At 41.5% G+C, this 57671-nt stretch carries 53 protein-coding genes and 1 riboswitch (1 of these 54 only partly in view); of the genes, 22 read left to right on the top strand and 31 right to left on the bottom strand.

Going from position 1 to position 57671, the window contains the following annotated elements; translation table 11 throughout:
• Positions 1-57: 57 nt before the first annotated feature.
• The 7 genes from IEW82_RS11655 to IEW82_RS11625 all read right to left on the bottom strand — a co-directional run bounded on the left by IEW82_RS11655 (position 58) and on the right by IEW82_RS11625 (position 6693).
• On the bottom strand, positions 58-894 hold the full coding sequence (locus IEW82_RS11655) for a Cof-type HAD-IIB family hydrolase (protein WP_188694118.1): 837 nt from the start codon (positions 892-894) through the stop codon (positions 58-60).
• Positions 895-1025: 131 nt separating this feature from the next.
• The gene (locus tag IEW82_RS11650) at positions 1026-1655 is read right to left on the bottom strand and encodes a bifunctional 4-hydroxy-2-oxoglutarate aldolase/2-dehydro-3-deoxy-phosphogluconate aldolase (protein ID WP_188694116.1); all 630 of its coding nucleotides are present in this window, start codon (positions 1653-1655) and stop codon (positions 1026-1028) included.
• A gap of 14 nt (positions 1656-1669) precedes the next feature.
• Entirely contained in the window at positions 1670-2623 is a 954-nt protein-coding gene (locus tag IEW82_RS11645; RefSeq protein WP_188694114.1) for a sugar kinase, read from the bottom strand.
• A 22-nt stretch (positions 2624-2645) separates the two neighbouring features.
• Entirely contained in the window at positions 2646-3716 is a 1071-nt protein-coding gene (gene uxuA / locus IEW82_RS11640; protein WP_188694112.1) for a mannonate dehydratase, read from the bottom strand.
• A gap of 40 nt (positions 3717-3756) precedes the next feature.
• On the bottom strand, positions 3757-4767 hold the full coding sequence (locus IEW82_RS11635) for a LacI family DNA-binding transcriptional regulator (RefSeq protein WP_188694110.1): 1011 nt from the start codon (positions 4765-4767) through the stop codon (positions 3757-3759).
• Positions 4768-5067: 300 nt separating this feature from the next.
• The gene (locus tag IEW82_RS11630; protein ID WP_188694109.1) at positions 5068-5430 is read right to left on the bottom strand and encodes a YlbF/YmcA family competence regulator; all 363 of its coding nucleotides are present in this window, start codon (positions 5428-5430) and stop codon (positions 5068-5070) included.
• 123 nt (positions 5431-5553) lie between these two features.
• Positions 5554-6693: a DUF445 domain-containing protein gene (locus tag IEW82_RS11625; protein ID WP_188694107.1), complete on the bottom strand. Its 1140-nt coding sequence runs from the start codon at positions 6691-6693 to the stop codon at positions 5554-5556.
• 109 nt (positions 6694-6802) lie between these two features.
• Between IEW82_RS11625 and IEW82_RS11620 the strand changes: the two genes are divergently transcribed.
• The 4 genes from IEW82_RS11620 (at position 6803) to IEW82_RS11605 (ending at position 10801) form a co-directional block, all read left to right on the top strand.
• The gene (locus IEW82_RS11620; protein ID WP_188694106.1) at positions 6803-8146 is read left to right on the top strand and encodes a YheC/YheD family endospore coat-associated protein; all 1344 of its coding nucleotides are present in this window, start codon (positions 6803-6805) and stop codon (positions 8144-8146) included.
• Positions 8147-8436: 290 nt separating this feature from the next.
• Entirely contained in the window at positions 8437-8622 is a 186-nt protein-coding gene (locus IEW82_RS11615) for a hypothetical protein (protein WP_188694105.1), read from the top strand.
• A 64-nt stretch (positions 8623-8686) separates the two neighbouring features.
• Positions 8687-9583, top strand: a complete 897-nt coding sequence (locus tag IEW82_RS11610; RefSeq protein WP_188694104.1) for a PucR family transcriptional regulator — start codon at positions 8687-8689, stop codon at positions 9581-9583.
• A 117-nt stretch (positions 9584-9700) separates the two neighbouring features.
• Complete coding sequence (locus IEW82_RS11605) at positions 9701-10801, top strand: ABC transporter ATP-binding protein (protein ID WP_188694103.1); 1101 nt, start codon at positions 9701-9703, stop codon at positions 10799-10801.
• A 55-nt stretch (positions 10802-10856) separates the two neighbouring features.
• Here the strand turns inward: IEW82_RS11605 and IEW82_RS11600 are convergent, their stop codons facing one another.
• Positions 10857-11057, bottom strand: coding sequence for an alpha/beta-type small acid-soluble spore protein (locus IEW82_RS11600; RefSeq protein WP_188694102.1), 201 nt, complete (start codon positions 11055-11057; stop codon positions 10857-10859).
• A 119-nt stretch (positions 11058-11176) separates the two neighbouring features.
• Between IEW82_RS11600 and IEW82_RS11595 the strand changes: the two genes are divergently transcribed.
• On the top strand, positions 11177-11767 hold the full coding sequence (locus tag IEW82_RS11595; protein WP_188694101.1) for a C39 family peptidase: 591 nt from the start codon (positions 11177-11179) through the stop codon (positions 11765-11767).
• A gap of 217 nt (positions 11768-11984) precedes the next feature.
• On the opposite strand, the gene IEW82_RS11590 is transcribed toward IEW82_RS11595, so the two are convergent.
• The 3 genes from IEW82_RS11590 to proV are packed head-to-tail and all read right to left on the bottom strand — an operon-like array spanning position 11985 to position 14949.
• Entirely contained in the window at positions 11985-12857 is an 873-nt protein-coding gene (locus IEW82_RS11590; protein ID WP_188694268.1) for a glycine betaine ABC transporter substrate-binding protein, read from the bottom strand.
• A gap of 41 nt (positions 12858-12898) precedes the next feature.
• Positions 12899-13750: an ABC transporter permease gene (locus IEW82_RS11585; protein WP_188694100.1), complete on the bottom strand. Its 852-nt coding sequence runs from the start codon at positions 13748-13750 to the stop codon at positions 12899-12901.
• A 5-nt stretch (positions 13751-13755) separates the two neighbouring features.
• Positions 13756-14949 (bottom strand): glycine betaine/L-proline ABC transporter ATP-binding protein ProV, encoded by a 1194-nt coding sequence (gene proV / locus IEW82_RS11580; RefSeq protein WP_188694097.1) that lies wholly within the window; start codon positions 14947-14949, stop codon positions 13756-13758.
• Positions 14950-15219: 270 nt separating this feature from the next.
• Here proV and IEW82_RS11575 point away from each other — a divergent pair, with 270 nt between their 5' ends.
• Both IEW82_RS11575 and IEW82_RS11570 read left to right on the top strand, forming a co-directional pair.
• Positions 15220-15780, top strand: a complete 561-nt coding sequence (locus IEW82_RS11575; RefSeq protein WP_188694094.1) for a GbsR/MarR family transcriptional regulator — start codon at positions 15220-15222, stop codon at positions 15778-15780.
• A gap of 659 nt (positions 15781-16439) precedes the next feature.
• A complete protein-coding gene (locus IEW82_RS11570; protein WP_188694092.1) occupies positions 16440-17720 on the top strand; it encodes an acetyl-CoA hydrolase/transferase family protein in 1281 nt (426 codons plus the stop codon).
• A 248-nt stretch (positions 17721-17968) separates the two neighbouring features.
• Here the strand turns inward: IEW82_RS11570 and IEW82_RS11565 are convergent, their stop codons facing one another.
• A complete protein-coding gene (locus tag IEW82_RS11565; RefSeq protein ID WP_188694089.1) occupies positions 17969-18814 on the bottom strand; it encodes a TIGR03943 family putative permease subunit in 846 nt (281 codons plus the stop codon).
• A 13-nt stretch (positions 18815-18827) separates the two neighbouring features.
• Positions 18828-19745 (bottom strand): permease, encoded by a 918-nt coding sequence (locus IEW82_RS11560; RefSeq protein WP_188694086.1) that lies wholly within the window; start codon positions 19743-19745, stop codon positions 18828-18830.
• 316 nt (positions 19746-20061) lie between these two features.
• Between IEW82_RS11560 and ltaS the strand changes: the two genes are divergently transcribed.
• Positions 20062-22047 carry a lipoteichoic acid synthase gene (gene ltaS / locus IEW82_RS11555; protein WP_188694082.1) on the top strand — a complete coding sequence of 662 codons (1986 nt, stop codon included), beginning with the start codon at positions 20062-20064 and terminating at the stop codon, positions 22045-22047.
• Positions 22048-22273: 226 nt separating this feature from the next.
• On the top strand, positions 22274-22837 hold the full coding sequence (locus IEW82_RS11550; RefSeq protein WP_188694080.1) for a GNAT family N-acetyltransferase: 564 nt from the start codon (positions 22274-22276) through the stop codon (positions 22835-22837).
• 466 nt (positions 22838-23303) lie between these two features.
• On the opposite strand, the gene IEW82_RS11545 is transcribed toward IEW82_RS11550, so the two are convergent.
• The 3 genes from IEW82_RS11545 to IEW82_RS11535 all read right to left on the bottom strand — a co-directional run bounded on the left by IEW82_RS11545 (position 23304) and on the right by IEW82_RS11535 (position 25591).
• Positions 23304-23954, bottom strand: a complete 651-nt coding sequence (locus IEW82_RS11545) for an amino acid ABC transporter permease (RefSeq protein WP_188694077.1) — start codon at positions 23952-23954, stop codon at positions 23304-23306.
• Positions 23955-23992: 38 nt separating this feature from the next.
• Positions 23993-24847 carry a transporter substrate-binding domain-containing protein gene (locus IEW82_RS11540; protein ID WP_373285716.1) on the bottom strand — a complete coding sequence of 285 codons (855 nt, stop codon included), beginning with the start codon at positions 24845-24847 and terminating at the stop codon, positions 23993-23995.
• 270 nt (positions 24848-25117) lie between these two features.
• Entirely contained in the window at positions 25118-25591 is a 474-nt protein-coding gene (locus IEW82_RS11535; RefSeq protein WP_188694075.1) for a hemerythrin domain-containing protein, read from the bottom strand.
• A gap of 247 nt (positions 25592-25838) precedes the next feature.
• Between IEW82_RS11535 and IEW82_RS11530 the strand changes: the two genes are divergently transcribed.
• The 5 genes from IEW82_RS11530 (at position 25839) to IEW82_RS11510 (ending at position 30641) form a co-directional block, all read left to right on the top strand.
• The gene (locus tag IEW82_RS11530) at positions 25839-26732 is read left to right on the top strand and encodes a ubiquinol oxidase subunit II (protein WP_188694072.1); all 894 of its coding nucleotides are present in this window, start codon (positions 25839-25841) and stop codon (positions 26730-26732) included.
• Between the two features lie 11 nt (positions 26733-26743).
• Entirely contained in the window at positions 26744-28711 is a 1968-nt protein-coding gene (qoxB, locus tag IEW82_RS11525; RefSeq protein ID WP_188694069.1) for a cytochrome aa3 quinol oxidase subunit I, read from the top strand.
• Positions 28712-28714: 3 nt separating this feature from the next.
• A complete protein-coding gene (gene qoxC, locus IEW82_RS11520) occupies positions 28715-29353 on the top strand; it encodes a cytochrome aa3 quinol oxidase subunit III (protein ID WP_188694065.1) in 639 nt (212 codons plus the stop codon).
• Positions 29350-29661, top strand: coding sequence for a cytochrome C oxidase subunit IV family protein (locus IEW82_RS11515; RefSeq protein ID WP_188694061.1), 312 nt, complete (start codon positions 29350-29352; stop codon positions 29659-29661). Before qoxC ends, IEW82_RS11515 begins: the two co-directional genes overlap by 4 nt.
• Before the next feature lie 65 nt (positions 29662-29726).
• On the top strand, positions 29727-30641 hold the full coding sequence (locus IEW82_RS11510; RefSeq protein ID WP_188694057.1) for a heme o synthase: 915 nt from the start codon (positions 29727-29729) through the stop codon (positions 30639-30641).
• Positions 30642-30694: 53 nt separating this feature from the next.
• Here IEW82_RS11510 and IEW82_RS11505 read toward each other — a convergent pair whose 3' ends face one another.
• A complete protein-coding gene (locus IEW82_RS11505) occupies positions 30695-31396 on the bottom strand; it encodes a Na-translocating system protein MpsC family protein (protein ID WP_188694052.1) in 702 nt (233 codons plus the stop codon).
• Between the two features lie 801 nt (positions 31397-32197).
• Positions 32198-32334: riboswitch (FMN riboswitch) on the top strand.
• Between the two features lie 124 nt (positions 32335-32458).
• Between IEW82_RS11505 and ribD the strand changes: the two genes are divergently transcribed.
• Genes ribD through ribH form a run of 4 tightly spaced genes read left to right on the top strand, consistent with a single transcriptional unit; the run spans position 32459 to position 35916 of the window.
• A complete protein-coding gene (ribD, locus tag IEW82_RS11500) occupies positions 32459-33553 on the top strand; it encodes a bifunctional diaminohydroxyphosphoribosylaminopyrimidine deaminase/5-amino-6-(5-phosphoribosylamino)uracil reductase RibD (RefSeq protein ID WP_229672556.1) in 1095 nt (364 codons plus the stop codon).
• 2 nt (positions 33554-33555) lie between these two features.
• Entirely contained in the window at positions 33556-34212 is a 657-nt protein-coding gene (gene ribE / locus IEW82_RS11495; RefSeq protein WP_188694050.1) for a riboflavin synthase, read from the top strand.
• 11 nt (positions 34213-34223) lie between these two features.
• A complete protein-coding gene (locus IEW82_RS11490) occupies positions 34224-35417 on the top strand; it encodes a bifunctional 3,4-dihydroxy-2-butanone-4-phosphate synthase/GTP cyclohydrolase II (protein WP_188694048.1) in 1194 nt (397 codons plus the stop codon).
• A 28-nt stretch (positions 35418-35445) separates the two neighbouring features.
• The gene (ribH, locus tag IEW82_RS11485; RefSeq protein WP_188694046.1) at positions 35446-35916 is read left to right on the top strand and encodes a 6,7-dimethyl-8-ribityllumazine synthase; all 471 of its coding nucleotides are present in this window, start codon (positions 35446-35448) and stop codon (positions 35914-35916) included.
• 298 nt (positions 35917-36214) lie between these two features.
• On the opposite strand, the gene IEW82_RS11480 is transcribed toward ribH, so the two are convergent.
• Positions 36215-36781, bottom strand: a complete 567-nt coding sequence (locus tag IEW82_RS11480; protein WP_188694043.1) for a PadR family transcriptional regulator — start codon at positions 36779-36781, stop codon at positions 36215-36217.
• A 173-nt stretch (positions 36782-36954) separates the two neighbouring features.
• Here IEW82_RS11480 and IEW82_RS11475 point away from each other — a divergent pair, with 173 nt between their 5' ends.
• Together IEW82_RS11475 and IEW82_RS11470 are read left to right on the top strand one after the other, a co-directional pair.
• Entirely contained in the window at positions 36955-39204 is a 2250-nt protein-coding gene (locus tag IEW82_RS11475) for a YhgE/Pip domain-containing protein (protein WP_188694040.1), read from the top strand.
• 490 nt (positions 39205-39694) lie between these two features.
• Positions 39695-40441 carry a GTP pyrophosphokinase gene (locus IEW82_RS11470; RefSeq protein ID WP_188694036.1) on the top strand — a complete coding sequence of 249 codons (747 nt, stop codon included), beginning with the start codon at positions 39695-39697 and terminating at the stop codon, positions 40439-40441.
• A 38-nt stretch (positions 40442-40479) separates the two neighbouring features.
• On the opposite strand, the gene IEW82_RS11465 is transcribed toward IEW82_RS11470, so the two are convergent.
• From IEW82_RS11465 to IEW82_RS11440, 6 genes are all read right to left on the bottom strand, one after another.
• Entirely contained in the window at positions 40480-41001 is a 522-nt protein-coding gene (locus IEW82_RS11465; protein ID WP_229672555.1) for a GNAT family N-acetyltransferase, read from the bottom strand.
• Between the two features lie 11 nt (positions 41002-41012).
• Positions 41013-41573 carry a signal peptidase I gene (gene lepB / locus IEW82_RS11460; RefSeq protein ID WP_188694033.1) on the bottom strand — a complete coding sequence of 187 codons (561 nt, stop codon included), beginning with the start codon at positions 41571-41573 and terminating at the stop codon, positions 41013-41015.
• 945 nt (positions 41574-42518) lie between these two features.
• Positions 42519-43886, bottom strand: a complete 1368-nt coding sequence (locus IEW82_RS11455) for an MATE family efflux transporter (RefSeq protein WP_188694028.1) — start codon at positions 43884-43886, stop codon at positions 42519-42521.
• A gap of 106 nt (positions 43887-43992) precedes the next feature.
• Positions 43993-44838, bottom strand: coding sequence for a MerR family transcriptional regulator (locus IEW82_RS11450; RefSeq protein WP_188694026.1), 846 nt, complete (start codon positions 44836-44838; stop codon positions 43993-43995).
• Between the two features lie 89 nt (positions 44839-44927).
• Positions 44928-45779 carry a VOC family protein gene (locus IEW82_RS11445; RefSeq protein WP_188694022.1) on the bottom strand — a complete coding sequence of 284 codons (852 nt, stop codon included), beginning with the start codon at positions 45777-45779 and terminating at the stop codon, positions 44928-44930.
• A 654-nt stretch (positions 45780-46433) separates the two neighbouring features.
• Positions 46434-46907: a GNAT family N-acetyltransferase gene (locus IEW82_RS11440; RefSeq protein ID WP_188694019.1), complete on the bottom strand. Its 474-nt coding sequence runs from the start codon at positions 46905-46907 to the stop codon at positions 46434-46436.
• Between the two features lie 268 nt (positions 46908-47175).
• On the opposite strand from IEW82_RS11440, the gene IEW82_RS11435 reads away from it, so the two are divergent.
• Positions 47176-48501, top strand: a complete 1326-nt coding sequence (locus tag IEW82_RS11435) for a TrkH family potassium uptake protein (protein ID WP_229672554.1) — start codon at positions 47176-47178, stop codon at positions 48499-48501.
• A gap of 344 nt (positions 48502-48845) precedes the next feature.
• Positions 48846-50252: an N-acetylmuramoyl-L-alanine amidase family protein gene (locus IEW82_RS11430; RefSeq protein WP_188694011.1), complete on the top strand. Its 1407-nt coding sequence runs from the start codon at positions 48846-48848 to the stop codon at positions 50250-50252.
• 419 nt (positions 50253-50671) lie between these two features.
• On the opposite strand, the gene IEW82_RS11425 is transcribed toward IEW82_RS11430, so the two are convergent.
• The 7 genes from IEW82_RS11425 to IEW82_RS11395 form a co-directional block, all read right to left on the bottom strand.
• Positions 50672-51250: a type 1 glutamine amidotransferase domain-containing protein gene (locus IEW82_RS11425; RefSeq protein ID WP_188694008.1), complete on the bottom strand. Its 579-nt coding sequence runs from the start codon at positions 51248-51250 to the stop codon at positions 50672-50674.
• 928 nt (positions 51251-52178) lie between these two features.
• Positions 52179-52379 (bottom strand): cold-shock protein, encoded by a 201-nt coding sequence (locus IEW82_RS11420; RefSeq protein ID WP_188694005.1) that lies wholly within the window; start codon positions 52377-52379, stop codon positions 52179-52181.
• Positions 52380-52515: 136 nt separating this feature from the next.
• Positions 52516-52764: a DUF5362 family protein gene (locus IEW82_RS11415; RefSeq protein ID WP_188694002.1), complete on the bottom strand. Its 249-nt coding sequence runs from the start codon at positions 52762-52764 to the stop codon at positions 52516-52518.
• A 156-nt stretch (positions 52765-52920) separates the two neighbouring features.
• Positions 52921-53772, bottom strand: a complete 852-nt coding sequence (proC, locus tag IEW82_RS11410; protein WP_188694000.1) for a pyrroline-5-carboxylate reductase — start codon at positions 53770-53772, stop codon at positions 52921-52923.
• 635 nt (positions 53773-54407) lie between these two features.
• Positions 54408-55811 (bottom strand): SpoVR family protein, encoded by a 1404-nt coding sequence (locus IEW82_RS11405; RefSeq protein WP_188693996.1) that lies wholly within the window; start codon positions 55809-55811, stop codon positions 54408-54410.
• 485 nt (positions 55812-56296) lie between these two features.
• On the bottom strand, positions 56297-56704 hold the full coding sequence (locus tag IEW82_RS11400) for an HAD family hydrolase (RefSeq protein ID WP_188693993.1): 408 nt from the start codon (positions 56702-56704) through the stop codon (positions 56297-56299).
• Positions 56705-56778: 74 nt separating this feature from the next.
• Positions 56779-57671, bottom strand: partial view of a hypothetical protein gene (locus IEW82_RS11395; protein WP_188693989.1) — the 3' portion only. It continues 373 nt past the right edge of the window; the window shows 893 of its 1266 coding nt (coding positions 374-1266); its start codon lies beyond the right edge, outside the window — the gene reads right to left on this strand; the stop codon is at positions 56779-56781.

Raw genomic sequence — 57671 nt, 5'->3', positions numbered from 1 at the left:
TATTTGGATCCCCCTTTCAACAATCGAAAAACCCTTTGAAGGGGTTCTTCAAAGGGTTTATACGTACGATTTCATTTGTTTTCTAAAGACTTCTTTTAGCATATAAGCCACACCATTCATATCATTTGATCGTGTGATCCAATTGGCGCGCTCCCGCACCGTTTTGGGTGCATTTTTCATCGCTACACCTAGACCGACCTTTTCAATCATTTCAAGGTCGTTGTAGGAATCGCCGACAGCAACAGTATCCAATAAGGAAATCCCCACATGCTGTGCCAAGTGCTGCAACCCATTATATTTTGAGGAGCCACTCCGAGTAAGAATGAATGCTTTAGGCCCTTCCTCCTTCACTTGGACTGAAGGGAAGAAGTCCTGTAAAGACTGAAGCATTTCCTCTTTGTTGTCTTTTAAAAGTTCAACTTTTACATCCGTCGCATCATCGGCGTTTTCCCGTAAATAATCGCTTAAGGAATCCACATAAGTGACCGGATAGAATAGGGGTTCACTCACACCGATTGTCATCTTTGCCAATAAATTCGCCTGCTTTGAGCGATTGCTCACAGACATCTTTTCATTGGAAAAGCGAACCTTGCATTGATAGGTTTCTAAAAACTCCACAAGCTGTAAGAGAACGTCATGCCTGATCTTACTCGTATAAATGGGACGATCAATGGAAGAAGAGATGAATGCACCATTATGAGTAATGATTGGATACTTTAATCTTAAAGCCTTCGCCACCTTCGCAGCTGAATGAAAGTGACGTTCAGTAACAAGCGTGACAGCTGCTCCCTTATCCATAGCAAATTGCACAGCTTCCTTTGTTTCACGATCGAGACGATTGTTTGTTTTCAAAAGGGTGCCGTCGATGTCTAAAGCAAGTAAGCGATAAGCCAAGGTAATCCCCCTTTGTTATTCAGAAATCAACTGAAGGATTTCTGATTCAGTGCTTCTTGTTCAAACATATGAATCAGAGGGCGATTATAGAACAGGCTGACGCTACACTTTTGCCTTGAGTGCCTGTCTCTTTATTGGATGGCTTGGACAAATTGCGCCGCTTTTTTAGTTAAAAGCTGTAAAGACGCCTCATCCACTGGCTGCCGGCTTGGAACTAAGGCCCCTCCTAGTCCTGCTGCCACCGCACCTTTATTAAAATATTCCTTAATATTCTCGAGATGGATGCCACCCGTTGGCATGAGCGGAACTTGCGGCAGCGGACCATGAACATCCTTAATAAAGCCGGGTCCCAACACATTAGCAGGAAATACCTTGATCACATCTGCCCCGTGTTCATAAGCAGTTAGAATTTCTGTAGGTGTCATCGCTCCTGGGATACTGATAGCCCCATAGCGTTTAACCATCTTGATCGTCTCCACGTTCACTGTTGGTGAAAAAACAAACCGGGCTCCAGCCATAATTGTCGCCCGCGCCGTTTCTGGATCGAGAACCGTTCCTGCCCCCACCAATACTTGATCACCGAAAGACCTGACTACCTTCTCAATAATCGGCAATACATTAGGCGTTTCTGCAGTGATTTCCAATATAGAAATGCCGCCTTCTGCTAGTGCTTTAACAATAGGCATAATCGTCTCTTCAGTGGTCCCTCTAATGACTGCCACTAACTTTTTATCATAAATGGTTTGTAAAGTTGTTGTCATATCCCTCTCTCCTTTCATCGATTCACGTCTGCATGCTGTTGATGATTGATAAAGGCTTCCATTCTTTCTCGATCGGGGAGTCCCTCAACGTCACCAGGAACCATGGTGACAAGTGCTCCAACTGCCGCTGCGCGTTTAACCGCCTCTTTAAATGGGAGTTGATCTAATAAACCCGATAAAAGTCCGGCAGCAAAACCATCTCCCGCACCTACTGGATCGAGCACTTTTCTAACCGGAAACCCTTCGACATAACCACTTTCATCTTCAGTTTTGTAATACGCCCCTTTAGCCCCAAGCTTCAATATCACCCGCTTGGCACCTTGCTCCTGAAACCGCTCGACAAGCTGCTCTGTTTCTAATTCTCCAAATAAGAAATGGGCTTCGTCCAAACCGGGAAGAAGAATGTCTGCCTGCGCGCTAATAGCAAGCAAGGTTTCTTTAGCCTTTTGATCTGACCAAAGCTTACGGCGGAGATTCGGGTCGAATACCACGGTTACCCCTGACCTTTTTGCCCAATCAATAGCAGCAAAGACAGTGTCTCGACAGCTGTCGCTGAGTGCGGGTGTAATGCCTGTCAGATGGAGATAAGTAGCACTTGCAATATAGGCTTCGTCTAAATCATTCGGGCTTAAATGACTCGCCGCTGAATCCTTGCGATAATAATGAACCGCAATTTCTTCTTCCGTGATCAATTCTTTAAAATAAAGACCTGTTGATGCCTGTGGATCAAAAGTGACACGACTGATATCCACCCCTTCCCCACGTATAAAAGCGAGAATCTTTTTCCCAAACTCATCCTTTCCTAAGCGACTCAGCCACCCCACTTGGTGACCAAGACGTGCCAAACCAATGGCAACATTCGTTTCAGCACCAGCTACTTTAGCCGTAAAGGTTGATGCATAGCGCATTGGGCCAATTGTCTCTGGCGTCAATAAAACCATCGTTTCTCCTAGGGTGATGACATCCATCTGCTCTCCTCCATTCTTTGATTTAAGCCCTTGCATATTCCCGCTCCAATGTATCCCAGATACCAAGCAAATACATCACACCTAAGGCACGATCATACAAGCCATAGCCTGGACGACATTTTTCATTCCAAATATGGCGGCCATGATCAGGTCTGACATAGCCTGTGAAACCTGATTCATGATAAGCCTTAACAATATCGGTAATATCTAGCGATCCATCTTGAGTACGGTGAGACGTCTCAATAAAATCCCCATTCTCATATACTTTCACATTGCGTATATGGGCGAAAGGAATACGATCGGCAAATGTCCGTACCATATCGGCTACATCGTTGTCAGGATTTGCACCTAATGAACCGCTACAAAGAGTGATGCCATTGTAAGGGCTGTCTATAAGCTCGAGAAAGCGCTGTATATTTTCTTTATTAGTAATGATCCTCGGTAAACCAAAAATAGACCAAGGCGGATCGTCAGGATGGATAGCCATCTTGATATCATTCATTTCTGCGACCGGTATCACTTGCTCCAAAAAATAGTGCAAATTGGCCCAAAGCCCTTCGTCCGTTAGTCCTTTGTAAGCAGCAAAGAGCTCTGTGAGCTGACTCAACCGTTCGGGCTCCCACCCTGGCATGGAATACTCCGGATTGTCAACAACCTTTTTCACGAGCTCCTCAGCAGGCATGTGATCAATCTTAGCCTTTTCAAAGAAAAGTGCTGTTGAGCCGTCTGCCATCTTTTTATAAAGCTCTGTTCTTGTCCAGTCAAAGACCGGCATAAAATTATAACAAATGACTTTTACTCCTGCCTTAGCAAGCCTTTCTATCGTTCGTTTGTAATTGTCAATATAGGTATCACGTGTCGGAAGGCCGAGCTTAATATCCTCATGGACGTTGACACTTTCAACAACATCAATGTTTAATTGATAGCGCTCCGCTTGTGCCTTCACCTCTAATATTTTATCCATAGGCCATTCTTCCCCTGCGGGCTGATCGTGCAAAGCCCAAACAATCCCTTCGACACCTGGAATTTGTTTAATTTGTTCCAAAGTGACTGTATCATTCTTTTCCCCATACCATCTAAACGTCATTTGCATGCCTTTCATCTCCTCCCCATTTAATGAAACATGTACACCTTTAACACGATGCGCGAACCACCAACTTTGGCTGAAAGCGATGAATGCCCGGCTGACGCCTGTCATTCATCGATTCACTATTGATTTTTTCAAGTAAGCACCTAGCTGCTGCCTCTCCTATTTGAAAGGCGGGCTGAGCGATCGTTGTTAGCGGCGGCTCAAATAGTGGAGCATAAGCAACATCATCGATCCCCAGCAGCGCAAAATCATTGGGAATATGCTTTTTGTCCCGTTTTATTGATTTTAAAATTTCCATTAAGGTTAAATCATTGCCTGCAATAATAGCGGTAGGTCTCGGGGTCAGAGCTAATAGGTGTGCTAAAGCAATAGAGATATCCTCAACATTAACCCCTTGAATATACTCCTCGTGAATGGGAAGATCATGCTGCTCTAATGCTATTCTATAACCCGAAATCCGTTCAACCCTTGGTGTCACATGACGTATCAATGACGTTGTGATGATCGCTATATATCTATGCTGCTTTTCAACAAGATAGTCGACGGCTAAACGCAAAGCAGCCTTATTGTCTAGGAGAAAGGTATCTACCGAAAGCCCTTCCACCAACCGATCAACAAAGACGAGTGGATACCTCTCCTGCACCATTTGATCATATAAAGTCTTATTCTCCCCTGTGGGAAAGACAATGAGCCCATCGACTTGTTTGGCGCGTAGCATTGTGATGTACTTTTCCTCTTTCTTTGGGTCATCATCTGCATTGCAAACAATCACAGAAATGTCCTGTTGATGACATACATCCTCAATCGCTCGAATCACTTGAGTTGAAAAGATATGAAGAATATTGGCGACAATCACACCTATTGTAAATGTCCGTTTTTGCTTCAAACTTCTCGCTAATGTATTTGCCTGATATCCCGTAGCATCAATGACTTCTGCTATTTTCTTTTTTGTCTCCTCTCCCATGTATTCATAGCGTTGATTTAAATATTGTGATACAGTGCTTTTTGACACTCCAGCACGTTCGGCCACATCAGCCATTGTCACTCTCTTCATACCATCCCTCTTACTAAACCGATTTAGTTGCATTATATCTCAAATGAAAACGCTATACAATATTAGAATCAAAAAATAGTGGATTTATGGGAGGATACAGCGAGCCGACTGGATATTTAGAGGAACTTTTAGCTTAAGTTGCTGTCCGAAGGCATAGTGGCGGATACCTAAGCCTTATACTCAGGGGGGGGACTATTTTATACCCCTTCAATCAAAAAGCCCCAATAAAACCGGCGGATTTTATGTCTCATTCCACCAGCTTTATTAGGGCTGTGATTTTAAGTCCATCTCATTTTTATTTTAGTTAACACTATTATCATCGGCCGCTGTATAGAGCTCCTCTAATGGCTGCGCGATAATTTTGTTGACATCTGATAGAACCGTGCTCATATGCTGTTCCGCTACAAGCAATTTGCTAATCGTTGGATGCTGTTGGACGAGTTGAAACTGTTGATTGGCTTGATTCGCTTCATCCTCTGAAAGCTGCTCGCCTTGCATTTGCTTTTGCTGCAAGGACATTTGTAGTTCACGAAAGCTATCGAAGAGTTGCTTCGCACTTTCATCCTTTTCAATGGCCTCATGAGCGGTCTTCAATGCGCCATATTCATTGCTCTCGCGAATCGCTTTTTCCAAGCTGTAAGCAATATCATAAAGATTTGCCATTCTATTCCTCCTAATTTTTAAAACAGACAAAAAAGCTTTTCTTCGTCCATCATTTTTTCTTTCTATTCAAGTGTAACAAAAAGTATTCAACACTTCACCCCGCAGCCTAAAAAAGTGACGGATTTAAATAAATAACATGACCACTGCCTGAACAATACCAATGACCCCACCGAGAAAGGCCCCAAGATAGGTGATCATCTTAAATTCTCTCTTTGAAATCATCAGTACTACTTCTTCAAGTTCTTGAATAGAAAAAGCGCGGACTTGATCTGTTACCAACTTCTCTAGATCGAGTGCTTCTAATAATGAAACGGTTCTTTTCGCAAGCATGCGTAGACCATAATCCACTGCATGAGCGACCTTACCTATTAATTGATCCTTTACATCTCCCAACAACTCTCCAGGCGTTTGTTGTAACACTGTCTCTATAGAGAACAGCTGACTCACTTTATCATTGATAGCATTTTTCAACATTTCCTGTAAATGGATAGTTTCATCCAGTTCCTTCAATGTCTTGTGCTGCAATTCGAGCCACTCTCGTTCCAATAGTTCATGCAAAGCCGCAATAAATGAAGGCTGATTGAGAAAGCGAATGAGCTCGGGATACAGTTTGTCCATGAGGCTTTGATTGCCAAGAAACATTCCTAGCATGCTCCCTAAAAAGCCCTTTCCTTCAAAAAAGCGGTCTAACTCTCCCTTCACCTTTTCTTTTCCTTCGTCACTCTCTAAATAATTGATCAGACGCTGGCCGATCAATTGAGAAAATTGAGGAAGTTGGCTGGAAATCTTCTGCTGTATTTCATCCGGAAGGAGCTGATATAGGGTATTCTGTTGATGGCTTTCCCATAATGAAATAAAAGACTGCATGATCCAATCATTGAGTTTGGCATCCAGCTGTTTTACAGTGTATTGGCGCTCTGACCCCAGATAATGAGCCAAAGGCTGACTATCCTCTAACCACTTTTTCAACTCTGCTTGGACAATACTTGTCATTTGCTCCTTTAAGTGACTGTCCATAAACTTTTTTTCTAAGCTTTCTGCTGTAAGTAAATGCTTCATCACCAGCCTGCCCAACTGCTTTGCAATGTCTTCCCTTCGTTTCGGGATCAAACCAGGAGTAAAAGGAAGCCGCCAGCCGCCTATCATGATGGCACGGTGTGGCCTAAATAACATTTTTATTGCAAGAAAATTCGTCACTCCGCCTATAAGCGCACCCACTATAATAAGTAATAAAAAGGTTCCAATAATTTCTCCAATCGACATCTCGTTCATTCCTTTTTTCCGTTTGTTTAAACAGGCACATGCCCATTATTAAAGCATATGAATATATATAAATGCACTCACTCACTAAGGGATTTTGGAGGCCACATACATGGATTTATTTAAAGTAGAAAAGCTTAACCATAAACCGAATACTGTATATCTGCCAACGGCATTATACCAAAAATCGCTTTCTAAACTTTGCTTTTCAAATAAATATGTCAATTGCGTATTTAAGCCAACCTCCCAACCGAAATGCTATGTGTCCGAAGAAGTATGGAAAAGACTAGGACTTCCCTATAACCAAAAATGGCATTTTCTCCAACAAGAGGACACCTTACATTTCATGCCAATCATCGGAATCTTTACGACACATTATCATCCCAATGCCATCCTTCCCTTTGGGCAAAGAACAGAGGAAATGAAAGGTCTATTAGAATATGCCAGACAAGCGGGAGGCTGCGCATTTGTTTTTACACCCCGGCAAATTCAATGGGAACTTGGCACTTTAACCGGCCTACTGTATGACGAAGGAGACTGGCGTGAACAGGAGGTGCCCTTTCCACATGTTGTCTATGACCGCACCCCGAATAGACGTGCGGAGAATAAGCAAAGTGTCAAATATGTCAAAAGCCAATTCCATCATAATTATGGAATTCCTTGGTTCAATCCATCCTTCTTTAATAAATGGGATATCCACCAATTTCTTAAGGCTCATCCATTATCCAGCCAATTTCTCCCGCAGACCTATGACTTTACATCTAAGCATTTAAAAGAAGCTCTTGATTATTTTAACACGGTTTATGTCAAACCGAAAAAAAGCAGTCATGGGTTAGGGATCAAACGCATTATAAAACATGGGGAAGGGTATATCTGCGAAACCAATACACCGGAGCGCTGTGTAAAACACCAGTACGCTTCCCTTAAGGATTGTCTAATCAGTGAATTTCACAGCCATTTAGCCAGTCAATATGTGATTCAGCAGGGCATAGATTTGCAAAAACACAACAAGCATCCCTTTGACTTTCGCGTGCATACAAACAAAGACGGGGAAGGGAAATGGCACTTAAGCGCCATCGCCGCAAAGGTCGCTGCGGTAAACACCATTACTACTCATACGTATTATGGTGGTCAAATTCTTGCTTTAAATGATATTTTTGATCAAGAAACCGCTCAGAAATATGTAAAGGGGTTAAAAGAAGATGTTGTCGCCATAAGTGAAGCGCTCGATGAACAAACAGATGATCTCATCGGTGAGCTCGGTTTCGATCTCGGCCTTGATCAAGAAAATAGACTGTGGCTCTTTGAAATTAATGCTCGACCAGGACAGGTGATTTTTCATCATCCTAAAATCCGCCACCAGACTAAACTGATTCACCGTTATTGGTTCAACTATTGTTTATATCTCAGTAAGCTTAGTCTATTAAAGCCTTTGACGCTTTCTAGTGTAGAATAACACGCCATCCATTTGCGGTAAAAATGCGAATGCTATTATTATTTACACACTTCGTTTTTATTGTTATGTTTAATATAGGTGTTACTGCGTTTTAATGCATTCCTTTTATTCTTTTATGTCTTTGACATTTCCAGAAAGAATAAGCAAACATCTCTTTAATTGAGGACGCTTTTGTTAGCCGTATTCACGAACCCTGCTATATCATGTTTGTGATGCTTAAAATTTCCTTGAGCTCTATTTCATGAAAACAGAGTGCGAGGGAAACCCTTTAAATAAAGGGGGAATGCAGCATGAACAAATCATCTCATCGAGATAAAGACCTTGACTACGAAGGACGTGCTGAATACTATTTGGATATCGACCGTATGATGAGCGAAGGAATGGCTGGTGGAACGGTCAATACCAAGTATGATCATCCTTCTGTCGATCACTATCATGAAATTGTTCAGCGTGAGGAACCACCACGCGAATCCTAGCTTTTCCCCGCCTCGATCTCATTTGATCGAGGTGCATCATTTTATTAATAAGGAGTTCATCGCCATGCTTGAAGCCTTAAAGGCCATTTATGGACAAGCTTTTACATATTATAACGATCAAGAACATCTGGAGTCCTATTATTGGTTTCAAGATCAAGCACATATCCAATTTGGCATTAAGAAATCGGCCGTAACTGAAAAGGAGCTTCAGCTTTTGAAGCTTTATTATGAAACCGTTGATCAATTCACCACGCCAAAAAGCCCTGCGCAAAAGGCTTGGGCAAACCTTTTATTTAATGGCACTGAGGCTAGCAACCCAAAAGATAGCCCGGGGCTCTCGTTTCCTGCCTATCCTATTTACATCCATTTTAAATCACTGCCCAATGATCTTGCCGCTTTCGAAGAGGCAATGTCTGCTCTGGTTTCAGAGACACCCGTTTTGCTTTGGAGGGAAAACGAGGCTATCCTCATCCTCTCGGAACCATCAAAACGTGTTGTTGCTGAGGAAATCGTCGATCTCATGGCTACAGAATTCTTCGTCGATGTCGCCGTTATGATTGGTGCCATTTTTTATACAGCTCAGCTGTCAAAGTCAAGCTATGAATGGCATCATCAGCTTTTTGAACGCTTTTTACGCATCTATCCACGAAAACGGGTCACATCACTTGATCATTTAATTCCAATATTTTTACTGGAGAATCTCTCGCCTGAGGCGGCTGATTTTATGTTTAAAAAGATTCAAAACGCGCTATCTGAAGGAGGCACTGAGCTCAAAGAAACATTGCTCACCTTTTTTGAACACAATATGAATGTCTCTACCGCTTCCAAGGCACTCTACATCCATCGCAATAGCTTGCAATATCGCTTGGATAAATTTCATGAAAAAACGGACCTTGATCCGAAGACCTTTATTGATGCTGCTATTATTTATATTGGTATTTTAAAGTATAGCCTTGGTTGACTTGTAACATGTATACAATAATTCCTGAAATCTTTGTGCAGACTGCCCTCTTCTATCGATGGAATAAATCGCTTACAATAAAAGTAGATTGAAAACGAATTCAAGGGGGACTCCTTCATGGCTGGTATTGTAATGAAAGGTATTGACAAAGTCTATGACAAAGCTGAAACAAAATCAGTAGATAATTTTAATCTTGATATTAAGGACAAAGAATTTATCGTTTTCGTTGGTCCATCTGGTTGTGGTAAGTCAACTACGCTTCGCATGATCGCAGGACTTGAAGATATTACTGCCGGTGAGCTTTACATTGGTGATCGCCTCGTCAACGACGTTGCACCAAAAGATCGCGATATCGCAATGGTTTTCCAAAACTATGCGCTGTATCCTCACATGAACGTCTATGATAACATGGCCTTTGGACTTAAGCTTCGCAAATTCAAAAAAGATGAAATTGAGAAACGCGTCCAAAATGCAGCAAAGATCCTTGGCATTGATAAGTTTCTTGATCGTAAGCCAAAAGCACTTTCCGGTGGTCAAAGACAGCGTGTTGCACTCGGTCGTGCCATCGTCCGTGATCCTCAAGTATTCCTCATGGACGAACCCTTATCAAACCTTGATGCTAAGCTTCGTGTACAAATGCGTGCCGAGTTAACTAAACTTCATCAACGGCTGCAAACCACTACAATTTATGTAACACACGATCAAACTGAAGCCATGACGATGGCAACACGCATTGTTGTCATGAAGGATGGTGTCATTCAACAAGTCGGTACGCCGAAAGAAGTCTATGACCTTCCTGAAAACATTTTCGTTGCTGGTTTCATGGGATCTCCTGCGATGAACTTCTTAAAAACAAGACTTGAGGACGGCAAGGCAATCGTTGGCGAGCACACCTTCAAGATTCCTGAAGGCAAAATGAAATTATTGCGCGAGCGCGGCTATGTCAATAAAGAAGTCGTTCTCGGCATCCGCCCAGAGGATATCCATGATGAACCTCTTTTCATCGAAGCATCCAAAGATACGACATTTGAAGCTGCCATTGAAGTGGCTGAATTAATGGGGGCTGAAACCTTCTTGTATTCAAACATTGGTGAAGATCAGTTCGTCGCTCGCGTTGATTCTCGTACAGACGCCAGCAGTGGTAAAAACATCACATTGGCTCTTGATATGAATAAAGCGCATTTCTTTGATCCAGAAACTGAATTACGCATTCGCTAAACATGTCATCACTTTTAAAGGGAAGCAGCCCAGGCTGCTTCCCTTATTGCCATACTTATTTATTTTGTCCAGGCATTTGCTGCTGTGCCTGCGCAACTAAACGCTTTGTAATTTCGCCACCAACAGAACCATTGCCACGAGAGGTCGTATCTGCGCCTAATCGAACACCAAATTCACTGGCGATTTCCTGCTTCATTTGTTCCACCGCTTGTTCCACTCCTGGGACAAGCAATTGGTTACTATTATTGTTAGCCACTTAATCACCTCCCAATCCTAGTTTGACCTTCTACTCTCCTGCTATGTACATAACGTAAAAGAAGGTTTTACCATGAACTATGGCGAATTTACTACCAGTAATCGGAGGTGGCAAGTAAAATGACACGTGCAAAAATGATTGATGTCCCACTCATTGCACAATTACCCGAACTGCCAAGGGGCTGTGAGGTCACATCCCTTTGTATGTTGCTCCAGCACGCGAAGATCCAAGTCGATAAGCTGCAGCTCGCTGAGGCTGTTGTTAAGGTCCCTTTTGAGACAGACGGTGTTCACGGACATCCCAACGATGGCTTTGTTGGAGACATGTATAGTTTTGAAACACCAGGTCTTGGAACCTTTCATCGTCCAATTGTCCAATTAGCTAAAACCTTTCTTGGCGATCGAATCATTGATTTGACAGACTGCGAATGGGCACGTATAGAGGGACAAATCGACCGTGGGTTTCCAGTTTGGGTTATTGTAACCAGCCGCTATAATTATGTGGAGGACGAACATTGGGAAACATGGCTTACGGCTCACGGAACTCTTAAAATAACATATAAAGAGCACGCTGTTGTCATTACTGGCTATAACGAGGATTTTGTGTATTTTAACGATCCTCTCGACAACATCAAAAATCGTCCCGGCAACAAACAGGACTTTATCGACGGCTGGAAGCAATTTGGTCAGCAAGCGATTTCCTATCTATAGTTAAAAGAACCGGACATTTGCCTGGTTCTTTTAACTTAGAGATTTTATAAAATGAGTGTGCCATGCATTTTTTAATTGCCGTGATTTATTCACTTTTAGCATGTTTGGCCGTTTTAAAAAGCCTTCGACGCTATTTTGTCATTTGGAGCATATATAAAGAGCCCAGCCCGCTCCATTCAAAAGGAAGCCGTGAATTTCCGGCTTCCTTTTATATGGCTTATTTTTTCAAATCACTGATCGAATTTACATCTTTCATGTATTTAGGAACAACTAATCCAAGCTTAGTTCCTTTTAAGCTCACACCAAGTTTTTCTACCTGATCTTTATACTTTTGATAGTAAGCTTTATGGGTAACTGGAAGCCAAGCAGAAAGCGTGACATCAGCACTTCCTTTGGCCACAGCTGCCCACATTGGCGCAGCATCGAGCTGTTGAAGCGTGACTTTATAGCCAAGGTTATCTAAAATAGCCTTGACAACATTTGTGCTGGCAACTTCAGATGACCAAGCGACATAAGCCATTTTGATCTCTTCACCATTCCCCTTTTTGATTCCTTTAGTCCACTTGCTTACCTTATCTTGATTGTCCTTTACCCAATCCTTTGCAGCCGCTAAGGCATCATCATTGCTTTGTTGCTTCAGCATCACTGCATTCATGTCATCATCTGTCCATTGGAATTGACTAAAAAATTTCGCCAAATTTGGATGGCTCTTAGAAAAGCCTTTGTGCGCAACGGTATAAATATTTTCTGCATCACCAAATGATTTTTTAGGATCATCCAAATACTTCAAATCATATTTTGCAAACATCCAGTGTGGAGACCATCCGGTGATCACAATCGGTTGTTTATTATCAATCGCTTTTTTCAATGAAGCCATCATGGTCGATTCACTGCTCGTTTGCACATTATACTTATCCAACCCGTAATCTTTTATAGATTGTTGCGCAGCTTGAGTGACCCCAGCGCCTGGGTCAATACCCGTAATCGTATAATTTAATTGTTCCCCAATGGACTTAGAACTGTCACTTCCACTACTCCCTTTGTCGCTTGAGCCACAGCCAACAAGAGCGAAAGCAGCAGCGACGATCATTGTAAGTAAGATTGCACTAAATTTCTTCAAACTTTTTCCCCCTAAGATTTTTTTTGTTTCCTTATATTTTGTGTAATCCGATCAAGTACAATGGCAATGATGACAATTGACAAGCCGGATTCGACACCGATATCAAGTCTCAGCTGAGTAACAGCGAGATACACTTTTGCTCCTAATCCTGGAGCGGCAACGAGAGATGCAATAACTACCATGGATAGGGCAAGCATAATGCTTTGGTTAATCCCTGCCATAATCGTTGACAAGGCTAAAGGTAACTGCACTTTAAACAATTTTTGTGAGGTTTTTGATCCAAAGGCTTCTGAAGCCTCGATTAAATCCTCAGGCACTTGTCTTATGCCGAGACCAGCCATCCTAATGGTCGGCGGCATGGAGAAGATGACCGTGGCGACAACACCTGGCGCCATTCCTGTCCCAAATAAGAATAGAACGGGAATTAAATAAACGAAGGCAGGCATCGTCTGCATAAAATCCAGTATGGGCGTAATAATGTTCTTAGCCGTATCACTTAACCCAATCCAAATTCCAAAGGGAATACCGATTATAATTGAGATAATGATAGCTGTTAAAATCAGACCTAACGTCTGCATGGTATCAGCCCAATAACCAAGGTTAAAGATTAGCCAAAGTCCGATTAAGCTAAAGAGCGCCACACCCCAGCCGCTTCGCCAAAACGCGATAGCTGCAATGATAATGATAAATACAAAGGGATTAATCCATGTAAATAAATCAACTAATTGTTGGACAAACCAATTAATTCCATTTCCTAACCCAGTAAAAAAGTTTTCTGTATGATCAACAAAAGATTGCACAACATCTTGTACCCATTTGCCGATTTCAATTTTTGGAATAAAGTGATGATACGTGTCACTCATTCTACTCACCCCTCTCCATTCAATACTTCACTACTATCAGCCATAACATCGATGATCGCACTACGCTTAACGATGCCTTTCAATCGACCAGAATCATCGATGACTGGAATGGGGACAGGCGAAGCAGAAAGCGTCTCAAACATATCAATGAGATATGTATCGGTTGTTACAGATTCCACAGGCTTAATCACATCATTGATGGACTTACCTTGTTCAACAGCTTTGGCTGCATCATCACCATAAAGAATGCCAAGAAATCTTTTATTTTTATCGATGGCGTAAACCGTTGACACGCCTTCATCCTTCATAATCTTCATAGCCACTCTTAAGCCGCGACTCACCTCAATTGTTTCAGGCCGCTTCATGACATGCTCGGCTGTAAAAACCTTTGTGACATCCACATCCTCAACAAACTGCTCAACGTAATCATTGGCAGGATTCATAAGGATCTCTTCAGGTGTACCGACCTGCACTATAGAGCCATCCTTCATTAAGACAATCCGATCTCCAATGCGCAGTGCCTCATCCAAGTCATGAGTGATGAAGACAATGGTTTTCTGCATTTTGCTTTGCAAATCCAATAGCTCATCCTGCATATCTTTTCTGATTAGTGGATCAAGGGCACTAAACGCCTCATCCATTAACAAGACATCCGCATCATTAGCCAGTGCTCGGGCAAGTCCAACACGCTGCTGCATGCCTCCTGAAAGCTCTCCAGGCTTTTTCTCTTCATAACCCTTTAGCCCGACAAGCTCAAGAGCCTCTAAAGCCTTTTTACGCCGCACTTCTTTTGAAACGTTTTGAATTTCCAATCCAAATTCAGTATTGGCGAGAATTGTTCGATGAGGAAAAAGAGCAAACCGTTGAAAGACCATGCTCATTTTACTTCTTCTGACTTCCCTTAATTCCTGTTTATTTAACTTTGTCACGTCTTTTCCATCGATTAATACCGTTCCGGAAGTCGGTTCGATTAAACGATTGAGCAGACGTACAAGCGTTGATTTACCTGATCCTGACAATCCCATGATGACAAAGATTTCACCATCTTTTATAGAAAAGGAAGCTTTATTGACCCCCACTGTCATCCCGGTCTTTTCTAAAATCTCTGTTTTCGTCAGGCCTTGGTTAATTAGTTCAATGCCACGCTTTGGATTTTTCCCAAAGATCTTCGTGACATCACGAACTTCAATTTTATCCATATTTTCACCTCGGCTCTTCCTTATACTTCTTCGTGCCCATACTGACTACTCTATTCATTCTACAGATTGACCAATCCTGTAACAAACTTGAAATAAAATCATTTCTGTTCATTTTGTTTGTAAAGTTTTTTCTGTACATACTTTATCTTTGTTATTCTTAAAATTCCTCTATAATCCCTCTAAATGCTAACAAAGTGACTATTTTTAATTTCTTAGTTTTCCGTTATCATTAAGAATGAGTAAAAAACTAGATTTTAGGTGGTTACTTCCATGGATCAAAAGATGAGCAATAGGCAAGATATTATTGAAAAAGCAAAAGAGCGTGTGATAGAAACCATTTCCCTTAATATGCATCTGTACGGAGTCACACCTTCAATTGGCAGGCTTTATGGCACCCTTTTCTTTAGAGATACACCGATGACTCTTGATGATATGAAAGAAGAGCTACAAATGAGCAAGACCAGCATGAGTACATCTGTAAGAACCCTTACTGACCTCAATATGGTTGAAAAAGTTTGGATCAAAGGTGAACGAAAAGATCAATATGAAGCCAAAAAGGATTGGTACCAAATTTTCCTTGATTACTTCACAAACCAGTGGCGCAAGGTGATTCAAGTCAATTTAAAAGCTATTAACGAGTCGTTAAAGGAACTTGAGGATCTTGCATCTGACCCAAGCATTCTGACAGAATCTGAACAAGAGGACATTGAAAAAGCCGTTGCCAAGCTTATGTACTCAAAAGAATATTACGCCTGGTTAAACAGACTATTCGATCAATTCGAGTCAAAAGAAATTTTTGAATTCGTTAACAAAGATCCTCAGAATCCATAAAGTGAACTGAGTATTATGGCCGTCTCAATGAACATTATAGATCAGTAAAGGAGCCGGGACAGAAGTATTGCGCTCTAGAGAATCCGAACGCATTCACAATTTTGAAGGCATACGTTCGAATTTTTGAGTCAATCATGAAGCGCTCCGTCAAACTACTCGCTTTCCTCATGTCCACACAATATGGGTAGGGTCGGCATTCGACGCGACCATCGAGGTCCCCGAAAAGTGCTTTTTACTTTTTGGGAGCGTATTGAGTTGCTCGCTTCGGGGTTGTCACACGGAGGTGACGTTTTTAGGCGATCGTCCTTAGGGGCCTCCGCTCATTTTGGAAGGTTTTATCTGTGTTCCAAAGTATTTATAAAAGTCCCCTGTTCCTGCATCTACGTGTATGGCTTCGAGTCAGCTTTCTCGGAACATCTCGAAGTTTACTCGTGAAGGAACACTGGCCCCGTTCCCGCAAAAGTCTCCGTATTTTGACTACACTTCCCGTTTCCCTAGCTCCTTTTAAATCTTAACGCTCGGTATTGGGGGGATCTCTTTCGTTTTGTCTCAACCTCTTCATATAATCTGTGACACTTTTCACATTATATTTTTAGCGCTTTCTGTAAACTGTAGCTTATAAATAGTATCATCAATAATGATGAAATCAGGTGAAAAAGATGACACAATGGCTACAGAAATCCATACGCCCCAATGAGGTATTCAAATTTATTCATCCTAATGCTGATATTATCGTCGGCATGGCAAATGGTGAGCCTCTCACACTTCTTAACACTTTAGAAGCAGAGCATGAGCGCCTGCAAAACGTCCGCTTTCATCAAATGCATCCTAGAAATGAGAGGGCATATATCAATGGTCAGTATAAAGAACATATGCGACATATCGCCTATTTTTTAAGTCCTTCCTCACGGGATGCATACAATAATGGCCATTGTGACTTGGTTCCCAACCACTTTCATGAGGTGCCAAAACTCTTACGAGAACACACGGCCTGTAACTTAGTGATAGCTTCGGCAGCCCCCATGGACCATCATGGTTATTTTTCACTTGGTACGAATGCTGAGTACGTGGCAGCATTGATTGGTCAAGCACCTTTTCTCCTAGAGATCAACCCCAACATGCCGAGAACATATGGAGGCAACCAAATCCATATCAGTCAAATCGTAGGATTCATTGAGAGCGATAATTCCTGTTGGGAAATACCTGCCCACACTTCGAATGAAATTGATCAGAGAATCGCCGGTCACATCGCTGCGCTCATACCAGATGGCAGTACGATCCAAGTGGGAATTGGTGGCATACCCAATGCCATCATTGGCTTCCTAAAGGAAAAAAAACATTTGGGCATTCATACTGAAATGCTAACAGATGGGCTTGTAGACCTCGTTGAATCGGGTGCAGTAGATGGCACAAAAAAACAGACGCATCCAGGAAAAATTGTAGGAACCTTTGCTCTCGGCACAAAACGGCTCTACAGCTTTCTTCATGAAAATACGGGTGTGCTCATGCTTCCTGTGGATGTTGTCAATGATCCACGCTTGATTGCAAAAGAAAATCATATCGTTTCAATTAATTCTTCAGTTGAAGTTGACTTTTTTGGACAATGCAGCTCCGAGACCATTCAGGGGCGTTATTACAGCTCAACTGGGGGACAGGCAGATTTTGCACGAGGAGCAGCCTTTGCGGAAAATGGAAAAAGCTTCATTTGTCTCCCTTCCACTGCCAAAAACGGGACAGTTTCACGTATTCAACCTTATTTAACTCCAGGTACGCCTATCTCCAATTCAAAAAATGATGTGCATTATATTGTAACAGAATTTGGAGCAGCAAATCTAAAGGGGAAAAGCATTCGTGAGCGTGCACTGGCACTGATAAGCATTGCTCATCCACGCTTTCGCGAAGAGCTCACCTTTCAAGCTCAAAGGTCAAGTTTTATATAGATAAAACTTGACCTATAGTGAGCCTCCACGTTCGGAAAAAACATTCAGTTTCGTTTTTTGACTTAAGAATGTACTATATAAAATTTTTCATCATTGTTTTTGATTAGAAAGACATGGAAAGCAAAATTCAATTTTTCTTTAAAATTAGGTGCTTAGCTTTGATCACACCGAAATCCATCATTTAGGTTTAAAAAGAGGGTATCCTCAAAAGCCGTTAGACTTTGGGACACCCTCCTGTTTTAGTGTATTTAATATGGTCGATAAACATACTGATCTTTTGGGGCCTTAACAACCTTCCATTTCGTCACCTTTAAGTATGGAATAGTTTGTTTAAATGGCTGATAGAAAACGGTTGACATCGTTCCTTCTACCTGCAGCCATTGGTCATCCTTATAATTTACATCTTTAGGAAACTCCAGCATCATGCCATATACTCCGGCATCCGCAATACAATGGACAATCCCAAATCGGAAAACAAAGAGCTGATTTTTTTTCAAGGAATCGCCATGATAGACAAAGCCCTTCATCGAGATGGTCTCATTCGTAAAATCGCCTGGATAATTATAGACCGTTTCTAAACCACGCAGAAAATTATCATCATTTAAAACCAGTTTATTTCCCTTATCATATTTCTTTCGATCAGAAGTGGCCATCTTCTCATATTGATCTGAGTCATAATATAGACGCGTATTCGGTCTGAGAATTTGATGATCTGCATACTGATCCTTATCGTTATCAATTTCAGCAAAATGGAAGCCCTTGGCTTTAACAATGTTGGAATCCAATGTTGCAATCGGAAGAAAAATCCCTGTAACTAAAGGAAGAAGTAACAAACCGTATACGAGCAATTTCTTTAAAAATGTATTTTCATCCTTAGAATGATCGTGCCCATGATCATGATGTTCTTCTTCGGTGCCTTTTTTCCCTTGTATATTCCACTTTATCAATTGGTAAAGCGCCATAAATGCAAAGATAAAGATCATAATAAAGGTGAGATAACTGTATTTCATATTAATGTACTTACTGATATCACCAGTGGCATGAAGATGTAAGAACAGGTACATAAAGCCAAATAAGATAATAAAGCGTATCATTCACTGTCCCTCCTCATATGAATAGTGCTCCACAAAACACAACGACAGTAATGGATCCTATCAAAGTAAATACAAAACGCTTTTTGAATGTACTGAGCATCATGATTAGGTTTTTAATATCAACCATAGCGCCGAAAACAAGAAATGCTGTTAACGGGCCCGCTCCAAAGGTTCCTCGGAAGGAAGAAGCGATAAAAGCATCGGCTTCTGAACAAAGCGATAATAAAAAGGCGAGCAAAATCATGACCAAAATAGCCGTTACAGCGGTATGTCCCAAGGTTAATAATGTACTCGTTTTGACATAGACTTGCATAGCCGAAGCAATAAAAGCTCCAATAACCAAAAATTTACCTACAGAGAAAAATTCATCCAAAGCGTGATCGACCATTTCCTTCACTTTTTCCCTAGGGGTCATTTTGTGAAGGTGTTCATGATCATGGTGATGATGATGGTGATGTCCCTTTCCCTTGCCTTTAGACTTTTTGCTAATAAATTCACGTAATTGGTCATCGTTAAATAAATAAGAAATCAGGAGACCAACAATAAAAGCAACGATGATCGCCAGACCACAGCGATCTATTACCATTTTCCAGTTATTACCAAAAGCGACATAGGTCGAGAAGACAACAATTGGATTAATGATCGGCCCCGTTAACATAAAAGCAATGGCCGCATGCAAGGGAACCTTTTTCTTAACCAAACGCTCTGTGATTGGAACAATGCCGCATTCACACGCTGGAAATAAAGAGCCCATGCATGTCCCTAATAATATCGAGAAAAATCTATTTTTGGGAATGATTTTGGCAATCATCTCTTCAGTAATAAAGATTTGAATAATCGCAGAAATAAAAACCCCAACGACAATAAATGGTATCGCCTCGATAATCAAACTAATAAATATCGTATTTAATTGCAGAAATGACTGACTCACAGTTACTTATCCCTTCCAAGTCATGATATTAAACGATAGCTTCATAAAAGGCTAAGATTTTTTTAATATCACTTTTAATTAATAAAACGATAAATCATGAATATAGTGTTAAAATGAATAAGAACACTTACTATCCCTTTATAAACTTAGCAAATTATCAATATATCAAAACAAACAATTGAAATTCCTTTACATCCTGTTATAATAATAACTTATGGAACGTCTTTCAACACTTTTATTTCTTTATGGGATTTTTCCCACAATCCACTCATATTTACATTAACCGATTATGGTTGTAAATCAGGAGGTAAATGTTATGAGTTTCACTAAAACATTAAACAAGTGGTTGAATAAGCATTACACGTTTTATTTTATAGCAGTCGTTCTACTTTGGATTAAAACGTATATTGTTTATAGGCAAGAATTTAAACTCGGTATTGATAACGATTTGCAAAAGTTTTTGCTCTTTATCAACCCGATCAGCTCGTCACTCTTCTTTTTAGGTTTCGCGCTGTTCTTTAAAGGAAAGCTGCGATTATGGGCTATTCTCATCATCGACTTCATTCTTTCCTTTTTGCTTTATGCCAACGTTGTCTACTATCGATTCTTTAATGACTTTATCACCGTGCCAGTGCTTTCACAAAGCAGTAACTTTGGACAACTCGGTGATAGTACAGTAGCTAACATGTCTTGGGGAGATATCTTTTATTTCTTCGACACCATTATTCTTCTCATCTTGATTCTATCAAGGGTCATTAAAACACAAAGCCGTATTCAACGTCGTGGGATTTTATCTGTTTTTGTATTTGCTGTCATGATCTTTTGTGCTAACCTCGGTCTTGCTGAGGGTGATCGTCCACAATTGCTTTCAAGAACCTTTGACCGAAACTATTTAGTTAAATACCTTGGAGCTTATAATTTTTCAATCTATGACATCATTACAAGTGCGCGTTCCTCCGCACAAAGAGCTTTTGCTGATAGCAATGATTTATCCGATATCGAAAACTTTACGAAATCCAATTACACGCCGCCAAATCCAAAGCTCTTTGGAAAAGCGAAGGGCATGAACGTCATTTATATATCATTGGAATCCCTTGAAACCTTTGCAGTTGATCAAAAGATTGATGGTAAAAAAGTCATGCCATTCTTAAGCAGCTTAGAAAAGGATCCCAATACGTTCTATTTCGATAATTTCTTCCACCAGGTGGGACAAGGTAAAACATCTGATGCTGAGTTCATGATGGCAAACTCGTTATATCCATTGCCACAAGGTGCGGTATTCACACAAAAAGCGAATAACACCTATCAAGCTCAACCACAGATCCTAGTGAATCATGGGTATACAACAGCCACACTTCACGGGAACTATAAAACCTTCTGGAATCGCGATGAAATGTATAAACCATTTGGTATCCAGAAATTCTTTGATGCCAACTACTATGACATGAAGCCTGAAAATGTCATTAACTATGGTATGAAAGATAAGCCGATGTTCAAGGAATCTATGAAGTACTTGGAAAACATGAAACAGCCTTTTGATGCAAAAATCATTACGCTATCTAACCACTTCCCATTTGAGTTAGATAAAAAGGATATCGACTTCCCAGCTGCAAATACTAGCGATAAAGTCGTAAACCAATATTTCCAAACCGCACATTATTTGGACGAAGCAATACAACAATTTTTCAATGACTTGAAAAAAGATGGTCTTTATGATCATACAGTTGTTGTTATGTATGGTGACCACTATGGTATTTCAACAAACCATAATGCCGGCATGCAGAAAATCATGGGACAAAAAATTACATCTTATGAAAATGCACAATTACAGCGTGTGCCACTCTTTATCCATGTTCCGGGTGTAAAAGGCGGTGTCAAACACACCTATGGTGGTGAGGTTGACGTTAGACCAACTGTTCTTCACCTACTTGGTATTGATACGAAAGACTATATTTCCTTTGGATCTGATCTACTCTCACCTAACCATCGTCAAATCGTTCCATTCCGTAACGGCGATGTCATGACGCCTAAATATTCCAGCGTCGGTGGTAAGTGTTACACCAATCCAGATGGAAAACTTGTCAGCAAGACATACTGTAAAGATTACAGTAACTTTGCAAAACAAGCCCTAGATTATTCAGATAAAGTCGTATACGGTGACCTGCTTCGTTTCCACAAGGTTAAAGGCTTCACGCCTCCAGATCGAACAAAAATCGATTATACTAGTGATCAAACAGCAGGCATGAACATCCCTGATTCAGAGAAAACAATGTCCTCTGACGGTGATGACTCCAATAAATAATGTAAAGCTTTCCCCCCTTTGATAGCACTAGCCTTCAAAGGGGGTTTTATTATGACTATGAAAAAGTCCCCACTTCCTCCTTACCTTCCAATCGCACCCGCTGTTCCAGCCTAAAATGAAAAGGATAAAATACAGCTACAAGTCAAATAAGATTCCTATTGCTAAAGCAAATTAAAAATGCTAGACTTAATCTCAAAAAAATTTGATCTATAGGATGTGTTGACCTGTGAATCCACTACTTCTTGATTTTCCAACTTCCTTTACAACTGAAAGATTAACAATCAGAATGCCACACCCTGGAGATGGCCAAGTCGTTTACGATGCACTCACACGGTCGCGCGCAGAGCTAAAAGACTGGCTTCCCTTTGCTCAAAAAGAACAAACGCTGGAGGAGACCGAAGCCAATATGCGGCGTGCCCATGCCAAATTCCTCAATCGTGAGGATTTACGTCTGCTTATCTTTCACAAAGAAAATGGCACTTTTATTGGCTCATCTGGACTGCACCGTATGAATTGGGATGTGCCCAAATTTGAAATTGGCTATTGGTGTGATGCGGCCTTCAGCGGTAAGGGCTATATGACAGAGGCGGTTCAAGGCATTGCTCATTTTGCCTTCACTGAACTTCATGCCAACCGTATAGAGATTCGCTGTGATGCACTAAATAAGAAGAGCCGTGCTATTCCTGAAAGATTAAGCTTCCAACTCGAAGGAATTCTCCACAACGAAGCACTCTCTGTCGATGGAAAAAGCTTACGCGATACTTGCATCTATGCAAAAGTTAAGGCCTAGCAAATGTGTCTCCTTGAGACCCCCGGAACATTTTAGATATATCCTGAGCCAATGCTTGTCTTATTTTCTTAATCGTCCTGATCCTTTTTCATTATGCCGCAGTATTCTTAATTTCTCCTTAAATGAAGCTCTTTCTATTTCCAGACAAATGGCGCTCTTTGCAAACAAACGGCGTTCAATGGAGAGGACACTGGGCAAGCCTCTCTATTGAGCGCCGTTTTCTTGAATTGTGTTGTTTTTATAGTGTAAGTAGAAAATACTCGTTTTTATGAACAAAGAACTGCAGTCTCTCTTGTCACTTGTTCCTTGCTCCTGCCAGGACCTGCTATTTCACAGGAGTCTCATACCCTTCCGCTTGTCTATTAGCCACATTCTTTAAAGCAACCGAAGGATGAAATCGGCTCATAAATCGCTAAAAAGGTGATCAAAAATTCGAATTTGAATTTCTGGTCACCTTTTTTGCAGTTTATATATGATAGCGTTTTTCAAGCACATTTTGCAGCATTGAAATCAATAGACAAACGATCCAATAAATGACGGCCACAAGAATGTACATTGTAAAGGAATCTAGTGTGCGCCCTGCAACAACCTGAGATTTTTGAAAGAGCTCTGAGACACTAATTGTTGCTGCAAGCGACGACGACTTTACTAAGTCTAGAAAGACATTTCCCAGTGAGGGAATGGCGATACGAAAGGCTTGAGGAAAGATAATGTAAGTTAAAACTTGATGCGTCTTAAAGCCTAATGCCTTTGCGCCTTCCCATTGGGCAACTGGAATGGCATTGATCGCTGCACGATTGATCTCTGCCATATAGCCTGCACTATTTAAACTGAAGCCAATCAAGGCCGCTGTCATTGCTGAGAAATTGATACCAATTACAGGGAAGCCCAAATACAAGATAAATAGAAAGACAATAATAGGCATGCCTCTCATAAAAGAAATATAAAACCTTGCTGGCCAATTTAAAATACGCCGGTCAGAATTGCGCATCAGCGCAAGCCCGACACTAATCACCAATCCCACCAACATACTTACAACAGAAATAAGCAGGGTGTTCCCTAAGCCACGTATGACATAGGGAAAGGATTGTATCGCTAACCATGGATCAATAGTCATGATATTTCTCCTCAGGTCCACTTGAATTGAATTTTGATTTAATTATCGAGAGGAACCTCTCTTACCTTTACGTTAGGTTTTTTTGAAACATCTGCCTTAAAGAACTGTTCACCTAGCTTTTTCAAGGTGCCATCATCTTTCATTTCTTTCAAAGCTTTGTTGATATGCTGTTGTAATTCACTCGAGTCCTTTTTCATAATAATGCCATCCTGACTCAAATTAAAGCGGATATTAGGATCAATAATCAAACCAAGATTTGGATAAGCGGCAAGCCCCATTTTACATAAGTAGTAGTCATTTAAAATGACATCTGTTCGTCCTAAAGCAACGTCCTTAAGATACACATCATTGGTTGCATTCCCATAGGTTTTAACGGTTGCGCCAAATTTTCTGGCCACTTGGCTAAATGTAGTAGTCGCTGCACCCCCTGCTTTTTTACCTTTTAAATCTTCCAGCTTATTGATCCCAGAGTGATCTTTGGCACGGACAACGGCGACACCATAGGAAAATTTATAGGGATTTGAGAAATCAAATTTTTTCTCTCTTTCTTTTGTGAGCGTTGCACTAGACACATCAATCTTACCATTCTGTATACTAGGCATGACTTCATCTACATACATCTCTTTAAACACTGGCTTTAAGCCAAGGCGTTTAGCAAGCTCTCTTTCAACCTCTACTTCATAACCGGTCAATTTGTCCGTTTTGGCATCATGATAAGAGCTAGCGGCTAGCGTACCTGATGTACCAATCACCAATGTCCCTTTAGCTTTTATTTTATCCCAAGTCGATTGGGTCTTTTCTTTACTACCAGATTTTCCACAGGCAGACAGCGCCAGAACTAATAATGCAGAAAATCCTAAGAGAAAAGCCTTAGTCATCAACGACTTTTTCACCTTACACACCTCAATCCTTATGATTAAAATATACCAAATCTAAGAATACCAAGCCCCTAGCCTTTTTACAATCAATTGAACCATAGAAAGTATATTTTAATAATTCTCTGAATTTAAAAGCTCCTCTTCTTTAAAATGATTTAACAAAGGTGCAGCTCGCGAAGGTTTACTACTCCTCCGCGGAAAACGCGTCTCCTTCCATTGCAATCAGCACCCGAACCTTCTTTATACATTATAAAAAATAACACCAAAGCATTAGCCTTGGTGCCGTTAAGAGTCCGTATAGATGTCTTCATAGGAATGAAAGTGATGCGCGACGGTCTGTAAAGTGCCATCAGGAATGGTTTGTTCAATCAAGGGAAAAATCAAACGTTCTTCTCTACGAATATGTTGATTTAAACAGTCACCAAGCTGATGCATGTGTGCTTCTAAATCCGTCTTAGCGATTTCATCATTGATAAGCTGAGAGAATAACGCACGTATTTTCACATGTTCTATCAAAGCTTCCTTTACCTCAGGACATTCCTCAATAGGCTTGTACTTTGCAAGCTCCGGAAACAACACCTCTTCCTCCTCCCGAAAATGGTCCTCTCCCCCGTTCTCCCAAAATAGCTTAGCATCCTCATATATGTCCTCAATGGTCCAACGCCCCTTCGCCTCTCTTGCATTTTTTAACTTCAAAGCTAAAAACAAACCATGATGATGATGGTGTGATAAGGGTATCAATGCTTGGTGTCTCTTCAATAGTCTCCCTCCTTATACCTTTATAATTTGACTTTAATGGCCTTGTACTCATTAATGTGTGCGCTAAATCACTAATGTTGAACAGAATGTGAACAGATGGCTAAGAATTTTTGAACGGAATGTGAATTTATACAAAAACGTGATGTTTATCACATGTTCTTTTCAGCAAACTTCTTACAATGAGGAAGATATCAAGCTTCGGCGTCACATTGGTGCTGCATGTTTTAGAAAGGGGAGAAGCGTTTCCATGAAATCATTATGGCAAAAAGGCTTCATTTTACTGATTCTTTGCCTTATTTTTTTGACGGGTTGTAGTGAAAAATATCCTGTTTTACATCCTGTTGGACCAGTAGGTGAAAAGGAACGGAACCTTATTATACTCTCTGCCGTTCTGATGGCTATCGTTATTATACCGGTTATCGCACTTTTAGCTTTTATTGTTTATCGTTATCGAGATAAGCCCAATAATCGTGCACCCTATAAGCCAAACTGGGATGACAGTAAGATCCTTGAATTTGTGTGGTGGGGGATACCAATCATTATCATTGCCGTATTAAGTATCTACACGGTGAGGGATACCTTTGCATTGACAAAACCACCGGCTAATACTGGTGAACCTATTTCAATTCAAGTTACTTCATTAGATTGGAAATGGGTATTTTTCTATCCAGATGAGGGAGTCGCCACTGTCAACTATATTGATATCCCTGCCGGAAGACCCGTGCAATTTGAATTAACTTCTGATGCGCCGATGAACTCCTTTTGGATTCCAGCTCTTGGTGGACAGGAATATACGATGCCTGGAATGGCCATGCGCTTATGGCTACAAGCCAATAAAGTCGGGACATATACCGGAAAGGGCGCGAACTTTACAGGTAAGGAATTTTCAAAAATGAGCTTTGCGGTTCACGTTAAAAAGGAAACCGATTTTGACCAATGGGTTAAAGCACTAAAAAATCAATCGCCACAGCTCACAGAGGCTGGTTATAAGCAACTCAAAAAACCAGGAGTCGTGGGCAAAAAATCTTTTTCCTCTTATCCAAAGGATATCTTTCATGACACCGTGATGAAAAACGGTGGAAAGTATATGAACAATGACTGGATGATGAAGGATCATTCTCAAGAAATGAAAGGAAAGTAGGTGGGTATTAAATGTTTGAGCACATTCGATCATTTGCTTCTCATTTTTTTGTGACAGGAGAACCGATGATTTATGCTTCCGATGTCGCCATCGTTCTATTTTTAGTGGGCATTATCTTCACTCTGACCTATCTGAAAAAATGGAAATGGCTTTGGCGAGAATGGATTACAACCGTTGACCATAAAAAAATTGGCATTATGTATTTGATCTCTGCACTATTGATGATGTTTCGGGGTGGGGTTGACGCTTTATTAATGCGGACACAGCTTGCCCTGCCAAATCAGACATTTTTAGATGCTGAGCATTATAATCAAATTTTTACGACACACGGAACGATTATGATTCTGTTTATGGCGATGCCCTTTTTATTCGCACTATTTAATATCGCTGTGCCATTACAACTGGGCGCGCGCGATGTCGCCTTCCCATTTTTGAACTCAGTCAGCTTTTGGCTCTTTTTCTTTGGTGCATTGCTCTTTAACTTATCTTTCGTTATCGGTGGTTCACCTGATGCTGGCTGGACCAGCTATCCACCGCTTACTGAGCTTGGATTCGACAAGGGACCGGGTGAAAACTTCTACCTCTTAGGCATTCAAATATCAGGGATCGGGAGTATGGCGACAGGGATTAATTTCCTTGTTACGATACTCAAAATGCGGGCTCCTGGGATGACCTTGATGCGCCTTCCACTCTTTTGTTGGTCTGTTGTTGCATCCTGTATCATCATTATTTTTGCTTTCCCTGCTTTAACAGTTGCCCTTGCCTTATTATTAATTGATCGTGTAGCCGATGCCCATTTTTTTACCATGCTGCACGGCGGCAATCCGATGATGTTCATCAACCTCTTCTGGATTTGGGGACATCCTGAGGTTTACATCGTTGTCCTACCTGCTTATGGGATTTATTCAGAAGTGGTCAGTACCTTCTCAGGCAAGAAAATATTTGGCTATAAAACCATGGTGATCTCACTCATGATCATTAGTGTCGTCAGTTATTTTGTCTGGGCCCACCATTATTTCACAATGGGGGCTAGTGCTGGAGTCAATAGCTTCTTCGCTGTCGCTTCCATGCTCATTGGTATCCCGACAGGTGTAAAAGTCTTCAACTGGCTCTTTACAATGTTCCGAGGGCGCATTCAGTTGAAGCTGCCAATGCTTTGGACACTGGCTTTCATTCCATGCTTTGCCATGGGTGGCGCCACAGGAATTATGCTTGCGGTAGCACCGGCAGATTATCAGTATCATAATAGTTATTTTCTTATCGCACACTTTCACCAAACCTTAATCGGTGGGGTTGCCTTTGGTCTCTTAGCAGGTATGTACTATTGGTGGCCAAAAATGTTCGGTTTTTCCTTGAATGAACGCTTAGGCCGATGGGCTTTCTGGTTCTTTAATATTGGCTTTTATGTCTGCTTCATGCCGCAATACTTCCTTGGTTTTATGGGAATGACGCGTCGCGTTTATACGTATTCTGGAGATACAGGCTGGACTTCCTTTAACTTTATCTCATCCATCGGTGCTTACTTGATGGGGATTGGCTTCCTATTTATCGTCGTTCAAGTGCTTTATAGTATCAAATATGGAGAACGTGACTTAACCGGTGATCCTTGGAATGGCCGGACGCTCGAGTGGGCCATTGCATCTCCAGCACCACATTATAACTTTGCACATATTCCAGAGGTGACAGAAAGAGATGCCTGGTGGGACATGAAAGCTCGTGGTGAATCCTTGATAAAGGTTAATCAAAGAATGGCCTTTAAGCCGATTCACATGCCTAAAAACTCGGGGCTTCCGTTCATCATGGCGGTATTCTTCTTCATCAGTGGATTTGGGTTTGTGTTTAACTGGTACTGGATGGCAGCGCTCGGACTTTTAGGTGTAGGCATTTGCATGATTGTACGTTCAAATAACAGAGACTCAGAATACTATATCCCCGCAGAAGACGTTGAAAAAACTGAAGCGGCTTTAGGGAGGGTGTAAGTGATGTCGACACTGAATCATTACAAAGAACCTGAAAAACAGAGCCATTCAACTACAAGCGAACTCTTAGAGTATCAGCGCCATGATGGTCCTCTCAATATTCTTGGATTTTGGATCTTTTTAGCAACGGACTTGCTTTTATTTGCCTGTTTGTTTGCGACTTATCTTGTCATTCGTACGCATGTCGATGGCGGTCCAACAGATAAGGACTTGTTTGAAATCCCTGGTTTCACTATTGAAACCATTCTATTGCTGGCAAGTAGCTTTACGGGTAGCCTCGCCGTCTATGAAATGCGTCATAATGATAAAAAGCGTCTGTTAGGTTGGCTAGTGGTTACCGTTCTGTTAGGCCTTGGTTTTATCGGTATCGAAGTCAGCGAGTTCTTATCCTATATAAGAGAAGGCGCAACTATGCAGCGCAGCGCTTTTCTCTCCGCCTTCTTTACACTCGTTGGCACACACGGCTCACATGTTAGCCTTGGGATTATTTGGATGATCTCGATTATCCGCCAGGTCGCAAAATATGGAATAGAACCGATTAACGCACGTAAAGTCTTTATCATTGGTCTGTATTGGCACTTTTTAGATATCGTATGGATCTTTATCTTTACAGTCGTTTATATGACAGGAGTGGTATCATGAATGGTTCAACACAAAAGCATGCGCTTTTTCCAATCAAAAATGTCATTGGCTTTGGCCTTTCATTGCTCTTAACTTTTGTAGCGATTGCCCTTGGCGTCTCGCATGCATTGGCCTTCGGTCCAGTCATGATGATTATCATGGGCCTGGCAGTCCTACAAATTATTGTTCAGCTCTTTTTCTTCATGCATTTTACAGAGTCAGACGGTCCCGCCTACCATATCATTGGTCTTGCCATTGGTATTATTAATACCATTGCAATCATCGCGGGAACACTTTGGATTATGACCTTTAACTCTCAAGTGCATTAATAGACATGATTATAGGGTGAATGCATTAGGCATTCACCCTATTTATGAAAGGAGACCTTTTACCTATGGCTTTTAGTCAAACAAAAGCTGCCGCTATGTCAAAAACGGCATTAACTGATCTCATGAAGCAGTATGTTATTCTAACGAAGCCGCGCATTAATGCTTTGCTCTTATTCACGGCCTACGTTGCCGCCATCGTCGCTTCGGATGGCTTTCCTAGCCCCACTACAACCTTCACCCTTATCGGTGGCCTTGGGCTTTCCGCAGCGGGATCTGCCGTCATTAACATGTGGTACGACCGTGACATTGATGCCATTATGAGTCGGACAAAGGCTAGGCCCCTCCCTCAGGGGTACCTATCGCCAAACCATGCACTTATTTTTGGCCTTGCGCTTCAAGCGATGTCCTTGGCTATTTTTCTATTATTTTCTAACCCTTTAAGTGCGATCCTTTCCTTTAGTGGGTTTATCTATTATGCGGTCATCTATACAATGTGGCTGAAGCGCCGCACGCCGCAAAACATAGTAATTGGCGGTGGAGCTGGTGCCCTTCCACCCCTGATCGGCTGGTCAATCGTGACAGATAGCATCAGCATGACAGCCATCATGATGTTTTTGATTATTTTCTTTTGGACCCCTTCACACTTTTGGTCACTCGCACTCTATAAGAATGAGGACTATAAACGGGCAAAGGTCCCAATGATGCCTGTTGTAAAAGGGGCTAGTCAAACGAAAATTCAATGCCTATGCTATGCTGGGATTCTCGCCTTAACATCGACGGGCTTAGCCTACTTCCATAGCTTTGGGCCGATGTATCTCTTCATCACAGTGGCATTAAATAGTTGGTTTTTACTTCTTCATATTCAACTCCTTTTAGCTCCCCATAATGAGATGAAGCGGGCAAAGCAAACCTTTATTTCATCATTGATCTATTTACCTGCCCTTTTTAGTCTTATGGTCATCTGTGTGCTCTTTTCATAACTGCCATTAAATGAAAAATACCCACATAGCTGTTCACAGCTATGTGGGTGTTTTTAGCGTTGATAAGGTTTAATAATTAAGCCAATCATCCTTGTATCCTTTTCGATATCCCAATCAACAAACGTGTCAACGAGCTTACCGTTTAAGGGACCCTCAAAATGATGAGCGAATTCTCTTATAATTTGCTTGCAGACGCTCTTTTTGGCTTGGTGTAAAATATCTTGATACCCCATCTCGATCAACTCGTTTTCAATATCAGTAAACACATTTTGATAACGTATAATCAGCGTCCTTGAATTGAGTAGAAATGACTCGGTTTTACCTTGTATATATTGTTTCTTCCTTGCAACCCACTCCATCGCATCATGAATAGCCGCCTTTGATCCATAGTATTCTATCTCTTTCGGTTCACTAACTTTAGCCGCCATTCCTACTAAAAGCCCACTTTGATGATAGAGATCCCAATCGTAGTAGAATTCATCAATTTCAATATCGGTCGTCGCTTTAAAATAACTTTTTATTTCTTGAACAAGTCGGCCCATAATAATTCTTCTTGCATTGATAACAGCCGTGGGCTCCTGCTGTTCCATCAAGCTGCTTTCCATTGGCGCCATAAAGTTTCTTAGATAGATAGAAATAATGGAATGACCGATAGAAATGTAAACAGATTCTGGTCCTTTTCCAAAGTAGTCTCTTAATGTTTTTCCTATGTAACTCGCCGCTTCTTTATGTATTTGCGTACTCCTGTTTGTCATGTTGCTCGCCTTTCTCGAAAGTTATTATTGGATTTCTTCGAATGGTGTGCATGTTCATTTCAATACTCTCCAGTTCTTTAGAAAAACTGGGCTGGCACTTTATTTCAGAGTGTCAGCCGTTGACCACTTATTCTCAAACCTATCGTGCTCATTTCGATAGATTTAATACCTAGCATATAAGACAACAAACCTCGTTTTATAGCATTTTCTTCCAGTAAAGAAAACTTACTCAAGTCACCCTTTATAGCGAAGATAGGGGATTAGCCAGCACTGTTACTCTTCTTCACTAAAGCGCGTAAGTGAAGGTTAGAGTATAAAAAAGAAAAAGCCAAAATAGAAGTAGCATACTACCTCCATTTCAGCTTATGCCCAGCTCTATCTATGTCTGGTTCATTTCCACCAAAATTAGTGCACAACAAATATATGTATTCAAACCCATTCTGTTCTTTAAGACAAAAGCTTCAATTACTTTTATCCACTCCTCATTTTATAAATAAATCCTTGATTTATCAACCATTACTTTAAACGTTGTCATGTATTCTTTTCTCTATTTCAAAAATCGTTCACACTTTTTAATACATGAACACTATTTCAATATCTATTTGAAGCAGCAGTCTATTGCTTGTCAAAAGAAAAGAGCCAAATAAGACTTCCTTTAACTAAAGTGAAGAAACCATATGCTCGTCGCCCTGTATGCACCCTTCTTTTAACACTTTGGGGCAGATTTTTAGTTATTAAATCGAATGCATTGACCTTATCCGTAAAAACAATTAAACTACGTATATGCCAATTCAATATTGAGATTTCCTTCGGGGTCGGGTGAAATTCCCAATCGGCGGTAAATAAAAGTGCAATGCTTTTATAAGCCCGCGAGCCAATGGCAGGATCTGGTGTGATTCCAGAGCCGACAGTTAAAGTCTGGATGGGAGAAGGGTCAAATAGAGTGTGGAATCCATAAGATTCCAGACGCTTGTTTTGTGTTATTATTTTTGTATGTACGCCCCTAGGAGAGCATTCTTCTAGGGGCTTCTTTGTTAAGATTAAGATTGGAGGTGAAATAATGTGACAGAGACACGATTCATGAAAATGGCAATCGATATTGCCCGACAAACCATTGGGCAAACAAGCCCTAACCCAGTTGTCGGTGCAGTTGTTGTCTACAAGCAACACATTGTAGGCATAGGCGCGCACTTAAAGGCTGGAGAAGACCATGCAGAGGTGCATGCCCTACGGATGGCAGGGCAAAAGGCCGAAGGTGCAACAGTATACGTCACTTTAGAACCCTGTAGCCACACCGGCCGCACACCTCCATGCACCGATTTATTAATTCAATGTAAAGTAAAACGCGTTGTGATAGCTACCCTTGACCCGAATCCACTTGTTTCAGGAAAAGGCGTTCAGAAGCTGAGGGCCGCAGGCATTACCGTCGATGTAGGCCTGTTAGAGCAAGAGGCGCGCACTCTCAATACTCGCTTTTTTCATTACATTACAACGCACACTCCATATGTGACCATTAAATCAGCAACGAGTTTGGACGGTAAAATAGCAACTGCCACCGGTCAAAGTCAATGGATTACAGGACCCGCTGCAAGAGAAGATGTCCACCGCTATCGTCACCAGCATGATGCAATACTCGTTGGTGTAAATACGGTCATCCAGGATGACCCAAGGCTTACTACACGCTTGCCTGAAGGCGACAGTAAACAGCCCATTCGTTTAATTCTCGACTCCCATTTGAGAACCCCTTTAACCGCTCAGGTTATTCAGGACAAAAGTGCTGAAACCTGGATAATCACCACACAACATCCTCCGAAGGAAACATTGGCAAAATTTCAAGCAGAAAACATTCAAATCATTTCTATGCCTGGTACAACTATTAATCTGGAACCCCTTTTAAAAATTTTAGGGGAACACGGCATCACCTCTGTCTTCGTTGAAGGTGGCGCAGAAGTCAATGGCAGCTTCTTACGCTCTGGTCTTTTTAACCAGCTCATACTTTACATGGCACCAAAGCTAATTGGCGGTCGGAAAGCGCCCGCGGCTTTTGGAGGGGAGGGCTTCGCAGCCTTAGAGGAGGCACTCCCTCTCACAATTACTTCCGTTACAACGATAGATTCGGATTTGAAAATCACCGCTTGTAAAAAGGAGAAGACCTAACGATGTTTACCGGAATTATCGAGGAAATTGGCGAGATTCAACGGATTAAGGCAACTACAAATGCCATGAGGCTCACGATCACCGCTGAACACATTTTAAAGGATCTTTCCATTGGCGACAGCCTCGCTATCAACGGTGTGTGCCTCACCGTAACCAGCTTTGATGAACACTGTTTTGCAGTGGATGTCATGCCAGAAACGCTACAGGCCACGACGTTAAAACACTTAACTTTTAGAGCAAAGGTCAACATCGAGCGGGCTTTAGCGACGAACGGTCGCTTAGGAGGGCACTTTGTAACAGGGCACGTCGATGGGACGGGGCAAATTATTAAGAAGACCCCTGTTGCTAATGCGGTTTATTTTGAGATCAAAGCAAATAAAACCTTATTGAGAGACATGATTTTAAAAGGATCAGTCGCAGTGGATGGTACCAGTTTAACCATTTTTGCTCTAACCGAGCAGTCCTTTACGCTCTCACTTATTCCTCATACAGTAGCCGCTTCGATTCTAGGACATAAGGACATCGGAGATACAGTGAATATAGAGTGCGATATGTTGGCTAAATACTTGCGTCATTTTATATCGTGCAATCGTAATGAAGACAGCCCTGTACCATCAGCTATCACCACCCACTTTTTAGAAGAGCATGGATATAAATAAGGAGGATGACCATGTTTCACTCAATACCTGAAGCTTTAAACGATTTAAAGACTGGAAAGGTCATTATTGTTTGTGATGATGAATCGCGTGAAAATGAAGGGGATTTCGTTGCTCTGGCAGATCATGTAACTCCAGACATCATCAATTTTATGGTGACACACGGCAAGGGACTACTTTGTGCTCCACTGTCATCTGCCCTTGCCAAAAAGCTTGAGCTCAGCCCTATGGTTCAGAACAATACTGATTCCCATGAAACAGCATTCACTGTTAGTCTTGATCATCATTCAGCAACCACAGGCATTAGCGCCTATGAAAGAGCAAAGACCCTTAAAGCACTTGTTCATCCGTCATCAGCCCCAGACGATTTCAGCCGGCCTGGACATATCTTTCCACTGGTTGCTAAAGAGGGGGGTGTCCTAGAACGCCCTGGCCATACCGAAGCAGCGATTGAACTGGCGAAGCTAGCCGGCGCCTCTCCTGTCGGCGTCATTTGTGAAATTCTTAACAGCGATGGCTCAATGGCTAGGCGCGCTGAGTTACTTGATCTCGCACATACCTTTAATTTAAAAATCATCACGATAAAGGCATTAATGGACTATATAAAAGCCACTGGTTCATTGGTTAAGCGAGAAGTACAAGTCCAACTGCCAACCGATTATGGTCCGTTCACAATGATTGCCTATTCCAATACCTTAGACGACAAAGAGCATCTCGCCATGATTAAAGGACATTTAACGGCGGACGCCATTCCTTTAGTGCGCTTGCACTCTGAGTGCCTTACTGGAGATGTATTTGGTTCCGCACGCTGCGATTGTGGCCCGCAGCTTCACCTCGCTCTCAAGCACATAGCAGCAGAAGGACAAGGGGTGTTGCTTTACCTTCGTCAAGAAGGCAGAGGGATTGGCTTGACCAATAAATTAAGAGCGTATGCTTTACAGGAGCAAGGGCTTGATACCGTTGAAGCCAATGTTCAATTGGGATTTGCTCCTGATCTGCGTGATTACAGTGTGGCCATTCACATGCTTCGCGATTTAGGCATACGCCAATGCCGACTCTTAACAAACAATCCGGAGAAAGTAACGGCATTGACACAGGCAGACATTAGCGTCGTTGAGAGAATAGCAATAGAAGTCCCTAAAAGTGAGGAAAATACCAGCTATTTGCAGACCAAAGCAGAAAAAATGGGGCATCTGTTACACCTTTAAAGGCTAAATTTTGAGGAGGAAATTATAAATGGGAAAAACTTTTACAGGACATTTAGTTGGAACACATTTGCGGATGGGGATTGTTGTCTCACGCTTTAACGAGTTTATCACAAGCAAGCTGTTATCTGGTGCGCTCGATGCGCTGAACCGCCATGGGGTTAAAGAAGAAGAAATCGACGTTCTCTGGGTACCAGGTGCATTCGAGATTCCCTTTGCTGCTAAACAGCTCGCTGACACGCAGCGCTATGATGCCATCATTACCCTTGGTGCCGTGATTCGAGGTGCAACATCGCATTATGATTATGTGTGTAATGAAACGGCTAAAGGCATTGCCAACGCCGGCTTAACTACAGGCATCCCTGTCATATTCGGGGTTGTTACCACGGAATCCATTGAACAAGCCATTGAACGCGCAGGAACAAAGGCTGGAAATAAGGGGTGGGATGCGGCATTATCAGCAATTGAGATGGCCAATCTGACCAAAGCATTAAATCAATAAGTGCCCCAAATTTAATACTGTTACTATAGTCAGAATCATGCAGATTGAAATAGAGGAGACCCCAAGCCTAACATCCCCCTTCTTCTGTGCGCTTTATTCTCCGTGTCGCTTTCCTTTCCCCCACGTGAAGCGTGCGTGCGTCCAATGAGAGCCACTCGGGAAGCTAATAGGACTATCCCGAGTGAGCTTTTGCCCGCATCTCGGAAAGCGGCACTATTTCATCTGTCACTTATGAAACATAGCATTGAGCTTTTCGAATGCTCATTTTAGTGCTGATTCGCTTCATCCTGCAATGCGATTAAAAAGGATAATTAAGAAAATTAATCTCTTCTTTTTCTAAAAGGTCGATCACCCATTGGCACCAACGGATGTTGCCATATGTTTGATGAAGCAATTGTTGCAATAAAATGAAGCGCCCAAATTCTAAAGTCTGAAAGTCCGTCAACACACCGTCGGTCCGCTCTTTTAAGGCCTCTAATCGCTCTTTACATACCGCGACCTGTTTTTCTAAATAGGCAATGCGTTCATTAAAAAGCGCCTTAGCATCATCCCTATCTTTGAGTCCGATTAAATAGGCTTTTAATACAAACTCATCCTTTAAAATTGCCGGTGCATTGGGCTGAAAGAACCACGCCTCAATCTTCTCCTGTCCCAAAACGGTGATGGTATAGATCTTTTTATTCGGTTTGTCTGACTGTTCAACAACCTCTGAGGTCACGAAGCCTTCCTTCTCCAACTGGGAAAGCGTGCGATAAATTTGACTATGCTTCACCTCACGAAAAGGTTTTAAGTAGTTCATGATATCGTAGCCGCTACAGCTGTTGGCATACACGATCCCCAATATGCCATAAGAAATGGTATTCATACAACTCGCCCCCCTCTTTCTACCGTTACCTTGCCTTAATCCCATCATAGCATACTTGTCCAACAAATCGCACCCACAACCAATATGTTATTAATTTCATATATTTCTATTGATTTATCTCATTAAAAGTTTTATTATATGTAATTAGTTTCATATAAATCGAGGTGAGTAAATTGAAAAATAGCTTTGCATCTCTGCGTGCAGAACTAACTGTTCTTTTAAAACATAAAATCCTATTGATTGCCACATGCATTATCCTACTCATTCCCTGCCTCTATGCGGGGATGTTTATTTGGTCCTATTGGAACCCTTACGATAAAGTCAATAAACTTCCTATTGCTGTTGTGATTGAGGATACGGGGACAACAATGAATGGGACTGACATACACATTGGTAAGGATTTAGGCAAAGAGCTAAAAAAGAATGCTGATTTAGATATACGAGTGGTCAGTGAGAAGGCAGCGGAAAAAGGACTAAAACATAACGACTACTACATGCTCCTCCGTATTCCGAAGGATTTCTCAAAAAAGGCGATGAGCGCTTTAGATGACCATAAAGAAAAGGCCCAGCTTATCTACATTCCAAATGAGGGCTACAACTATACTGCTGCTTCCATTGGCGAATCCGCTATGGAGAAGGTAAAGGAAGAGGTTGCCAATCAAATTACAGATGCCTATGTCAAGGCACTTCTTCAGGCACAGCAAGAACTTGGCAATGGACTTGACCGATTATCTGAGGGAGGTAAAAAGGTTCAAACCGGTGTTCAAAGTGCCGATAAAGGGGCTGGTGATTTGCATAAAGGCATTGCTGACCTGATGGCGGGAACCGTACAATTCACAGCAGGAAACAAGCAGATTAGCCATGGAATCAGCGCTTCCCATAAAGGGGCTTCTCAATTAAGCTCAGGCGCCAATGCCCTTAATAATGGGCTTGGGCAATTACAGCAAGGCGCCCAACCACTTGTGAAGGGAGCGCAAACCTTAAGTGAGAAAGCACAGCAATTAAGCCAGAGTATCAATCAAGTGTTTCAAGGAACGACCTCTATTTATAATCAGGTTGAAGAAGGAAGCAAGCAGACTCAGACAGGCGCACAACAATTAACGAACGGTATTGAGCAATTTTCTAATCAGGTTAAGGGCACGAGTCAATACATTCAATCGACCAGTGATAACATGTCCAAACAATTGGCGAGTATGGAGGCCAGGATTCAAAATAACCCCTCTCTCACTGATGAGGATAAAAAGCAAATGCTTACAGAGATCAATACTCTTAGTGAGGAAAATGCGCAGTTAAAAGCCCATACAGTTCCTGCTACAACCGTTGATCAAACAACAGGAGCACTTAAAAAAGGCATTGCAGCGTTAACAGGTGGACAAACAAATTTACTTACTGGACTGGATCAACTCACATCAGGTGAACAAAGCCTAGTTACGAACGCACAAGTATTTGCAAAGAGCCAAGGCGAATTGGCTAAAGGCATGCACAGCTTTCAGCAGGGGCTCACATCAGCGAAATCCGGTGCCGCCAAATTAGCTGATGGCAGCCAGTCTTTAGCCAGTGGGTTGGGGCGACTTAATAATGGCACAGCAATGCTCAGCCAGTCATCAGCAGCTCTCGTTGACGGTGCAGCACAAGCGCAAGACGGTTCATCGCGATTAAAAACTGGATTGGACGCATTAAACAATGGCTCTTCCGACTTGGCCTCTGCCCTTTCTCATGTCGATACACAAGTCAACGAAAATGCTTTTAAAGCTGAGTCATCGGCTAAGCAGATCTCTAGTCCAGTCGCATTAGCTGAAAAACCTTTTAATCATGTAAAAGAATACGGCCCGGCCTTTGCGCCCTACTTCCTATCCTTAGGATTGTATGTCGGCATGTTCTTATTCTGTTCGGCGTTCCCACTAACCACTGCTTTTGGTGCCCGCACCGGTATCAGCTGGTTCTTTGGAAAATTAGGCGTTGTTATGACCGTCAGCATTTTCCAAGCGTTGATTTTGGATGGCTTAGTCTTTTTAATGGACATCCCTGTCGATAGTATTTTAAAGTTTTTACTTTTTTCTATCCTGACAAGCTGGGCATTTGGCAGTATTCTATTATTCATCAATGCTGCCCTGGGCACGGTGGGTCGCTTTGTCACAATGGGTGTATTGATTTTGCAATTAACAGCAGGGGCAGGTTCCTTTCCACTGGAAATGCTCCCTCGTTTCTTCCAAATCATTCATCCTTACCTACCGATGACATACACGATTAGCGGTTTTAAATCGCTCATCTCAGCAACACAATCCTCCAGCCTTGGGCAGGATACACTCATGTTAACCCTCTTCTTCTTTATCGGAGCTGTCCTTTCTTTGGGGTTCTTTATTGCTCGCTTTCGTAAGAACGACCAAATGAAGGCAGATCATCCTAAAACGACTCATGCTTGACCAGCGCGAGACTCGGACAGAAATATTCTACTCATAGAAAACCCGAGCGCATTCACCTTTTTCGATTGGCTGAATGCGTTCGGGTTTTTAGTAAAAGGCTTTGCCTTGCGTCTACCCACAGAACTAGGAAAGCTTAAGAGAATAAATCTCTCAGAAAAGTCTTGACTTTACGAGTTTATGAAGCCTGTATTTTATCAGCATTTTCATGTGCGCCGACATGCATTGTTTCGGAATTTAAGCGAGGTGCTTTCGTTTTATCTTTATTTTTCATGATTGAAAAATAAAGATGCTGCAAGGCTTCTCTGCTATTCATTTTAAAAGGACACAAAACTGTAGGAGCTCATCTAGGGGACGTCATAAAAAGTAGTGTATAATAGTCATAGAATGAATGCTTATCTTGAGCCATTAATTAAAATTTAAGACTGACTAGATAGACTCTTATTAATAGAGGCAAGAAAACTTTAAGCGAGTCAAAGCGAGGTAGAAAACTATGGAGCTTACCGCTCAACCTAATCTGCAACAGCTAAAAGCATTAAAAGTAGAATTAACTCGGTTCATCATGTCTTATAAGTTTGCTCTCGACGAAGTATTGACTAAAATAAATATTTTAAAAGAAGAATTCAGCCACATCCATGACTATAATCCCATTGAACATATCAAGTCGCGCGTCAAATCGCCTGAAAGCTTATTCGAAAAGATCTATAGAAAAGGGCTGAACTTTTCTTTAGAGACCATTAAGCACCGCATTAGAGATATCGCTGGTATCCGTATTGTTTGTTCATTCACTTCAGATATCTATGCCATAAGTGACATGCTGCAAAAGCAGAAGGATATCACCGTTCTTGAATGCAAGGACTATATTAAAAGTCCTAAGCCCAATGGCTATCAGAGCCTGCACCTTATCGTAGAAATCCCCGTTTTTATGTCTGACCGTGAAGAGCACCTTCCCGTTGAGGTGCAAATTCGGACGGTGGCAATGGACACATGGGCAAGTTTAGAACATAAAATATTTTATAAGTTTAATAAAGAAGTTCCTAAGAGAATTACCGATGAATTAAAGGCAACGGCTGACCTTGCCGCTGATCTTGACCAGCGAATGGAACGACTACACACTGAAGTTAACTCCATTAAACATCTTGATGAGGTCGAAAGTGACTTTACGCTTGAATTCAATAATACGAAGATTGAACTTCCAATGGGACTGCTTGAATCATTCATAAAAAAGACAGAAGAATGACAGAAAAAACTGCACCTCCAACCGGAGGTGCAGTTTTTTTAGGCTATTATCGTTGCTATGTCGTTCCACACATAAGCGACTTCAAGACACTTTGTGCCACCAATATCCACTTTCTCTTCATCTACCTTCACCGCCCCCAGCTTTTCATAAAAAGCTCGAGAGGGATTGTCTGCCAATACCCAGACCAATAATGATGACATGCCGCGATCGTAAAGCTGTTTAGCAACAGCGGCCATTAATTTTGAGCCTAAACCGTGCTGCTGAGCAGATTTCAAGAGATAGATCGCATAGATCTCACCCTCAGCAGCATAAGCCTTTGTACGTTCAGGACCCCCATTACAAAAGCCAACGATATATCCCTTCTCCACTGCAACATAGGTTACCGCGTGCTCCTGCTGTACAATCTCCCGCCACATTTGGATTCGTGATTGCACTTCTAGAGATTCTAAGTAGTCCTTTTCAAGAATCCCATCGTAGGTGGTTTGCCAGCTTTTGACTTGTACCCCAGCGATCCCTTCTGCATCGTCAAGACTAGCTGGCCGGATGCTGATTTCTGTCATCCCTTTCCTTCCTACAAGCCATTATGAAAGGCAAAGAGCTTGGTTTGGTCAAATGGATAATAACGAAGATCAACCTTGCCTACCACCTGCTTCATGTCAACGAACCCAAAATAGCGGCTGTCCTCACTAACCCTGCGATTGTCACCCATGACCCACAGCTTGTCTTTGGGGACGCGTGTTTGCCCAGTCTTACCTTTAAGGGTAAAATCCTCTGTTAACTGACCTGTTGTTAAATCCTTCTTATAAGGCTCTAGATAAGGCTCTTTAACTGGCTGACCATTGACATAGAGCACATCATGCTTGTAAGCAATTTTATCACCAGGTAAACCAATGACTCGCTTGATATAGTCATCCGTTTTCGTTGCGTGAAAGACAATGACGTCAAATCTTTTGGGTTTTGAAATATCGTAATCTATTTTATTCACAATAAGACGATTCCCATCTTGAAAGGTTGGTTGCATCGATTTTCCTTGTACAACATAATTTCCAAATAAAAAATGTCTGACAACAAGCGCAATGATGAGAGCCAATGCGATCGTCTTAATCCAACTTAGTGCTTCTCCTTTTTTCATGTGCTTTCCTCCAAGCAGCGTTATTATAAACATCATACCTCATTTACCTATAAATTATTCGTCTATGAAACTGATTTATTGTGACATTTTTTCTATTATTTTTCTCATTTTAGCGCTCACTCACCTTTAATCTTTTTTCTTATAGCCTTAAATTCTAAAAAATATATTCCCATCATATCACATTTATGACAGGCTACTTCTCTTTTTAAAAGAAAAGTTCATACCCATAAACAATTTTTCAGAGGGTAGCAATAATTTAGAAAAAAATAGAAAACACCTAAGCCCTTTTTATTGGCGACTTTATTAAGAAAAACCGGGCGAAAGGCATGCCCGGTCCTTGTCCTTAGTATAGAGCATCAGCCAATATGAAAGAGGCTTCATTGCCTGGTCAAGTGGAATGGAGCGCAAGGCACCCGTGGAACACTCTAAAATCGTGTGTTCCACGGGCGCCGCTGACTCATGATGCGGATACCAGAGTCCTGCGGGAAGTGGGAGATCGGTAAGACCCCGAGGAGGTTTACCACTCCCCCGCGGAAAGCGAGCGGCCTGGAGCGGAATCGCGCACCGTCCTCATAACCAGAAATTTTATATTTTCCTTTTTAGAAAACTTGGCTTGCACCACTTCACTGGTACTCCTGATGTGATTTTTGCACATCACACACTTAGGGTGCCCGCAAGCCTTAGAAGACGAAAGCCAAAGCCCGCCTTATACTCTCTTCCTTTATGCGCGTCAGTGAAATTATACATTCTGATAGTATAAAATAAGAGTAGCCGCTTCACCATTTGGCAGCGGCTTTTCGTTATGTTCTTTTGTTAGCTTCCATTTATCTATTGTTACATTCAGCTCATAATTGGGAAACTTACACCCTTGGTTGGTTTAATTCGGATCGGGTCAATAGATTGATATTGCTTTCAAAAGTAAGCCCCTCAGTCAGCAAACATTGACTATAAATCAGCAAGAAAATGACCTTGCTGCTCAATCTCTTTTAACGTCGCCTTTCTCATAAAGATTACTATGAATAAAGCTACTGCGAATTCTGCCGATGGAACAGATAACCACACGCCATTTATCCCGAAGAGCATAGGCTGAATCCATAGGAAGCCGCTCAAAAGGACAAAACCTCTTAATAAAGTGATCACCATCGATGACCGTACCTGCCCTACGGATTGATAATAATTCATGTAAACAAAATTTATGCCAATAAATAGGTACCCAACAAAGAATAGACGAAGTCCGTGCACCGCGAGACTGTGTAATTCCTTTGTCATGCCACCAAACAGAGAAACGAGTGGGTCTGCTAATAAGCAGCCTAAAATCAGACTGAAGACACCTAAAAACAAAGCTGTTTTTTCGGCAATCTTCACCGTATGGATCATACGCTCCCTCAATTTTGCGCCATAATAAAAGCTTATTAATGGCTGGACGGCTGAGCCCAAGCCAATGAAAACCATGAGCATCATTGTATGCAAGTAGTTCACAATCGAAAAAGCGGAGACACCAATAGTACCTACCGTCTTCACCATAGCGAGATTATACCCAAAGGTAAAGACGGCTAAGCCTATTTCAGAAGTGAAGCTCGGAAAGCCAATTGTCATAATCCTTTTGAATAAGGAAGCTTGAAAGGAGGGCCTTCCCCATCGAAGCGTGGTAGACTTTCGGAAAAAGTGAAAGACAAGCACAAGTATCCCGATGAGCTGAGAGCAGACCGTTGCACAGGCTGAGCCCTTGACACCCCAAGCAAATTGAAAAATCAATATATAATTTAATAAGACATTAAAGACGGCCATCACAACATTGGCAACCATTGCCAAATTGGGGTTTCCGTCATTTCGGACAAAAATACTCAGCAACACTTGGATTCCAATAAAAATACCAAAAATAAGAATGATTGTTAAGAACTCTATCACATATGGCAATGTCTGTTCATTCGCCCCAAGAAGCAGGGCGATATCATGTATGAAAAGATAGCTTATACAGCTTAAAATCACAAGTACGATAACTACAAACCAAAAGGCATGTGTGAAAATAGTCTGGGCGGTCTTGATATCCTTACGCCCAATCGCCATAGAATATAAGGCACCACCACCTATCCCAATTAATAGCGAAATGGAAAAATACAAGGAGAACATGGGTGTCGAAATATTAACACCAGCAAGGGCTATAGGTCCAACAGCATGGCCGACAAAGATGCCATCGATAACAACATTTACTGACATTAACAGCATCCCTACAAGAGAAGGAATGAGATAGCGAAAAAAAACCTTGCCTACAGGTTCCTTAACTAATTGCCTTTCGATTGGATCGCGCTGCATGTTTATTCCCCCTAAAGAGATTTCCTAAGAGGGATTCTAAACCTTAAAGTAACTTTAAAGTCAATAGGTAGCGTTAAAATCTCATAGTAAAGCTTAGCTAAAAAGGCTATGGACAAGATTTTACTTCCACTGGGATTTGTATGACGGTAACGAAATCCTGACCATCTTGAACGGTCATTTCATCAATCAATGCCAATTCGATAGCATCACCAGTCACTTCATAGCCACTGCGTTGAATCTGATTAAGTAGATTTTTATAGGTGGGTAAAATCGTGTCATAGGACCCGGTATGTGTCATACACGCATAATTTCCCTCTGGTAAATACGTATCGGTTGCACTATTTTCATCCTCGTAATCGTATAAGTAAAAAATTCCCGAATAAGTACTCTGATCGATGGTTTCTTCACTTAAGCTTTCCTTTTTTAGCAGCATCCCGATATCACCCGAAAAGAAACCTGGATGAGTTGGCGGCAATGTTTTCCCAAGCTCACGAATATATAGATCTAATGACGCCTCAATGTCCACCAATGGATCCGTATAAATAAGTGAGATAGGACGTTTCGGAAAGGCTTGAAACCGGAGTGTTTGATCCCCATATAACTGCTTGCCAACAGCCATTGTGGTAATTTTTTGTTCCAGCTTTTTTGCCGCCTTCTCTAAAGAATGAATGTCATGCTTGATCTTTTCAAGCTGTTTCTGAAAAAGGCTTTCAGTATTGTCTAGGTTTCGCATGGCCATATGTTTTTGGATATCACGGACTGGAATGCCCAATTTTCTTAAGAACATGATGGTATCGAGTAAGACAAATTGGTCCATTGTATAATAGCGATAATTGGATTCTGGAGCCGTATGATTAGGTGTAAATAACCCGATCTGATCATAATAGCGTAAAGTAGACTGCGGTATATTAAAGATTTTCGCAATGTCACCAATCTGAAAGTACTTCGCCATTCTTCTATACCTCCAATCTTAAAGAAATAAGACAGACCTATAATAATAGAGCCGAGCATCAAAGCCTGCCCAGCTCTTCATTCCTTATCTTAAACCATTAACTTAATCTGTGTTCCTGAAGGGTCCTGAGTCCAAATATCCCCTTCTCTTTCTTCAATGCCAACCCCCATTTGCTGGAGTTGTTCGACCGCATGTAACCTAGCGCCTTCATCTGGATATTTTAAGGTCATCCATTTTAAGCCGACACTATTCTTATCTGGTGCAGGGGCGCCAACACCATTCCACACATTTAATCCAATGTGATGATGGTAACCTCCTGTAGAGATGAAAAGCGCCTGATGGCCATAACGGCTGACTATCCGAAAGCCTAAGCCATCACAATAAAAGCGTTCGGCGGCTTGCAGATCAGAAACATGTAAATGAATATGTCCCATTAGCGTATTGCTAGGCAGTTCCGTTAAGCCTGTTCCCCCGCTTTCTTCCAAAAGGTCTTCTGCATCTAACGCCTTGGTTAGCATGGACACTTGCCCATTTTGCCACTCCCACGTTTCAGAAGGGCGATCTGCATAAATCTCAATACCATTGCCATCTGGATCAGAGAGATATAGCGCTTCGCTTACCAAGTGATCAGATGCACCTTCAAGCGGGTAATGAACTTTAAGAAGATGTAAGAGCATCTGCGCGAGAGCTTGTCGATCTGGAAGGAGCAAAGCAAAATGATACAGACCCGTTCGCCTTGGTTGTCTAGGTAAAACCTGTTCTGAAGTCTCTAAGGTGATGAGCCCTTTATGCCCATCAACAGTCAGTAATGCCTCACGCTGATTCCTTTTGAGGAGGCCAAACCCGAGAATATTTTGATAAAACTTAAGTGAGCGTTCCATATCTGTTACTAGCAAATGAATCGTGTCAATCACGATATTTGGTTTTTGATGAAAGGACATCTATGCAGTCTCCTCTATAGCTAATATCCTGTAACAATTAAAGTTACAGGAGAAGTTGCATTTAGTATAAAAAGCAAAACCCGTATTGTCAACCAAGATGACTTTAAGCCAATTTATGAGCATTTAACACCCGCTGTAAAGCAAGTCGCATCATAGATTTGGTTTTAAAGCTTCTTCCTAATGTCAATAAAAAGAACAATAAGAAGGCAAACAATACAGATAATAATAATCGTCCAGTTCATCGCTTCCCCTCATTTCAAATAATTTCCATCCGTTATATTAGAAACGCATTGCCATAAAAATGCGTATTAGAAAACCTTAGCTTTCACCACTTTGCTTGGCCCTCCTCATGTGATTTTTAAATCACCTATTTAAGGGTGCCAGCAAACCTTGGTGGCTGCAGCCAAGATTTGATTTACTCTTTGCTTTAATCAACTAAAAAACTTCCTAAAGTATTAAAAAAACTTATCATCGTCCAGAAATACTCATGCGTTGGTGATAAGTTAAATGTTAGTATTTTTTATTATAATAATAGGTTATTCAAAGTATTCTTTGATTATGTTTGTTTTTTGGCTGTAAATCAACCGTTCTTTCATCATGTTCCTTCGTTTTCACACACAAGCTTTAGGATTCGACAAGACTCAGTCCTGCCAATTACCCTTGATCCCCTTGATAAGTCATGCGAACAAATTCATACCGATCCCCGTTGGTCTCTTGTAAATACGTTTCAATCGATATAAAACCAGCCCTTTTATAAACTTTAATGGCTCGTTTATTAAAGGTTGCGACAGCTAGGCGAATCGTATTAGAGCACAAACGCTCCTTCACGAAGGCAAGCCCCGATTGAATAAAAGCAAGGCCTCTTCCCTGTCCGGTCAAAAGGGGATGCATCCCCAATCCCATTTCAACGACATGCTCTCCATGGGATGTAAAGCTAAAAAAACCAACAAGCTTGTCCCTATCATAAACCGAATAAGTAGTCTCTCCTCTTCTAACTGGATCAAGAAATTCCTCCATATCCTCAGGGTCGGCTTCCATATCATAAAAAGAATAGGGACCATCATAATGCCAATGATAAGCGATTTCTTCTGCTTCCTTTTGCGTCATGCGCTTAAATACGTAGTCCATGCTCTTGCACTTCCTTCTAATCTATTTCGTCTATGTCTTTACCTTCTCTATTTCCTCTTCGAAATCCTTCTTTACAAAAATCCTCGATAAGGGTACCATATTGCTATCTAAGCGCTTGTCCTTCTATAGGATGTATGCCAACCATCCTTTTAGGTAAGTCTTAAACATAAGGTTGTGTGAAATAACTTGTCACATTCCCTCTGCTACTACTCAATCTATGGGTCTATGTCTCTGTTCACTTTTATAGAAGATTAAGAAGGTGTATATTTTGTTTGACCGTTTTAAGGTTGTGAATCTCAGTCCACCGCAAATCATTGTGCTTGTCTATATCGTCATCATAATCATTGGAGCCCTTTTATTGGCAGTGCCATTTTCAACAACTCATAGTCTATCTTTCTTGAACGCTCTATTTACTGCAACCTCTGCGATGACGATAACTGGACTTTCTGTAGTTGATACAGGACAAACGTTTACCTTATTTGGACAGCTAGTGATCCTGTTATTAATCCAAATTGGCGGTCTCGGAATCATGACTTTTGCTATGTTCTTTTTTATGCTATTGGGGAGAAAGATCGGCCTTAAAGAGCGGATTTTAATGCAACAATCGATGAATCAAACTGAAATTGGCGGCATCATCTATCTCGCCAAACGCTTGCTTCTTTATTCCATTATCACAGAGCTGATTGGTACCTTCTTTCTTACATTGCGGTGGGGACCAGAAATGGGATGGCTAAGGGGCTTCTATCAAGCATTATTTCATTCAGTTTCTTCCTTTAATAATGCTGGATTTTCAACATGGTCCGATAGTCTCAACCGCTATGCTGGTGATCCCACTGTCAATATCGTCATCACCTTCCTGTTCATGATCGGAGGGATTGGCTTTACTGTTCTGATCGATATTTGGACTAAAAAGCATTTTAAACAGCTAACCTTGCAATCCAAAGTGATGCTTGTTGGAACGTTAGCTATTAACTTGATTTCAGTCATAGCAGTATTTATCCTGGAATATTCTAATCCACATACGCTTGGGCCACTATCGTTTCATGACAAATTATGGGCCGCTTATTTTCAAGGCACCATGCCTAGAACAGCTGGATTTAGTACAGTTGATGTTGGAAGCTTACATCATCCTACTTTATTTCTCATGTGCCTTCTCATGTTTATTGGCGCAGGGAGCGGCTCAACAGGTGGCGGGATCAAATTAACGACATTTGTAACCATGCTTCTTTGCGTCATTTACTTCCTTAGAGGAAAATCAGATGTGGTTATCTTTAAACGAACGATTCCACAATCAACCATTGTGCGTGCATTAGCCATCACCTTCTTATCCTGTAGTGTCATCTTTATTGCCATTTTTATTTTAGATATTACAGAAAAGGCCCCACTTCTTGAGATCATGTTTGAAGCTGTCTCTGCCTTTGGCACAACGGGTGCAACCATGGGACTGACGCCGCACTTGTCGCTTCTTGGACGAATTGTTATTATCTTTGTCATGCTCATTGGTAAGCTTGGGCCATTGACCCTAGCCTTCTCCTTCTCACGCCAGCAAACCACGCTCATCCGTCATCCAAAAGAAAATATTTTAACAGGCTGATATTTGGGCTGGGTATTTAGCTCATAGTGAAGTCGAACGCATGCACACTTTAGAAGGCATGCGTTCGACTTTTTTGAGTGAATCATGAAGCGCTCCGTCAAAACGCGGGGGAGTGATCAACCTCTTTGCGCTGCGCCCTGCGAGGTCATACCGATCGCCAACTTCCCATAGGAGTCTCCGTATTTTGACTACGCTTCTGTTTTAAAAAATCTTATTGCTCTGTATGAGGGTTATCTCTTTTAGCTTTGTTCAGCCTCTTTTTATTATTTTTATAAAAATAGGATTATATTTTACTAGATTTCTGTTAACACTGCTCTTAAAGACTATTGGGGAGGTTAATAGAATTGAAAACATTGACTCTATATAAACAGCATTTAACAACACTCATTGGATTTTTCATACTTTGCATGATTGTCATCATGATCATCACGGGCTTTACTCATACCACAAAGGCTCAGGAGGTAGAGCGTGTCACCGTTACGGCGCCAACATTAAATATCAGGTCGGATGCTGGCACACAATATCCTGTGCTTGGAAAAGTGCATAAAGGGGATAGCTTGTCTGTACTAGAATCAACTAAAGACTGGGATAAAATCGAATGGGGTGACCATCAAGTGGGCTGGGTCGCTCATTGGCTCGTCGCTGATCAGTCAGCGCCCACACACGGAACAGCTGTGACCTCTAAGGTTAAAGGCCTTAATGTCCATCAGCAAGCCAATATTAATTCAAGCATCATCGACCATATCAACCCTGATCAAAGCTATTCACTGCTTGGAGAAGCTAACAAACTATTAAAAATCCAATTGAATAGTGCAACCGGTTGGGTGGCATCCTGGCTGGTTCAACAAGAACACACCCAATCCGATTCACAGACACAGCCTGGTCAGACAGAAAATGTTCAGGCCAAGGTTTCAGCACCGATCCTTAACATCCGTGAGCAGCCTGCTCTTTCTGCAAAGATTGTAGGGAAGCTGAAAGAAGGACAGACGATCACGATAAATGAGCAGACCAACGGCTGGGGGAAATCAGCTCAAGGTTGGGTATCCATGCAATATCTAACCAAACAAAGTCAAACGCAAGCACAACCCAAGAAAGCAGAGCATGTAACAGCTAAGACACAAACGTCAACAGCAGCTACACACCAAACCACTAAAACAAAAACGCAGCATGCTGCTTCTAAGACAAAAGACAAAGCAACTGCAGCGGCGCCTCTGAAAAATAAGATCATTGTCCTTGATCCAGGACACGGCGGCAAGGATAATGGAACAACAAGCTTAAATCATGTTCATGAAAAACAGTTGACACTGGAAACAGCGAAAATCGTGGCTAAAAAGCTCGAAAAGGCTGGCGCACATGTCATTCTGACTCGGACTTCCGATACATTTATTCCATTAGAAGAGCGGGCAAATCTCTCTAGAAAAGAGCAGGCAGATGCGTTCATTAGCTTACATTATAACTATTCGTCGGATCACTCTGCCCATGGGATTGTCGGCTTTTATTACAATCCATCCAGGGATCAATCACTTGCCGCCGATCTTCAATCACAGCTCATTAAATCCACAGGGCTTGTGGATCGCCATGTACAATATGGGGATTTATCGGTATTGCGCAATAATAGTCAACCCAGTACACTGATTGAGCTCGGCTTTCTATCTAATACAAAAGAAGAACTCCATGTGGAACAAAGTGCTTATAGAGAGCAAGTTGCTCAAGGTATCTATCAAGGGCTCATGCAATACTTTTCAAATTAAGTCCCTGACTTTGGTTGTCCCTCTATGAGGCCACTGAAAACTATTGAAAGCTAAACATGCACATCGTCATCCAGCGGATTGGAATAGAGATTCGGAACACTCTAAAATCTTGTGTTCCCGAATCTCGCTGACTCACGCTGAGATACGAAAGTCCTGTGGGAAGCGGGCCATCGCTAAGGCCCCGCGGAAAGCGCGCTGCTTCCCCTCAAGTAGCTGGTAGTTTTTCCTATTGACAGCCAGACCCTTTACAAAGAGTGATTATGAAAGGCTTTCTGTAGACCATGATTTTCACAACTAATAGATCAGCCCATTACCATATAATCATTATCAAGACTTTAAAAAGCATCTGTGAGAGGAGGTAATCCTCTGACAGATGCTCTTAGAATCCTTGAAAATGGTCATTTTTAATAACAAGTCTTTTAATTGGATAACCGCTCAATGATTCTTGACATCTCTATTGGCAGATCTCCAGGTTTACGGGCAGTGATGTATTGTCCATCCTCTACAAGAGGTTCATCTAAATAGGTTGCTCCTGCCTCGCGAATCTCATTTGCCACCTCATGCCAAGAGGTCATTTTTCGTCCCTTAATCAAGCCCGCTGTGGCCAAAAGTTGAGGACCATGGCAAACGGCACCAATAAGATTGCCCTGCTCGGCGTAGGACTTAACAAATGAAACAGCTTCTGCGATTTCTTTCAACGCTGTAGGCGCAAGCCCTCCAGGAATAAAAAGAAGCTTATAGTCCAGTGGGTTTGCATCAATGAGAGCCATGGTCGACTTCAATTCCATCTCACGATAGGCCTTAAGTACGCCACCTTTAGGTGTAATTACATCCACCTCATATCCTTCTTCAATAAACCGATAATAAGGATAGAAAAACTCAATATCTTCAACCTGATCAGTCGTAAGCATCGCTACACGCCCAAGACTAGGTTTATCAACCGGTAAACCTTTACGATTGTCAACTACGGACTGCGCTCCATTATTTTGTTTATTCATTCTTCAACTCTCCTTAAATATTTTTTAAGAGAAAGAAGTGAAGGTTACAAATGACATAAGGCAACTCCACATCTTCTCCTTGAGATATAACGATATGACATGGAGTATACTCAATGTCAAGGACTATGCTAGTCGTGTCTTTTAAAAAAATTAAGGAAAGCTAGCTTGCACTACTCCGCAAGGTATTCCTGATGCGATATTGCAAACAAATCACACACTTATGTGGTCGTCAAGCTTTAGATGGTGAAAGTCAAAACTGCTCTTATACTCTCTTCTTTTGAGAGTTCCCGCGAAGTTACTTCCGATGGTATTAGAAAACTTGGCTTGCACCCCTTCGCTGGTACTCCTGATGTGATTTTTGCAAATCCCCCACTTAGGGTGCCCGCAAGCCTTAGAAGGCGAAAGCCAAAGTGACACTTATACTCTCTTCCTTGAGGGCGTCAGCGAAATTATACATTCTGAGAGTATTAAGAAAAACCGGGCGAAAAGCATGCCCGGTCCTTATTCAGTTGGACATTAAAAATTTTTTATCAAAATACTTCGTCAGTATCAAGTGGATTAGAGCAGAATACGCTCTGGCTCCTTCGGGACAGCAACCAGCGTTACTCCACGAATTCACTTCGAATTGTTCCGAGGAAGCCAGACCACGAAGTAATCCGAGTAGATGCAGGAACAGAGGTCTTGTAGTCATAAATACTTGGGAAACAAATAGCCAATCCCAAATTAGCTGAGGCACTCTATTTGACGATCGGCTAAAAACGTCACGTCCTGTGACAACGCCGACCCTACTCACATCGTGTCAGCATGCGGAAAGCGAGTGTTCTGAAGCGGAATCGCGCACCGTCCTCATGATCAGAAATTTTATACTTTCCAATCCTTTAAAAAAACAGACCCTAAAAATTAGGATCTGCCCGTTCTTATCTATGGATTATACTTTTCGAACATTAGCAGCTTGTGGTCCACGTTCTCCCTCTTCTATATCAAAGGTCACTTCTTGACCCTCATCTAACGATTTGAACCCTTCACCTTCGATAGCTGAAAAGTGAACAAAGACATCCTCACCATCTTCACGTTCAATAAATCCATAACCTTTTTCACTGTTGAACCATTTAACTTTACCTTGTTCCATTTTGTTGCCTCCTAGCATTAAAACAGCTAAATTTCATCTTAAATGAGCATTTTTAGTATAACCAGTAAAAAAAGGTTTTAAACATGAACGCGCATAATAATTAATGTTAAAAGATGATTTAAACGTGCAAAATCTCTTATTTTAAGAAAAGATAAAGCAAAAAGAATACGATAGCGAGTAAGAATACCACAACATAAATCCATGTGAGCACCCGCAAATTTGAGGAATGTGTTTTAAAATGGTCCTTTTTCAACAGCTCTTCTTGCCCTTCCTCCCCCACCTGATCCAGTTTGCCCATCGACTTGTTAATTTGTATGCCTGCAAAGATCGTTCCTATTAAAGAGATGACACCAATAATAACAAACGCGACAATGTAATAAGTCATGACATCCTCTCCCCTCCGATATGTAAATATTTTCTTATCCTTCATTATAACAAGTAAGCGTATTCAAATAAATGAAAAGAGTGACGAGTTCGTGAAAACATGAGAAATTATAAAAAGGGAAAGCCTCAAGGCTTTCCCAAAATGGCAAGGCATGGCCTAATCCTGATCAACTGTCTTAGTCTTAGGTCGTGCATAGTGAAGACTCATTTCCTTGGAGCGTCTGGTAGCACTTAGTACAGCCTCACGAATGGCCTTTCCTCCACCATAGGCCGCTAAAGCCTCTAAGCCTTTAGCGGTTGTGCCATTCGGGGATGTGACCTTTTCTCGGAGCTCCGTAGGTGTCGCATCATTTTTCATGATCATTTTTGCTGCACCTAGGATCGTTTGCGCCCCCATTTGTCGCGCGAGTTGTTTGTCTAGCCCTGCAGCTTCTCCAACCTTTTCAATATGCTCAATGAGGTAATAAAAATAAGCCGGACCACTCCCAGCAATGCCAGTGAAAATGTCAATATGCTCTTCTTCAAGAATATAGACCGCCCCACAGGCCTTTAATAGCTCTTCAACCTTTTGCTTATCTTCATTGCTGACAAACTGCCCCGTTGCCATTGCAGTCGCAGATTCACCAATCGTACTGGAGGTATTCGGCATCACACGAATGACACGCGTATGATTGCCTAAACGTTTTTCAATAAAAGCAGTCGAAATGCCCGCCAGTAGTGAGATCACGACATGATGCGGCATGAGCTGATCCTTTAGCCGGTCTAAGGCATCTTCTATATCTTTTGGCTTCATCGCTAATATTAAAAGATCAGCACTTTGAAGCTCCAATGCTTCTCTTGGTGTGATTTGAATATTATATTTTTCTTTGAGAGCATTCAGACGCTCAGGATTGCTTTTATTTGTCACCTGAATTTGCTCTAACGGGATAGTTCCTGAAGCCACCATGCCTGCGATCATAGCTTCAGCCATGGAACCCGCACCAAAAAAGACAATGTTACCGTTGAACATATTCCTTCACTCCTGTCCCTTAAACACCATTATCGTTTAAATCGAACGGTGTAATCGTAACATGCTGAGAAAGAGATTCAAGAGTTTTTCATTAAGTGATATGGAATTTGCTCTAATACTAAGTGGAAACGCCGCCATCTCCACTTTTTCTCCTTAAACCTTCACGCATCGCTCAAAATCATAAAAAATCCTTAAATTTGCCCCTCTTTCTTTCTCATTTAAAGGGAAAACCTTAGTGCTCTCGTACTCGCACACCAAGGTTGCACCATTTTGGCACTCCTGAGGTGATTTCCAAATCACACATTAAGGTTGCACCATTTTGGCACTCCTGAGGTGATTTTCCAAATCACACATTAAGGTTGCACCATTTTGGCACTCCTGAGGTGATTTTCCAAATCACACATTAGGGTTGCACCATTTTGGCACTCCTGAGGTGATTTTCCAAATCACACATTAAGGTTGCACCATTTTGGCACTCCTGAGGTGATTTTCCAAATCACACATTAAAGATGTCGCCAAGCCAAAGCCCGAACTTATAAGGTCTTCTGCAAAGGTATAAATGCTGATGTTATAAAAAGGCTGTTCACTTTCCGAACGACTAAGGGTAGAAACACTTTCACTTTTCTGAGTGGTACTTACTCAGCGCGCTTTTTTTGTACGCTTGTTCCATCACAACTAAAGATGACTTGATGATCCTCGACTCGTGTTTCCAAGTTAACAACCGAACCCCACAGCTCATAAAGGTAGTGAAGCACTTTTTCAAGATCGTTTAAATCAAGCTCAGTTCCTTCAAAATCATGCTTAAGATAGAGTTCTCCCTTGTTTTGATAGTTGCTATCGGTCACCACAATATAAGGATAGCCACCATTCAGGCGTGAATGAATGAGCTCATCACGAATTCCAGCAAAATCCTTCGAAGTAATCTTTAATTCATCACCGACTTTTTTATACATAAAGAGATCCTCATTCGCTACTATCTCATGAGTCAGGTAATTGCGGATAAAGGAAATATCCGACTCTAATTCACGTACCTCAAACAGCTTGGCACGACCGGAATGCGGACGTACACCATGTTTTTGCATGTCCTCGGTCGGCTGATCATAGCGCCGTTCAATGTCCTCAAAAATTTTTAAGCCCAATCTATAAGGATTCATTTGCTTCTGCAAAGGCTGAATAATATCCGCATTGAGCTTGGCAAAATCAATTGCCTCATCTGTGGTCAAGTCTAACTCCCTCATAATCTGAGCATGCCAGTAGGATGCCCAGCCTTCGTTCATGATCTTCGTCTCTAACTGTGGCCAAAAATAAAGCATCTCTTCTCGAAGTGTAGCTAGAATATCACGCTGCCAATCGGCAAGGACAGGGCTATTCTCATGAAGAAATTTTAAAAGATCCTTTTCAGCCTTTTTTGGATTCTGTTGTGACTCGGATTCTGGTAAAGCGGTGGGTGATGGCATAGGGGCAACTAAGGCTAGATCAGCATAAGGCTTCCCTTTGTTGACTTTGGCGTTATTACCTGATTTTTTGGGTAAGGAAAGATTAAGCGTAGGATCAATATGCTCATTAATAGAAAGTACCGCATTGATAAAATGCTCAACCTCATCCTGACCGTATCTCTGTTCAAATTCTCGAATCCTTTTTGAGGTAGCATTCATGCTTTCAGCCATGTCTCGCCGTGTATTAATAAAACGAATATTATTTTTAAAAAAATCACTGTGGGCTAACACATGAGCGACAATCATTTTATTTTGTGTCAGACTATTTGTATTCAATAAATAGGCATAGCAAGGATCAGAATTAATGACAAGCTCATAAATCTTACCCAATCCATAATCATACTGAAGCTTCATTTTTTGATACTGTTTACCAAAGCTCCAATGGGAAAAGCGTGTCGGCATGGCATACGCACCAAAAGCATAAATTGTATCTACAGGACAAATTTCATAGCGCATGGAATAAAAATCTAAGCCAAAACCAGAAGCAATTTCAGTTATTTCCGCTATTGCCCTCTCAAAATCTTTTGTTTCCATAGCATTCATCGGTTCATACCCCTTTCATACGAACACTTTATGCCATTGTATGTTGTTTAAACCATTTGAATGAATGGCCAAGATATCGAGAAATGGCGCCTATAAAAGAGGAAATATGAAATATTGTTCCTATGAGCTTTATAGCATGAGAGTAGCGTTTGAACTTTGGTAGCGGCTTTCCTTATTTTGATACCTGCTTTTGTTAAAAGTGGCCCTGCCTTTTTGTTCCTTTTAGAAAAGCTTTTGTTGCGCTTAGACCACGCTTTGGATACTGACACCCTTGACTTGTTATCATTCGGATAGAAGGATTAATTTTATAAATTCCTGCAGTGTAATAATAAAGCGTCCAATTTGTTCACCCATTCCCTTTTATCGTCTGCAAGTAAGGTCTTCCATCCCAATACCTTAGCTGCCTGTAAATTTTTCTCCTGATCATCTATAAATAGCGGCTGGTGCCCGTTTAAATGCTTTACCACGCTTTTATAAATCTCTGGCTATGGCTTATAGCGACCCACCTGACTCGAAATTGTGAAACTATTGAAATAAGGTCGGACCCCCTTAAGAACCGAGCTCAGCCATTCAGCACGATGATTACTCAAAAGGTGAAGGCGTGCCTGTGTACTCCATTTTGGAATCTTCTTTAATGGAGGTAAGGGGCAAATCGCCTGACGTAAAAGCGCTTCTGCTTTCTCTCTATTTATTTTAGGATCTAATTTACACAGCTGTTTCCAAAATTCATTTTCAGTGATGTGTCCACTCCAAAGGCCACTGCGAACCCGTTTTTTAAATAAGAGGAGGGACTCAAGGGGCACATCACATGTGGCGGATAATGCGTGCCAAAAATGTGGTGAAAAATTACTGACCAAGACGCCCCCACTATCGAAAATTACATCTGGCTTCATCAGATGTATCACTCCTTAGAATGAATGGCGGGGTGGACATCCCATCCCCCCTGAATTCTTCTCTTAATATTAAACTACTGCCTCATGGGTTTATAAAATACACTCTTCATTAAATGGCTGACATATAAAAGTGAAATAAAAAAAATAACGCCTTGGCTAAGGGTGAGACACCACTTCGCCCCCACAGATAGGAACAAAATATTGAATAATGTAAATAGATATACGCCTATTATCCAAACCCCACCCCATTTTTCACTAATCAAATCGCCTAATGCGGGAACTTTTCTTTGACCTATATCCGAGCTATATTTAAATGTCCACCAAAGAAATGGGATAATCTTATGTAAATACCCTAAGATAACAAGACCAATCCATCCCATAATTGCTGAATACATAAAAACCCCCATAGGAAAAGCCTTATGAAGCATCAGAGAAAGACCATACCCTAAAGCTGAACTCAAAAGAGTAAACGGCCAAGCGTATAGAGAGGATTTGACGCCAACATCTAATTTTTTCCTCAATCTCTTTTTTAAAATTAGAGAGAGCTGCTTAGCATAGCTAAAAAGACCAAAGAGAATCACAAGCCCTCCAAGCCCCTTAGTAAACACATTCGTGAAAAGGAAGCCAAGGGTTAGAACGAGAATGCCTAGATTAATAAAATAAATCGATAATCCCGCCCACTTACTCTCATAGTTATGAGAAAGGGAAAACATCGGAAGCAATTTATAGGAAAAACTGATAATAAGAAGGGTGAACCACCCTAAAAGACCAAATAGCACATGAACGGCAAAAAGCTTCTCATGATAGATTCCTAGAAAAGAATGCTTGAAATCGATCAACATGGTAACACCAAGAATCACAGTGAGTAACAAATAAAGGAGCGCTGAACATATCCCCCATTTTAATGGAGAAGGAGCTGCCTTCAAAACAGCTGGGAGCAGGTTTATTTCAAATAGCATGAGTCCAA

The organism is Pullulanibacillus camelliae (assembly GCF_014642655.1).
Taxonomy (GTDB): Bacteria; Bacillota; Bacilli; order Bacillales; family Sporolactobacillaceae; genus Pullulanibacillus; species Pullulanibacillus camelliae.
This window is presented reverse-complemented; position numbering and strand designations above follow the sequence as displayed.

Excerpts from the sequence above, each read along its gene's own strand:
- IEW82_RS11615 (WP_188694105.1), top strand. The coding sequence starts at position 8,437 with ATGAACAAATCATCTCATCGAGATAAAGACCTTGACTACGAAGGACGT.
- IEW82_RS11595 (WP_188694101.1), top strand. The coding sequence starts at position 11,177 with ATGACACGTGCAAAAATGATTGATGTCCCACTCATTGCACAATTACCC.
- IEW82_RS11545 (WP_188694077.1), bottom strand. The coding sequence starts at position 23,954 with ATGACTATTGATCCATGGTTAGCGATACAATCCTTTCCCTATGTCATA.
- IEW82_RS11530 (WP_188694072.1), top strand. The coding sequence starts at position 25,839 with ATGAAATCATTATGGCAAAAAGGCTTCATTTTACTGATTCTTTGCCTT.
- proV (WP_188694097.1), bottom strand. The coding sequence starts at position 14,949 with ATGGATAAAATTGAAGTTCGTGATGTCACGAAGATCTTTGGGAAAAAT.
- ribH (WP_188694046.1), top strand. The coding sequence starts at position 35,446 with ATGGGAAAAACTTTTACAGGACATTTAGTTGGAACACATTTGCGGATG.
- IEW82_RS11480 (WP_188694043.1), bottom strand. The coding sequence starts at position 36,781 with ATGAATACCATTTCTTATGGCATATTGGGGATCGTGTATGCCAACAGC.
- IEW82_RS11415 (WP_188694002.1), bottom strand. The coding sequence starts at position 52,764 with ATGACTTATTACATTGTCGCGTTTGTTATTATTGGTGTCATCTCTTTA.
- lepB (WP_188694033.1), bottom strand. The coding sequence starts at position 41,573 with ATGAAAAAAGGAGAAGCACTAAGTTGGATTAAGACGATCGCATTGGCT.
- IEW82_RS11400 (WP_188693993.1), bottom strand. The coding sequence starts at position 56,704 with ATGAAGCCAGATGTAATTTTCGATAGTGGGGGCGTCTTGGTCAGTAAT.
- IEW82_RS11620 (WP_188694106.1), top strand. The coding sequence starts at position 6,803 with ATGGATTTATTTAAAGTAGAAAAGCTTAACCATAAACCGAATACTGTA.
- IEW82_RS11645 (WP_188694114.1), bottom strand. The coding sequence starts at position 2,623 with ATGGATGTCATCACCCTAGGAGAAACGATGGTTTTATTGACGCCAGAG.
- IEW82_RS11420 (WP_188694005.1), bottom strand. The coding sequence starts at position 52,379 with ATGGAACAAGGTAAAGTTAAATGGTTCAACAGTGAAAAAGGTTATGGA.
- IEW82_RS11630 (WP_188694109.1), bottom strand. The coding sequence starts at position 5,430 with ATGGCAAATCTTTATGATATTGCTTACAGCTTGGAAAAAGCGATTCGC.
- IEW82_RS11575 (WP_188694094.1), top strand. The coding sequence starts at position 15,220 with ATGGATCAAAAGATGAGCAATAGGCAAGATATTATTGAAAAAGCAAAA.
- qoxC (WP_188694065.1), top strand. The coding sequence starts at position 28,715 with ATGTCGACACTGAATCATTACAAAGAACCTGAAAAACAGAGCCATTCA.
- IEW82_RS11445 (WP_188694022.1), bottom strand. The coding sequence starts at position 45,779 with ATGTCCTTTCATCAAAAACCAAATATCGTGATTGACACGATTCATTTG.
- IEW82_RS11610 (WP_188694104.1), top strand. The coding sequence starts at position 8,687 with ATGCTTGAAGCCTTAAAGGCCATTTATGGACAAGCTTTTACATATTAT.
- ribE (WP_188694050.1), top strand. The coding sequence starts at position 33,556 with ATGTTTACCGGAATTATCGAGGAAATTGGCGAGATTCAACGGATTAAG.
- IEW82_RS11565 (WP_188694089.1), bottom strand. The coding sequence starts at position 18,814 with ATGATACGCTTTATTATCTTATTTGGCTTTATGTACCTGTTCTTACAT.
- proC (WP_188694000.1), bottom strand. The coding sequence starts at position 53,772 with ATGTTCAACGGTAACATTGTCTTTTTTGGTGCGGGTTCCATGGCTGAA.
- IEW82_RS11570 (WP_188694092.1), top strand. The coding sequence starts at position 16,440 with ATGACACAATGGCTACAGAAATCCATACGCCCCAATGAGGTATTCAAA.
- IEW82_RS11510 (WP_188694057.1), top strand. The coding sequence starts at position 29,727 with ATGGCTTTTAGTCAAACAAAAGCTGCCGCTATGTCAAAAACGGCATTA.
- IEW82_RS11465 (WP_229672555.1), bottom strand. The coding sequence starts at position 41,001 with ATGACAGAAATCAGCATCCGGCCAGCTAGTCTTGACGATGCAGAAGGG.
- IEW82_RS11650 (WP_188694116.1), bottom strand. The coding sequence starts at position 1,655 with ATGACAACAACTTTACAAACCATTTATGATAAAAAGTTAGTGGCAGTC.
- uxuA (WP_188694112.1), bottom strand. The coding sequence starts at position 3,716 with ATGCAAATGACGTTTAGATGGTATGGGGAAAAGAATGATACAGTCACT.
- ltaS (WP_188694082.1), top strand. The coding sequence starts at position 20,062 with ATGAGTTTCACTAAAACATTAAACAAGTGGTTGAATAAGCATTACACG.
- IEW82_RS11455 (WP_188694028.1), bottom strand. The coding sequence starts at position 43,886 with ATGCAGCGCGATCCAATCGAAAGGCAATTAGTTAAGGAACCTGTAGGC.
- IEW82_RS11490 (WP_188694048.1), top strand. The coding sequence starts at position 34,224 with ATGTTTCACTCAATACCTGAAGCTTTAAACGATTTAAAGACTGGAAAG.
- IEW82_RS11470 (WP_188694036.1), top strand. The coding sequence starts at position 39,695 with ATGGAGCTTACCGCTCAACCTAATCTGCAACAGCTAAAAGCATTAAAA.
- IEW82_RS11440 (WP_188694019.1), bottom strand. The coding sequence starts at position 46,907 with ATGGACTACGTATTTAAGCGCATGACGCAAAAGGAAGCAGAAGAAATC.
- qoxB (WP_188694069.1), top strand. The coding sequence starts at position 26,744 with ATGTTTGAGCACATTCGATCATTTGCTTCTCATTTTTTTGTGACAGGA.
- IEW82_RS11635 (WP_188694110.1), bottom strand. The coding sequence starts at position 4,767 with ATGAAGAGAGTGACAATGGCTGATGTGGCCGAACGTGCTGGAGTGTCA.
- IEW82_RS11625 (WP_188694107.1), bottom strand. The coding sequence starts at position 6,693 with ATGTCGATTGGAGAAATTATTGGAACCTTTTTATTACTTATTATAGTG.
- IEW82_RS11605 (WP_188694103.1), top strand. The coding sequence starts at position 9,701 with ATGGCTGGTATTGTAATGAAAGGTATTGACAAAGTCTATGACAAAGCT.
- IEW82_RS11590 (WP_188694268.1), bottom strand. The coding sequence starts at position 12,857 with ATGATCGTCGCTGCTGCTTTCGCTCTTGTTGGCTGTGGCTCAAGCGAC.
- IEW82_RS11450 (WP_188694026.1), bottom strand. The coding sequence starts at position 44,838 with ATGGCGAAGTACTTTCAGATTGGTGACATTGCGAAAATCTTTAATATA.
- IEW82_RS11505 (WP_188694052.1), bottom strand. The coding sequence starts at position 31,396 with ATGACAAACAGGAGTACGCAAATACATAAAGAAGCGGCGAGTTACATA.
- IEW82_RS11515 (WP_188694061.1), top strand. The coding sequence starts at position 29,350 with ATGAATGGTTCAACACAAAAGCATGCGCTTTTTCCAATCAAAAATGTC.
- IEW82_RS11425 (WP_188694008.1), bottom strand. The coding sequence starts at position 51,250 with ATGAATAAACAAAATAATGGAGCGCAGTCCGTAGTTGACAATCGTAAA.
- IEW82_RS11585 (WP_188694100.1), bottom strand. The coding sequence starts at position 13,750 with ATGAGTGACACGTATCATCACTTTATTCCAAAAATTGAAATCGGCAAA.
- IEW82_RS11405 (WP_188693996.1), bottom strand. The coding sequence starts at position 55,811 with ATGAATGCTATGGAAACAAAAGATTTTGAGAGGGCAATAGCGGAAATA.